Source organism: Streptomyces sp. NPDC006512, from assembly GCF_040611935.1.
In the GTDB taxonomy this organism is placed as follows: domain Bacteria; phylum Actinomycetota; class Actinomycetes; order Streptomycetales; family Streptomycetaceae; genus Streptomyces.
Map to the genome: position 1 here is coordinate 1 of NZ_JBEXPG010000018.1, position 55,407 is coordinate 55,407.

At 73.6% G+C, this 55,407-nt stretch carries 52 protein-coding genes (1 of these 52 only partly in view); 16 read left to right on the forward strand and 36 right to left on the reverse strand.

Annotation, left to right across the window (positions count from 1 at the left end):
* Positions 1–144 precede the first annotated feature (144 nt).
* The gene (locus ABZZ17_RS14635; protein ID WP_356875755.1) at positions 145–954 is read left to right on the forward strand and encodes an enoyl-CoA hydratase-related protein; all 810 of its coding nucleotides are present in this window, start codon (positions 145–147) and stop codon (positions 952–954) included.
* A 66-nt stretch (positions 955–1,020) separates the two neighbouring features.
* Here ABZZ17_RS14635 and ABZZ17_RS14640 read toward each other — a convergent pair whose 3' ends face one another.
* Positions 1,021–1,803 carry a VOC family protein gene (locus tag ABZZ17_RS14640; protein ID WP_356875756.1) on the reverse strand — a complete coding sequence of 261 codons (783 nt, stop codon included), beginning with the start codon at positions 1,801–1,803 and terminating at the stop codon, positions 1,021–1,023.
* Between the two features lie 201 nt (positions 1,804–2,004).
* Positions 2,005–2,973 (reverse strand): hypothetical protein, encoded by a 969-nt coding sequence (locus ABZZ17_RS14645; RefSeq protein WP_356875758.1) that lies wholly within the window; start codon positions 2,971–2,973, stop codon positions 2,005–2,007.
* A gap of 100 nt (positions 2,974–3,073) precedes the next feature.
* Between ABZZ17_RS14645 and ABZZ17_RS14650 the strand changes: the two genes are divergently transcribed.
* Positions 3,074–3,679: a flavin reductase family protein gene (locus ABZZ17_RS14650; protein ID WP_356875990.1), complete on the forward strand. Its 606-nt coding sequence runs from the start codon at positions 3,074–3,076 to the stop codon at positions 3,677–3,679.
* A 64-nt stretch (positions 3,680–3,743) separates the two neighbouring features.
* Here the strand turns inward: ABZZ17_RS14650 and ABZZ17_RS14655 are convergent, their stop codons facing one another.
* Genes ABZZ17_RS14655 through ABZZ17_RS14665 form a run of 3 tightly spaced genes read right to left on the reverse strand, consistent with a single transcriptional unit; the run spans position 3,744 to position 6,975 of the window.
* On the reverse strand, positions 3,744–4,811 hold the full coding sequence (locus ABZZ17_RS14655) for a Zn-dependent alcohol dehydrogenase (protein ID WP_356875760.1): 1,068 nt from the start codon (positions 4,809–4,811) through the stop codon (positions 3,744–3,746).
* Positions 4,808–6,007 (reverse strand): acyl-CoA dehydrogenase family protein, encoded by a 1,200-nt coding sequence (locus ABZZ17_RS14660; protein WP_356875762.1) that lies wholly within the window; start codon positions 6,005–6,007, stop codon positions 4,808–4,810. Before ABZZ17_RS14660 ends, ABZZ17_RS14655 begins: the two co-directional genes overlap by 4 nt.
* 56 nt (positions 6,008–6,063) lie before the next feature.
* A complete protein-coding gene (locus ABZZ17_RS14665) occupies positions 6,064–6,975 on the reverse strand; it encodes an SDR family NAD(P)-dependent oxidoreductase (RefSeq protein WP_356875764.1) in 912 nt (303 codons plus the stop codon).
* Positions 6,976–7,085: 110 nt separating this feature from the next.
* Between ABZZ17_RS14665 and ABZZ17_RS14670 the strand changes: the two genes are divergently transcribed.
* Together ABZZ17_RS14670 and ABZZ17_RS14675 are read left to right on the forward strand one after the other, a co-directional pair.
* Complete coding sequence (locus tag ABZZ17_RS14670; RefSeq protein ID WP_356875766.1) at positions 7,086–8,012, forward strand: cyclase family protein; 927 nt, start codon at positions 7,086–7,088, stop codon at positions 8,010–8,012.
* 330 nt (positions 8,013–8,342) lie between these two features.
* A complete protein-coding gene (locus ABZZ17_RS14675) occupies positions 8,343–8,924 on the forward strand; it encodes a hypothetical protein (protein WP_356875768.1) in 582 nt (193 codons plus the stop codon).
* Positions 8,925–8,969: 45 nt separating this feature from the next.
* Here ABZZ17_RS14675 and ABZZ17_RS14680 read toward each other — a convergent pair whose 3' ends face one another.
* The 8 genes from ABZZ17_RS14680 to ABZZ17_RS14715 all read right to left on the reverse strand — a co-directional run bounded on the left by ABZZ17_RS14680 (position 8,970) and on the right by ABZZ17_RS14715 (position 16,463).
* A complete protein-coding gene (locus ABZZ17_RS14680) occupies positions 8,970–10,199 on the reverse strand; it encodes a cytochrome P450 (RefSeq protein WP_356875770.1) in 1,230 nt (409 codons plus the stop codon).
* Positions 10,189–11,250 carry a cytochrome P450 gene (locus ABZZ17_RS14685; RefSeq protein ID WP_356875772.1) on the reverse strand — a complete coding sequence of 354 codons (1,062 nt, stop codon included), beginning with the start codon at positions 11,248–11,250 and terminating at the stop codon, positions 10,189–10,191. The genes ABZZ17_RS14680 and ABZZ17_RS14685 overlap by 11 nt, the downstream gene beginning before the upstream one ends.
* 104 nt (positions 11,251–11,354) lie before the next feature.
* Positions 11,355–11,435, reverse strand: coding sequence for a tryptorubin family RiPP precursor (locus ABZZ17_RS14690; RefSeq protein ID WP_356875992.1), 81 nt, complete (start codon positions 11,433–11,435; stop codon positions 11,355–11,357).
* A 243-nt stretch (positions 11,436–11,678) separates the two neighbouring features.
* Positions 11,679–12,104: a hypothetical protein gene (locus tag ABZZ17_RS14695; protein WP_356875774.1), complete on the reverse strand. Its 426-nt coding sequence runs from the start codon at positions 12,102–12,104 to the stop codon at positions 11,679–11,681.
* Between the two features lie 202 nt (positions 12,105–12,306).
* Entirely contained in the window at positions 12,307–12,756 is a 450-nt protein-coding gene (locus ABZZ17_RS14700; RefSeq protein ID WP_356875776.1) for an ATP-binding protein, read from the reverse strand.
* Positions 12,757–13,083: 327 nt separating this feature from the next.
* Positions 13,084–14,094: an acyl-CoA dehydrogenase family protein gene (locus ABZZ17_RS14705; RefSeq protein WP_356875778.1), complete on the reverse strand. Its 1,011-nt coding sequence runs from the start codon at positions 14,092–14,094 to the stop codon at positions 13,084–13,086.
* 6 nt (positions 14,095–14,100) lie between these two features.
* Positions 14,101–15,255: an acyl-CoA dehydrogenase gene (locus ABZZ17_RS14710; protein ID WP_356875780.1), complete on the reverse strand. Its 1,155-nt coding sequence runs from the start codon at positions 15,253–15,255 to the stop codon at positions 14,101–14,103.
* Positions 15,255–16,463 carry an amidohydrolase family protein gene (locus ABZZ17_RS14715; RefSeq protein ID WP_356875782.1) on the reverse strand — a complete coding sequence of 403 codons (1,209 nt, stop codon included), beginning with the start codon at positions 16,461–16,463 and terminating at the stop codon, positions 15,255–15,257. The genes ABZZ17_RS14710 and ABZZ17_RS14715 overlap by 1 nt, the downstream gene beginning before the upstream one ends.
* 139 nt (positions 16,464–16,602) lie before the next feature.
* Here ABZZ17_RS14715 and ABZZ17_RS14720 point away from each other — a divergent pair, with 139 nt between their 5' ends.
* Complete coding sequence (locus ABZZ17_RS14720) at positions 16,603–18,150, forward strand: AMP-binding protein (protein WP_356875784.1); 1,548 nt, start codon at positions 16,603–16,605, stop codon at positions 18,148–18,150.
* Between the two features lie 67 nt (positions 18,151–18,217).
* Here the strand turns inward: ABZZ17_RS14720 and ABZZ17_RS14725 are convergent, their stop codons facing one another.
* Complete coding sequence (locus ABZZ17_RS14725) at positions 18,218–18,733, reverse strand: EF-hand domain-containing protein (RefSeq protein WP_356875786.1); 516 nt, start codon at positions 18,731–18,733, stop codon at positions 18,218–18,220.
* Positions 18,734–19,038: 305 nt separating this feature from the next.
* On the opposite strand from ABZZ17_RS14725, the gene ABZZ17_RS14730 reads away from it, so the two are divergent.
* Entirely contained in the window at positions 19,039–19,614 is a 576-nt protein-coding gene (locus ABZZ17_RS14730) for a sigma-70 family RNA polymerase sigma factor (protein WP_356875788.1), read from the forward strand.
* Positions 19,611–20,870 carry a zf-HC2 domain-containing protein gene (locus ABZZ17_RS14735; protein ID WP_356875790.1) on the forward strand — a complete coding sequence of 420 codons (1,260 nt, stop codon included), beginning with the start codon at positions 19,611–19,613 and terminating at the stop codon, positions 20,868–20,870. Before ABZZ17_RS14730 ends, ABZZ17_RS14735 begins: the two co-directional genes overlap by 4 nt.
* A gap of 85 nt (positions 20,871–20,955) precedes the next feature.
* On the opposite strand, the gene purU is transcribed toward ABZZ17_RS14735, so the two are convergent.
* Positions 20,956–21,831: a formyltetrahydrofolate deformylase gene (gene purU, locus ABZZ17_RS14740; protein ID WP_356875792.1), complete on the reverse strand. Its 876-nt coding sequence runs from the start codon at positions 21,829–21,831 to the stop codon at positions 20,956–20,958.
* Between the two features lie 14 nt (positions 21,832–21,845).
* Positions 21,846–22,292, reverse strand: a complete 447-nt coding sequence (locus ABZZ17_RS14745; protein WP_356875994.1) for a hypothetical protein — start codon at positions 22,290–22,292, stop codon at positions 21,846–21,848.
* Positions 22,293–22,544: 252 nt separating this feature from the next.
* Between ABZZ17_RS14745 and ABZZ17_RS14750 the strand changes: the two genes are divergently transcribed.
* Positions 22,545–23,903, forward strand: a complete 1,359-nt coding sequence (locus tag ABZZ17_RS14750) for an ABC transporter substrate-binding protein (RefSeq protein WP_356875794.1) — start codon at positions 22,545–22,547, stop codon at positions 23,901–23,903.
* 39 nt (positions 23,904–23,942) lie between these two features.
* Here the strand turns inward: ABZZ17_RS14750 and ABZZ17_RS14755 are convergent, their stop codons facing one another.
* From ABZZ17_RS14755 to ABZZ17_RS14765, 3 genes are all read right to left on the reverse strand, one after another.
* Positions 23,943–24,374, reverse strand: a complete 432-nt coding sequence (locus ABZZ17_RS14755; protein WP_356875796.1) for a hypothetical protein — start codon at positions 24,372–24,374, stop codon at positions 23,943–23,945.
* Positions 24,371–25,942, reverse strand: coding sequence for a hypothetical protein (locus ABZZ17_RS14760; protein WP_356875798.1), 1,572 nt, complete (start codon positions 25,940–25,942; stop codon positions 24,371–24,373). The genes ABZZ17_RS14755 and ABZZ17_RS14760 overlap by 4 nt, the downstream gene beginning before the upstream one ends.
* An 82-nt stretch (positions 25,943–26,024) precedes the next feature.
* Positions 26,025–27,407: a transcriptional regulator gene (locus tag ABZZ17_RS14765; RefSeq protein ID WP_356875800.1), complete on the reverse strand. Its 1,383-nt coding sequence runs from the start codon at positions 27,405–27,407 to the stop codon at positions 26,025–26,027.
* A 214-nt stretch (positions 27,408–27,621) separates the two neighbouring features.
* Here ABZZ17_RS14765 and ABZZ17_RS14770 point away from each other — a divergent pair, with 214 nt between their 5' ends.
* From ABZZ17_RS14770 to ABZZ17_RS14780, 3 genes are all read left to right on the forward strand, one after another.
* Complete coding sequence (locus ABZZ17_RS14770) at positions 27,622–28,308, forward strand: bifunctional DNA primase/polymerase (protein ID WP_356875802.1); 687 nt, start codon at positions 27,622–27,624, stop codon at positions 28,306–28,308.
* A 133-nt stretch (positions 28,309–28,441) separates the two neighbouring features.
* Positions 28,442–29,269 (forward strand): ABC transporter ATP-binding protein, encoded by an 828-nt coding sequence (locus tag ABZZ17_RS14775; protein ID WP_356875804.1) that lies wholly within the window; start codon positions 28,442–28,444, stop codon positions 29,267–29,269.
* On the forward strand, positions 29,266–30,876 hold the full coding sequence (locus tag ABZZ17_RS14780) for a transporter (RefSeq protein WP_356875806.1): 1,611 nt from the start codon (positions 29,266–29,268) through the stop codon (positions 30,874–30,876). The genes ABZZ17_RS14775 and ABZZ17_RS14780 overlap by 4 nt, the downstream gene beginning before the upstream one ends.
* Positions 30,877–30,942: 66 nt before the next feature.
* Here ABZZ17_RS14780 and ABZZ17_RS14785 read toward each other — a convergent pair whose 3' ends face one another.
* The 5 genes from ABZZ17_RS14785 to ABZZ17_RS14805 form a co-directional block, all read right to left on the reverse strand.
* On the reverse strand, positions 30,943–32,220 hold the full coding sequence (locus ABZZ17_RS14785) for a transglycosylase family protein (RefSeq protein ID WP_356875808.1): 1,278 nt from the start codon (positions 32,218–32,220) through the stop codon (positions 30,943–30,945).
* Between the two features lie 111 nt (positions 32,221–32,331).
* Positions 32,332–33,975: a CHAP domain-containing protein gene (locus ABZZ17_RS14790; protein WP_356875810.1), complete on the reverse strand. Its 1,644-nt coding sequence runs from the start codon at positions 33,973–33,975 to the stop codon at positions 32,332–32,334.
* A gap of 276 nt (positions 33,976–34,251) precedes the next feature.
* Positions 34,252–34,461, reverse strand: coding sequence for a hypothetical protein (locus ABZZ17_RS14795; RefSeq protein ID WP_356875812.1), 210 nt, complete (start codon positions 34,459–34,461; stop codon positions 34,252–34,254).
* Between the two features lie 237 nt (positions 34,462–34,698).
* A complete protein-coding gene (locus tag ABZZ17_RS14800; protein ID WP_356875814.1) occupies positions 34,699–34,827 on the reverse strand; it encodes a hypothetical protein in 129 nt (42 codons plus the stop codon).
* A gap of 145 nt (positions 34,828–34,972) precedes the next feature.
* A complete protein-coding gene (locus tag ABZZ17_RS14805) occupies positions 34,973–35,332 on the reverse strand; it encodes a hypothetical protein (protein ID WP_356875816.1) in 360 nt (119 codons plus the stop codon).
* 155 nt (positions 35,333–35,487) lie between these two features.
* On the opposite strand from ABZZ17_RS14805, the gene ABZZ17_RS14810 reads away from it, so the two are divergent.
* Complete coding sequence (locus ABZZ17_RS14810; RefSeq protein WP_356875818.1) at positions 35,488–36,483, forward strand: LuxR C-terminal-related transcriptional regulator; 996 nt, start codon at positions 35,488–35,490, stop codon at positions 36,481–36,483.
* Between the two features lie 181 nt (positions 36,484–36,664).
* Here ABZZ17_RS14810 and ABZZ17_RS14815 read toward each other — a convergent pair whose 3' ends face one another.
* Both ABZZ17_RS14815 and ABZZ17_RS14820 read right to left on the reverse strand, forming a co-directional pair.
* Positions 36,665–37,537, reverse strand: coding sequence for an alpha/beta hydrolase (locus ABZZ17_RS14815; RefSeq protein WP_356875820.1), 873 nt, complete (start codon positions 37,535–37,537; stop codon positions 36,665–36,667).
* 274 nt (positions 37,538–37,811) lie between these two features.
* Entirely contained in the window at positions 37,812–38,504 is a 693-nt protein-coding gene (locus tag ABZZ17_RS14820) for a metal-dependent transcriptional regulator (RefSeq protein WP_356875822.1), read from the reverse strand.
* 232 nt (positions 38,505–38,736) lie between these two features.
* Between ABZZ17_RS14820 and ABZZ17_RS14825 the strand changes: the two genes are divergently transcribed.
* Together ABZZ17_RS14825 and ABZZ17_RS14830 are read left to right on the forward strand one after the other, a co-directional pair.
* Entirely contained in the window at positions 38,737–39,492 is a 756-nt protein-coding gene (locus tag ABZZ17_RS14825; RefSeq protein ID WP_356875824.1) for an SIS domain-containing protein, read from the forward strand.
* A 114-nt stretch (positions 39,493–39,606) separates the two neighbouring features.
* Entirely contained in the window at positions 39,607–40,857 is a 1,251-nt protein-coding gene (locus tag ABZZ17_RS14830) for a serine hydrolase domain-containing protein (protein WP_356875826.1), read from the forward strand.
* A gap of 18 nt (positions 40,858–40,875) precedes the next feature.
* Here ABZZ17_RS14830 and ABZZ17_RS14835 read toward each other — a convergent pair whose 3' ends face one another.
* The 3 genes from ABZZ17_RS14835 to pdxH all read right to left on the reverse strand — a co-directional run bounded on the left by ABZZ17_RS14835 (position 40,876) and on the right by pdxH (position 43,986).
* Positions 40,876–42,219, reverse strand: coding sequence for a PAS domain-containing protein (locus ABZZ17_RS14835; RefSeq protein WP_356875828.1), 1,344 nt, complete (start codon positions 42,217–42,219; stop codon positions 40,876–40,878).
* A 143-nt stretch (positions 42,220–42,362) separates the two neighbouring features.
* The gene (locus tag ABZZ17_RS14840; RefSeq protein ID WP_356875830.1) at positions 42,363–42,965 is read right to left on the reverse strand and encodes a PH domain-containing protein; all 603 of its coding nucleotides are present in this window, start codon (positions 42,963–42,965) and stop codon (positions 42,363–42,365) included.
* Between the two features lie 397 nt (positions 42,966–43,362).
* Entirely contained in the window at positions 43,363–43,986 is a 624-nt protein-coding gene (gene pdxH / locus ABZZ17_RS14845; protein WP_356875997.1) for a pyridoxamine 5'-phosphate oxidase, read from the reverse strand.
* 238 nt (positions 43,987–44,224) lie between these two features.
* Here pdxH and ABZZ17_RS14850 point away from each other — a divergent pair, with 238 nt between their 5' ends.
* Positions 44,225–45,331, forward strand: coding sequence for a citrate synthase 2 (locus ABZZ17_RS14850; RefSeq protein ID WP_356875833.1), 1,107 nt, complete (start codon positions 44,225–44,227; stop codon positions 45,329–45,331).
* Between the two features lie 135 nt (positions 45,332–45,466).
* Here ABZZ17_RS14850 and ABZZ17_RS14855 read toward each other — a convergent pair whose 3' ends face one another.
* The 7 genes from ABZZ17_RS14855 to ABZZ17_RS14885 form a co-directional block, all read right to left on the reverse strand.
* Positions 45,467–46,054 carry a TetR/AcrR family transcriptional regulator gene (locus tag ABZZ17_RS14855; RefSeq protein ID WP_356875835.1) on the reverse strand — a complete coding sequence of 196 codons (588 nt, stop codon included), beginning with the start codon at positions 46,052–46,054 and terminating at the stop codon, positions 45,467–45,469.
* A complete protein-coding gene (locus ABZZ17_RS14860) occupies positions 46,042–46,782 on the reverse strand; it encodes an enoyl-CoA hydratase family protein (protein WP_356875837.1) in 741 nt (246 codons plus the stop codon). Before ABZZ17_RS14860 ends, ABZZ17_RS14855 begins: the two co-directional genes overlap by 13 nt.
* Positions 46,783–46,997: 215 nt before the next feature.
* Positions 46,998–48,158, reverse strand: a complete 1,161-nt coding sequence (locus ABZZ17_RS14865; RefSeq protein ID WP_356875839.1) for an acyl-CoA dehydrogenase family protein — start codon at positions 48,156–48,158, stop codon at positions 46,998–47,000.
* Positions 48,155–50,074 (reverse strand): biotin carboxylase N-terminal domain-containing protein, encoded by a 1,920-nt coding sequence (locus ABZZ17_RS14870; RefSeq protein WP_356875841.1) that lies wholly within the window; start codon positions 50,072–50,074, stop codon positions 48,155–48,157. The genes ABZZ17_RS14865 and ABZZ17_RS14870 overlap by 4 nt, the downstream gene beginning before the upstream one ends.
* 8 nt (positions 50,075–50,082) lie before the next feature.
* On the reverse strand, positions 50,083–51,681 hold the full coding sequence (locus ABZZ17_RS14875) for a carboxyl transferase domain-containing protein (protein WP_356875843.1): 1,599 nt from the start codon (positions 51,679–51,681) through the stop codon (positions 50,083–50,085).
* The gene (locus tag ABZZ17_RS14880) at positions 51,678–53,414 is read right to left on the reverse strand and encodes an acyclic terpene utilization AtuA family protein (RefSeq protein ID WP_356875845.1); all 1,737 of its coding nucleotides are present in this window, start codon (positions 53,412–53,414) and stop codon (positions 51,678–51,680) included. Before ABZZ17_RS14880 ends, ABZZ17_RS14875 begins: the two co-directional genes overlap by 4 nt.
* Positions 53,411–54,238 (reverse strand): TIGR03084 family metal-binding protein, encoded by an 828-nt coding sequence (locus ABZZ17_RS14885; protein WP_356875847.1) that lies wholly within the window; start codon positions 54,236–54,238, stop codon positions 53,411–53,413. Before ABZZ17_RS14885 ends, ABZZ17_RS14880 begins: the two co-directional genes overlap by 4 nt.
* Positions 54,239–54,591: 353 nt before the next feature.
* Here ABZZ17_RS14885 and ABZZ17_RS14890 point away from each other — a divergent pair, with 353 nt between their 5' ends.
* A protein-coding gene (locus tag ABZZ17_RS14890) for an alpha/beta fold hydrolase (RefSeq protein WP_356875849.1) crosses the window boundary here: on the forward strand, positions 54,592–55,407 show its 5' portion. The gene runs 813 nt beyond the window's last position; only the first 816 of its 1,629 coding nucleotides appear in the window; it begins with the start codon at positions 54,592–54,594; the stop codon falls past the right edge of the window.

Below are 55,407 nucleotides of genomic sequence, written 5' to 3' on the forward strand. Positions count from 1 at the left end.
CGCCCGACAAGACGCTCCGGACAAGGCGCCATAAATCATGCCCGCCCCGGACGACCCCCCACCCCGCCCCCGCCCCCGGCCCACCCGCAGCCGCAGCCGCCCCGCCCCGAACCCCCAACGCCCCCGACAGGAGCCCCCGCGCCCATGACACCCGCCACCCCCTCGGACGAGGTACTGCACCGCATCGAGAGCAGCGTCTCCTGGATCACCCTCAACCGCCCCGACGCCATGAACGCCGTCACCTGGGGCCAGCGCGAACGCGTCATCGCGCTACTCACCGAGGCCTCCGCCGACCCCGCCGTCCGCGCCGTCGTCGTCACCGCCACCGGCAAGGGCTTCTGCGCCGGCGCCGACCTCCGCAGCACCGGCCCCACCGCCGGAGGCGACCGCATCGCCGGCGACGTCACCCGCATGATCCGCCTCGGCGCCCAACGCCTGATCACGGCGGTCCTGGACTGCGAGAAACCCGTCATCGCCGCCGTCAACGGCACCGCCGCCGGCATCGGCGCCCACCTCGCCCTCGCCTGCGACCTCGTCATCGCCTCCGAATCGGCCCGCTTCATCGAGGTGTTCGTCCGCCGCGGCCTCGTCCCCGACGGCGGCGGCGCGTACCTCCTCCCCCGCCTCCTCGGCCCACAGAAGGCCAAGGAGCTGCTGTTCTTCGGCGACGCCGTCCCGGCGGCGGACGCCGCCCGCCTCGGCCTGGTCAACAAGGTCGTCCCGGCCGAGGACCTGGAGGCGACGGCCCGCGCCTGGGCGGAGCGGCTCGCCCAGGGCCCGACCCGCGCCCTCGCCCTCACGAAGCAGCTGGTCAACGCCTCCCTGGACGGAGACCGGGCCTCCGCGCTGGCCGCCGAGGCCACCGCCCAGGAGCTGAACATGACCACCGCCGACGCGACCGAGGGCGTGGCGAGCTTCGTGGAACGCCGCACCCCCAAATACCTAGGCCGCTAACCGCACCCGCACCTACAAAGCGACCCCACCCCACCACCCACCCATCCCCCCACCCACAAGCCCCCCTCACATCCGCGGATCAGGCTTCAGCAGCGCGAACACCGCCCCCGCCGGATCGGCGACCCAGCCGATCCGCCCCACCTCCGGGACGTCCGCGGCCGGCATGAGCACCGCCCCGCCCGCCCCCCGCACCGACGCGACGGTGGCGTCGACGTCCGCCACGTGGAAGTACGGCACCCACCGCGCCTCCTCCCCGCCGCCCTCGCCCAGCGGCGCGACCCCGCCGAAGGAGCCGTCCTCCTGATCGCCGTCGGCGGTGCTCAGTACCCGGTACGTCATCCCCGGCGCCTGCATCTCGGCGCTCCGCCACCCGAACAGCCCGGCGTAGAAGCCGATGGCCGCGACCGGGTCGGGTACGTGCAGTTCCGCCCACACGAGGGTGTTCTCGGCGGAGGCGATGCCGAACCCGGCGGTCTTCCCCGGCTGCCAGCAGGCGAACTCCGCGCCCTGCGGGTCGGTGAACTGACCGAGCCAGCCCTCGCCCATGACGTCCATGGGCTCCATCCGCACGACACCGCCCCCGTCCCGCACGGCCTCCGCGGTGGCGCGGATGTCCGGGGTCATGAAGTGCAGCATCCACGCGGACGACGCCCCTTCCTCGGTGAGCGGCCCGAGCGCGGCGACGGTCTTCCCGTCCACCTGGAAGAAGCCGTACCCGCCGGCTTCGGGCCCGGCGGAGACGAACCGCCACCCGAAGACGGCTTCGTAGAAGACGGCGGCCGCCGCGGTGTCGGGGCTGCCGAGGTCGAGCCAGTTGGGCGAGCCGGTACGGAAGTCGGTGCCGAGCATGGGTTCCTCCCTGAGGTACGTCGCTACACGGTCCCGGGCCACGATGCCCCCGCCCGGCGGAGCGACCCGGCACGAGCCGCCCCGTACGCCCCCGGTTCACCCGGACGCCCGAGCCCGGCCCCTCGGCCCGGCCCCTCGGCCCGACCCTCACACCCGGCCCCTCACACCCGTCCCCTCACACCCCGCCCAGCCACCGGCCCCTCAGCCCCCGCCCTCCCTCCGGAGGACCTTCCGCACCCCGGCGTCCGGATCCCCGAGCAGCGCGAACAGTTCGGGCCGCCGGGTCGTGCCCGCGATCCGCCAGGCGGGTGCGGAGTCCGCGCAGGGGCTGACGTCGAGCCAGACCCCGTCCCGGTGCGCCGGCTCGGCGGGGGCCCCGGCCGGCGCTGCCGCCTCGGGGTCGAACGTCCACGTCCCGGCGCCCGTGCAGTACGCCACCCCGCCGTCCGGGCCCGTCACGGGCAGCCCCTCGGCACGCGCCGTGCCGTCCGGCCGGAGCACCAGGCGGGCCCCGTCGCCGGTCCACTCCCCGGCGTACTGGGACGGCGCGAGGCGGGGCGGCCGGTACTCCGGCAGGAGTCCGGCCCGGTCCGCCGCGAGCCCGCCGCCGAGGAGCAGCAGCCCGGCCCCGGTCACGGCCGCGGCCCGGACCACCGTGCCCCACGGCCGGACGTCACGGGTACGGGCGTACCGGGCTGCGAACACCGGGAGCAGTCCGGTGCCTGCCACCCACGCCCAGGTGGCCCCGTAGGGCAGGTCGTACCACCAGCGGCCGGCGGCGGCGTAGAGCGCGGCGAGTGCGACCGTCAGCAGGGCGGCCCAGACGCCGCCCGGTATCCGGCTCCGGCTGCCCAGGGCGTGCGCGGGGCCCGCCACGGGCAGGGCGAACAGGGCCGTGTGGAGGAGGCCGAGTACGGGGAGCAGGACCGGCGCGATGACGAGGAGCCAGGAGACGAGGGTGGTTCCGAAGGCCCCCTCGCCGTGTTCGGGGCCGTATTCGTCCGTGATGCCGGCCAGGACGAAGGCGCCCGCGCCCAGCAGGAGGAGCTGCCCGGCGGCCGTGGCCGCCGCGGCGGGGAGCTCTCTGGCCCACACCGTGGCCGTCGGGCCGTCCGTTCCGTCGTTGCCCATGGCTCCGCCCCCGCACACCGATTTTTTGAACAAGTTCAAGCAATCGGCACCCTACCCCCGTCCGCCGGGCCCGCGCGCACGGCCCTTCCCATCTGACGGGCCGTCAGGTTCAATCGGTGGGGTGATGGGACACGCAGGGATGGCGGCCACCGTCGTCCGATACCTCAGGTCAGCCGGCGCCCCCGCATCCGCGGCCCCGGAGTCCGTCGACGCTCTGCCCCGGCCCGACCTGCGGGCCGTCGGCAGGGACGAGCGCGCGCCCGTCAGCCCCGCCGAGTTCCGGGCCGTCCTCGGCCGGTTCGCCAGCGGGGTCACGGTCATCACCGCGCCGCCCGGCGAGGGCGGGGACGGCCCGGCGGGCTTCGCCTGCCAGTCCTTCGCCTCGCTCTCCCTCGACCCGCCCCTGGTCACCTTCATGGTGGCCCGTACGTCGACCACCTGGCCGCGGATCGCCCGCGCCGGGGTGTTCTGCGTCAACATCCTGGGCGCCGAGCAGGGCGGGCTGTGCCGGGCCTTCGCCGTCAGCGGCGCCGACAAGTTCGCCGGGGTCGCCCACCGCCCGGCGCCGGTCACCGGATCTCCGCAGATCGACGACGTGCCCGCCTGGATCGACTGCCGGATCCACGCCGTCCACACCGGCGGGGACCACCTCATCGTCGTCGGCCGCGTCGCGGCCATGGGCGCCGACGGCGAGGGCGACCCGCTGCTCTTCCACCAGGGCCGCTTCGGCCGCTTCACCCCCTGACCGCGGGCCCCGCGCGCCCGGCCCCGCCGCCTCCGCGAAGGGCGCGGCGGGACCGGAGCCCGTGTCAGAAGGTGAGCACTCCGCGCGCGACCCGCCCGTGGTGGGCGTCGTCCGCCGCCTTGGCGAAGTCCTCGACCGGGTAGACCTCCGTCACCAGCTCGTCGAGCAGCAGCCGGCCCTGCCGGTACAGCTCGGCGTACAGCGCGATGTCGCGCTGCGGGCGGGAGGACCCGTACCGGCAGCCCATGATCGTCTTGTCGAGGTACATGGACGAGACGAGGAACGACGCCTCCTCCTTGAAGCCCGGCACCCCGAGCAGGACGGCCTGCCCGTGCCGGTCCAGGAGGTCGACGGCCTGGCGGATCAGCTTCACGCTGCCCACGCACTCGAAGGCGTGGTCCGCGCCCGTCGGCAGGATCTCGCGCACGGCCGCCGAGGAGTCCGCCACCGCGGAGGCGTCGATGAAGTGGGTGGCCCCGAACCGCCGGGCCACCGCCTCCTTCGCCGGGTTCGCGTCCACCGCGACGATCGCCGTGGCCCCGGCGATCCGCGCGCCCTGGAGGACGTTCAGCCCGATCCCGCCGGTGCCGATGACGACGACCGTCTCGCCCCGGTCCACCTTCGCCCGGTTCAGGACGGCCCCGACGCCCGTCAGCACCCCGCAGCCGATGAGCGCGGCCGAGGTCAGCGGCACGTCCTCGGGGATCTTCACCGCCTGGACGGCCTTGACGATCGTCCGCTCCGCGAACGCCGAGTTCGAGGCGAACTGGAACAGCGGCTTCCCGCCCCGGGAGAAGGGCTGCCCGGGCATGCCGATCGCCTTGCGGCACATCGTCGGCCGGCCGCGGTCGCAGTCCGCGCACGCCCCGCAGTTGGCGAGCGTGGACAGCGAGACGTGGTCACCCGGAGCCACGTGCGCGACCCCCGCGCCGACCGCCTCGACCACCCCCGCGCCCTCGTGCCCGAGCACCACCGGCGGGGGGAAGGGGATCGTCCCGTCGATCACCGACAGGTCGCTGTGGCACAGCCCGGCCGCCTTGACGGCGACGAGCACCTCCCCCGGCCCGGGATCGCGGATCTCCAGGTCGTCGACCACCTGGGCCTGCTTGCCGTCGAACACGACGCCTCTCACCTGGGCTCCTTAGGCAGGCCGAGCACGCGCTCGGCGATGATGTTCCGCTGGATCTCGTCCGAGCCGCCGTAGATCGTGTCGGCCCGGGTGAACAGGAAGAGCCGCTGCCCCTCGTCGAGTCCCCGCTCGTAGGGGACCTCCCGCGACCACGGCCGCGGCCCCGCCGTCGCCTCCGCGCCCCGTACGGCGACCGCCAGCTCGCCGAGCCGCCGGTGCCAGCCGCCCCACAGCAGCTTGGCCACGCTCGGCGCGCCCGGATCCCCGGCGGAGCCGAGCGTGCGCAGGGCGTTCCACCGCATGGTGCGCAGCTCGGCCCACTGCCGTACGAGGCGTTCGCGCAGGACCGGGTCCGGTGGGCCGGAGGCGGCGTGGGCGGCGAGGACGCGTTCCAGTTCGGCGGCGAAGCCGATCTGCTGGACGAGGGTGGAGACGCCCCGCTCCAGGGCGAGCAGGCCCATGGCGACGGTCCAGCCGTTGCCCTCCCCGCCGACGGTCTCCGCCGCCACCGCCCCGTCGAAGAAGACCTCGTTGAACTCGGCGGTGCCCGACATCTGCCGGATCGGGCGGACCTCGATGCGGCCGGGCTGGTCCATGGGGACCAGCAGGAACGACAGTCCCCGGTGGCGGCGGGAGCCGGCCTCGGTGCGGGCGAGGACGAAGCACCAGTCGGCGTCCTGGGCGAGGGAGGTCCAGATCTTCTGCCCGGTGACGCGCAGCAGCCCGTCCGCCGGGTCGCGCACGGCGGCCGTGCGGACGCCGGCCAGGTCCGATCCGGCGTCCGGTTCGCTGTAGCCCTGGCACCACAGCTCCTCGCCGCGGGCGATGCCGGGCAGGTACCGGGCCTGCTGTTCGGGGGTGCCGTGGGCGATCAGGGTCGGGGCGAGGAGGTTCTCGCCGATGTGGCCGACGCGGCCGGGGGCGCGCAGCGCCGCGTACTCCTCCGCCCAGACGACCTGGCCGGTGAGGGAGAGCCGCTGCTGTCCGTACGTGCCGTCGGGGACGTCCCAGCCCTGGCCGATCCAGCCGCCGCGGCCCAGTTCTGCTTCCCAGGCCCGGCGTTGCGCGGTGCCCTCGTGTTCGCTGCCGGGTCCGCCGAGGCCGCGGAGGTCCGCGTACGGGCCGGTGAGGTGGTCGGTGAGCCAGGCGCGGGCGCGGCCGCGCAGTTCCTCGTCGCCGGCTCCGAAGCCGAAGTCCATGCGGTCTCCCCTGTCGGGCGTCTGTCGGGCGTCGGGGCGTTCAGGGGCGGGTGGGGTCAGGCATTGGGGCGGTCCTTGGCGGCGGCGGCCTTCGCCATGGCCTCCAGTTGCGCGAGCATCGGCATCGGGTCGGTGCCGACGGTGCCGGGCAGGAAGTCGGCGATCTTCTCGGGGGTCCAGGCGCCTTCGGCGTACCCGGCGCGCAGTTCGCGCGGCTGGGCCCAGACGGCGATCTTCGGGCCGGCGATCGTGTAGACCTGGCCGGTGATGTTCTCGGCCCGGGCCCGTTCGCTGAGCAGGTAGGTGACGAGGGCGGCGACGTCCTTGGGCTCGCCGATCTCCTTGAGTTCCATCGGGACGTTCGCGGACATCCGGGTGCGGGCGACGGGGGCGACGGCGTTGGCGGTGACCCCGTACTTGTTGAGGCCGAGGGCCGCGCTGCGGACGAGGGAGATGATCCCGCCCTTGGCGGCGCTGTAGTTGGCCTGGGCGACGGAGCCCTGGTGGTTGCCGCTGGTGAAGCCGATGAGCGTGCCCGTGCCCTGTTTGCGCATGACGGCGGAGGCGGCGCGGAAGACGGTGAAGGTGCCCTTGAGGTGGGTGGCGACGACCGGGTCCCATTCCTCCTCGGACATGTTGAAGAGCATGCGCTCGCGCAGGATCCCGGCGACGCAGACGACGCCGTCGATGCGCCCGTACCGGGCGAGGGCGGTGTCGACGATGCGCTGGCCGCCCGCCATGGTGGAGATGTCGTCGGCGACGGCGACGGCTTCCCCGCCGGCGGCGGTGATCTCCTTCACCACCGAGGCGGCGACCTCGCTGGTGGGTTCGCCTCCCTCGATGCCGACGCCGTAGTCGTTGACGACGACCCGGGCGCCCTCGGCGGCCGCCGCGAGTGCCACGGCCCGTCCGATGCCCCGGCCGGCGCCGGTGACGGCGACGACCTTTCCTGCCAAGAAGTTCCCCATGCCGGCCCCTTCCCGCGTTTTCTGACGGACCGTTAGATTCTAGGGGCAGCCCGACGCACCAGCACAAGACCCGGTTGCCCCTCGCCTTTCACAAGGAGCTGATGAGGCCCATGTCCCTGCCCCCGGAGTTCCACGACATCGCCAAGAGCGTCAACAACTGGGGCCGTTGGGGCGCCGACGACGAGATCGGCACGCTGAACCTGATCACCGACGGGGTCGTCCGGGCCGCGGCCGCCGAGATCCGCACGGGCCGCCGGATCCCGCTCGCGCTCCCGCTCAAGGAGGACGGCGTCCAGGCGGGCATGATCCCGGGCCGGATCAACCCGCTGCACACCATGGTCCAGATCAACCAGGAGATCTTCGGCCCGGGCACGGTGGCCTGTAGCGACGACGCCGTGACGATGGGACTCCAGTCCGCCACCCACTGGGACGCGCTGACCCACGTCTCGCACTCGGGGAAGATCTACAACGGCCGCCCCGCCTCCTCCATCACCGCGCACGCGCGCTCCGAGTTCAGCGGCATCGACAAGGCCCGGCACATCGTCTCGCGGGGCGTCCTGCTGGACGTGGCGCGGGCGAAGGGCGTGGACCGGCTGGAGGGGGGTCACGCGGTGACCCCCGAGGACCTGGCGGAGGCGGAGGAGTTCGGCGGGGTCACCGTCCGCGCCGGCGACGTCGTCCTCGTCCGCACCGGCCAGATCCAGGTCTACCTGGCCGGCGACAAGCACGGCTACGGCTTCCCCTCGCCCGGCCTGTCCGTCCGCACCCCGCAGTGGTTCCACGCCCGCGACGTGGCGGCCGTCGCCAACGACACCCTGACCTTCGAGATCTTCCCCCCGGAGATCGAGAACCTGTGGCTGCCGGTGCACGCCCTCGACCTGGTCGAGATGGGCATGCACCAGGGCCAGAACTGGAACCTGGAGGAGTTGTCCACAGCCTGTGCGGAAGAGTCCCGCTACTCCTTCCTGCTCTCCGCGATGCCCGAACCCTTCGTCGGCGGCACCGGCACCCCGGTCGCCCCGGTGGCCGTCCTCTGACCGGCCCTCGCGACGACCGCCCACGATGCCCGGTTTGCGCCACAGGACCGGCGGCGAGCCCGCGAGGGGGCCGGCGGGCGGGGGAACCCGGGCCCGGCAAGGGGAGCGGGGCCGGGCCGGCGGGCGTACGACGCTCCGGGCGGCGGGCGGGCGGGTCACGGGCGGGGTTCCTGGGGCGGGGGACCCCCTGAGGTATGCACACAAGAGCCCCCTGGAGGCTGATTCCGCCCTTCAAGACCAGTGGTGACCTTCGAAAGGATGGGTTGCGCGTCTCCAGGCCACCGCTACGAGCGGGTGGCTTCCGGACCGCCGAATCAGAGGGGTTCCACCATGTCACCGCGCAAGATCCTGGCGATGATGACCGCGACCGCGGCCCTGATCGCAGGCCCCGTCCTGACCGCCCACGCCTCCGCTTCCACCTCGGCCCCCGACTCCGTGACCGCCACCGACACCGCCTCCGCCTCCGCCCGGTCCGTCTACGCCGCGCAGGCGCGCGGGGCGGGGCTGACCGCCCCGCAAGCGGCCCGGCTCCAGCAGCAGGTGGATGCCGTCCTCGCCAAGGACCCGGCGGCCCGCCAGGTCTCCGCGAACCGGCTCACCACCGCCGGCGGCACCCTGACCCTCGCCGCCCCGGGCCGGCCGGAGGCCCGCGACCTGGCCGCCCCCGACACGGCGCTGGCCTGCGGGAACGGCCACCTGTGCATCACGGACGGCCGGGGCGACACCTACGACTTCTACAGGTGCGGGTACTACGACTTCTGGGGCATCGGCGACGGCACCTTCAACAACAACCAGACCCCGGGCACGCGGGCCCGGTTCTACAACGAGAACGGCAGCGAACGCTGGTCGAACGTCGCCAAGGACACCGGCACCGCCTCCTGGACCCCCGTCTACCACATCCGCCCCTGCTGACCCCCTGAGCAACGGCCCAGCCGCACAACGGCCGGGTCAGCGCAGTCAGCGCAGCAGCACCGGCAGGCTGCGCGGCCCGCGGTGGCGGGGGTTGCTCCGCCACCGCGGGCCCACCGCGGGGTCCGCCGGCCGCAGGTCCGGGTAGCGGCGCAGCAGCGCGTCGAAGGCGATGCGGGCCTGGAGGCGGGCCAGGGGCGCGCCGAGGCAGTGGTGGATGCCGTGTCCGAAGGCGAGGTGGCCGCCCGCGTCGGGGCGGGCCGGGTCGAACCGGTCCGGCGCCGCGAAGACGGCCGGGTCCCGGTTGGCCGCGAGCAGGCCGATCTGTACGAAGTCGCCGGCCGGGACGGTGACTCCGCCGATCGTCACGGCCTCGGCGGCGTAGCGCGTCGTGGCGACGGCGAACGGGCTCTCGTGGCGCAGCACTTCCTCGACGAGCGGGCCGGTTCCGGCGGGGTCGGCGCGTACGGCCGCGAGCCGGCCGGGGTGGGTGAGCAGGGCGTGGACGCCGTTCGCGATCAGGTTGGCGGTGGTCTGGTGCCCGGCGACCACCAGGAGGAACGCCATGGAGGTGATCTCCTGCTCGCCGAGCCGGTCGTCCGCCCCGTCGTGGACGTGGACCAGCGCGGACAGCAGGTCGTCGCCGGGGTGGGCGCGTTTGTGCGCGACCAGGTCGCGGATGTGGCCGGCCATCGCCACGGCCGTCTGCGGTGACACCTCCCCGTCGCCCTCCTCCCCGGACAGCTGGGCGGCCCAGGCGCCGAGGACCTCCTCCGTTCCGCCGGTGGCCCCGAGCAGGTCGAAGACCACGGCGAGCGGGAGCGGGATCGCGAACCCGCCGACGAGGTCCACCGCCTCCCCGGCTGCGCCGCGCCGCTCCAGCCCGTCCAGCAGCCGTTCGACGTGGCCCTCGATCACCGGCCGCAGCCCGGCCACCCGCCGCGCGGTGAAGGCCCGTTGGACCAGTCCGCGCAGCCGGGTGTGCCGGGGCGGGTCGGAGTTGAGCATGTGCGAGGTCAGGGCCCGCCCGGGCCCGTCGCCCCCGCCCCGGCGGGCGGCGTACGCCTCGGTGGCGGCGTTCTTGTGGAGGCGGGGGTCGGTGAGGGCGGCCCGGCAGTCGGCGTACCCGGTCACCATCCAGCCCTCCAGGGGGACCTCGCCGGGGATCAGCACCCGGTGTACGCCGCCGCCGCGCTCGCGCCAGTTCCGGTACGCGGGGTGCGGGTCCTGGAAGAACCCCTCGGGCACGGCCTCGGGGGGCGGTGCCTCAGCCGGCACGGCGGCGCCCTCCGGGCACGAGCCGTACGTCCGCCACCCCCAGGAGCCCGACCTGCGGCACCTTCGCCCTGCGCTGGGCCGGGTCCACCTCCAGTCCGGCGCCGCGCACCAGGTCCAGCAGCAGCTCCGCCAGCGGCATCACCATATGCCGGCCCCAGCAGCGCTCGGAGGAGTGCCCGAAGGGGAGGTAGCCGGGCGCGGTCTCGGGGTCGAGGTGGTCCCACCGTTCGGGCAAGAACACGTCCGGGTCGTCCCACAGCGCGGGGTCCCGGTGGGAGAGCAGCGGCAGGACGAGCACGTCGTCCCCGGGGCCGATCCGCGCGTCGAGGGCCGGGTACTCGGGCGAGGCGAGGCGCAGGATGTTCCAGGACGGCGGCAGCAGCCGGGCGGACTCGTGGATGAGGTTGCGGTTCGGGACGCCGTCGTCGAAGGGCGCGCCGAGCCACAGGGCGTTGGCGACGAGGGTGGACACGGTGAAGCAGACGGGGGCCGCCGTCCTGCGGTACATCCCCATGGCGTGCCGGCGGTCCTGGTAGCCGTCGGCTTCTTCCAGCAGTGCGGAAATTCCGCTGGGCTTCCCGCCGGTCCGCCCGCGTCGGGGAATTGCCGCGGCGGCCGCGATGACGGACCAGGTGAGCAGCGGTGTGAGTTCGAGATTCCGGCTCATGAGAATGCGGAGCCGTTGCGGGTCGCTTCCGAGAATGAGGTCGCGCAGGAAGTAATGGCCGGTGTGCGGCCAGGATCCGGCGAGTTCCACGTCCTTCGGGAGGGGCTTCTCCAGTGCCTCCCGTACGTCGCGGCCTATGAGGCGCATGAGCGCGGCGGCCTCGCCGCGCTCGATGGAGCGGCCGTGCAGCGGCTTGAAGGTGGGCCGTTCGGTCTCGGTGGCCCGGCGGGCGGCGAGGATCCGGTCGGACAGCCCGGGGCCGGCGACGCCGATGGTGTCGGGCTCCAGCCGGAAGGCGTCCTTGCCGGTGTGCTCGCGCAGCAGGGCGGCCAGCCGGGGCGCGAACTCGGTGGTGCGCACGGCCGGCAGGGAGGTGAGGGACATGCGGGAACTCCGATGGGGGCGACCGGTGGAGGGGGCCCGGCCGGCGCGGTTCCGGGCCGTCGGCGCCGCCCCGGCCGCGCGCGGGCCGGGGCGGCCGTGCCGGTCTAGTACCAGATGTACCAGGCGCTCTTCTTGAGGCTCTGCCGACCGGAAACAGCGTGACGGATGGCGAAAAGCATCTTCATCGCGGTACCCCTTCCCTCTGTATGGCTCGTGGCCGTATTACGGGTCGCGGAGCGGCGTCGAATTCCGCCCTTCCGGTGGGAAGAGTCGTCCGGCGGCGCCCCGTTGAGAATGCGCGGCCACCATAGACATGCAACTCGCCTCGGATCAATGGGTGTTGAATCTTTATGTCTCGATCTCCAAAGCCCTTTCCGGCCACGGCCTATGCGTTCCGGCCGGGCCGGCCGCGTACGGCCCGTCCCGGGTCAGGGGAGCCGGATGGCCCCGGCGGCGTCGAGGACGATCGGCTCCGGGTCGGGGTCCTCGTAGAAGCGCAGGCTGCCGACCGGGCCGGCGGGGCCCGGGACGTGCGGGGCCAGGGCGGCGAGGAAATACTCCACGTCCGGCCGGATCTCCGCGTGGATCTCCTGCCGGGCGGTGAGCCGCCAGCCGTCCGGGGTGCGGGTCAGGTCGGCGTGGCAGGTCCCGCCGACCCGGTACGCCGGGCCGCGCCCCTGGAGCACGTTGACGGCGTACGCCCCTTCCGGCCCCTCGTCCCAGTCATCGGACGCGTCGGCGTACGCGTCGCCGTCGGGCTCCGGCGTCAGGTGGCGGGCGACGAGGTCGAGCACCCACTGCGGGGTGGCGGCGTCGAGGTCGAGGGCGAGTTCCAGGGCGTAAAGGTCGGCCATGGGCCCGATCGTACGGCGCGGCCCGCGCGGCGCAGGGGCCGGGAACCTGCGGGTGGCGGCGTGCCTCCGTGCACGCCCCGAGCGCGGCACGGCAGCCGCCACCCCGCGACCCGCACTCGTCAAGGCTGGACCCTTGGCGTCCCCTCGCGACGAATCGCTCACCACAAGGGTGATCAACCCGTGACGAACCGTCAACACCTCGTTAGAGGTACACGCGCGGTTCCCGGTGGCGGGCAAAGTTTTCGCCGGGTCCGGCCTCGCGCGGCTCCGCCCGGTCGATCTCGCACCAGATCCGCTTGCCCGCGCCCTCGCGCTGCCAGCCCCACCGGTCCGCCAGCCCGTCCACGAGCTCCAGCCCGCGCCCGCCCGTGTCGTCCCCGGCGGCCTGCCGCCGGGCCGGCGCCCGGTCGCTCGCGTCGGCCACCTCGACCCGCACCCCGGGGCCCCCGAACAGCATCCGCAGCACGGCCGGACAGCCCGTGTGCACGACCGCGTTCGTGACCAGCTCGGAGATCAGCAGGATCAGCGTCTCGGCGAGCGGCTCGTCGTCCCCTATCCCGGACCCCGCCAGCCTGGACCGCGCCCACCGGCGCGCCCGGCCCACCTCGGCGGGGTCCGGTCCTACCTCCAGCTGTACCTGAAGCACCTGCACCGCTCACACCATCCGAACCGGCGGACACTTCGCCTCGCGACGGGATGGGATCACCGACCGTGATCCCCGTGCTGTGCAGCATGGTTGACATACAGTCACCACAACAAGCGCTTCGGGCATATTCCAGCGCGAAGAAGTAGGCGTGGTGCATACTGTGCGACGCTCGCGCCGCTCAACCGCTCGCATTCGTGGGAGCGTACCGGAGCCCACCCCTGCCTCCGGCCCGGATCGGGGTGGGCGTAGGACACAAACCGATATCAACTCTCCGTAATCGGACATGCGTCCCGCCCTGTCCCTCCCGTGCCTTCTCGTCACAGCGAGCGACCGCTACGGCACAGGGACGAGCGGCCCCGCACCGGACGGCCCCGCCTCCGGCAGCCCCCCGCCGGACGGCCCCGCATCCGACGGCGCCCCCTCCAGGAGGTCCACGGCGAGGAGTTCCTCCGCCTGCGCCGCCGTCCGCCACTGCCGCGCCCTCACCCAGGCCCGCTTCAGGTGGAGGTGGACGTCCGCCTCCCACGTGAAGCCCATGCCGCCGTGCACCTGGAGGCAGTCGCGGGCGTTCGCCACGGCCGCCTCGTCCGCGAGCAGCTTGGCCGCGGCGATCTCCGCCGGCGCGCCGCCGGCGGATTCCGCCGTCACCGCGGCCGCGTACACCGCCGTACGGGCCAGCTCGGCCCGGACCAGCATCTGCGCGCACAGGTGCTTGACGGCCTGGAAGGCGCCGATCGGCTGTCCGAACTGCTCCCGTCCGCCCGCGTACCGCACGGCCAGCTCCAGCGTCTCCAGCGCGCTGCCCGCCTGGAGCGCCGCCGTGAGGAGCGCTCCCGCGTCGCGGTACCCGTCGGTCCCCGCCGCCGGGACGGCCCGCGCGGGAACCCGGTGCAGCGGGGTCAGCGGGTCCGCCGAGCGCACCGCCTCGCCGGCCGAGAGGGTGGCCGGGGCGCCGGGCGCGCCCAGGACCGCGTCCGACTCCGCCAGGTACGTCACGAGGCCCCCGCCGAGGTCGTGTGCGGTGACCACGGCGGTTCCGTCGGCCGCTCCCGGGACCGTCCCGGCGGCCAGGTGCGTGGCCACGAGCGGGCCCGGCAGCAGGACCCGCCCGGCCTCCTCGAAGACGAGGACCGCCTCGGGGAGGCCGAGGCCGACCCCGCCCCGCGCCTCGGGGAGCCGCAGCGCGAAGAGGCCGGCCTCGCCGAGCTCCCGCCACAGCGCCCGGTCGAGGACCGGTCCGCCGTCCGCGGCGGCCCGCAGCCGCTCCCTCCCGTACCGTCCGGCGAGGAGCTCGCGCACCCCCGCCCGCAGGTCCCGCTGGTCCTCGGTCGGCTGGAAGTCCACGGCCGTTCACCGCCCCTTCGGCAGGCCGAGGATCCGCTCGGCGACGATGTTCCGCTGGATCTGGGAGGTGCCCGCCGCGATCGTGTACGAGAGGGAGGAGAGCCGCTCCAGGACCCACTCCTCCTCCAGGACGAGGGAGTCCGCGCCCAGCACCTCGGCGGCGAGGTCGTAGAGCTCCTGGCGGGCGTGGGAGTACGCCAGCTTGAAGACGCTTCCGCCGGTGCCGGGGACGCCGCCCGAGCGCTGCGCCTCGCTGACGTTCCACTGCGTGAGCCGCCACAGCGCCCCGAACTCCCCGTACAGCCTCCCGAGCCGGCGCCGGAGCACGGGGTCGTCCCAGCGGCCGTTCGCGCGCGCGGCGCGGGCGAGCTCGCCCAGGGTGCGGCGGCAGGCGACGACCTCGCCGACGAAGGCGGTGCCCCGCTCGAAGGACAGGGTGACCATGGTGACGCGCCAGCCGTCGTTCTCGGCGCCGACCCGGTTGCCGACGGGGACGCGGACCTCGTCGAGGAACATCTCCGCGAACTCGGCGGATCCGGCGAGGGTGCGCAGCGGCCGTACGGTGACGCCGGGGGCGTCCATCGGCATGGCCAGCCAGGAGATGCCGCGGTGTTTGGGGGCGGCCGGGTCGGTCCGTACGAGCAGCTCGCACCAGTCGGCGATCTCGGCGTGCGAGGTCCAGATCTTCGAGCCGGTGACGACGTACGCGTCGCCGTCGCGGACGGCCCGGGTGCGCAGGGCGGCGAGGTCGGATCCGGCGTCGGGTTCGCTGAAGCCCTGGCACCAGACCTCGTCGCCGCGCAGGACGGGCGGCAGCCAGCGGGCCCGCTGTTCGGCGGTGCCCTCGGCGGCGATGGTGGGGCCGGCGTGGAGGAGCCCGACGAAGTTCGCGCCGACGTAGGGGGCGCCGGCGCGTTCGGTCTCCTCCAGGAAGATCAGGTGCTGGGTGGGGGTGGCTCCGCGTCCGCCGGCGTCGACGGGCCAGTGCAGGCCCGCGTAGCCGGCGTCGTGGAGGCGCCGCTGCCAGCCGAGGTCGTGGGCGCGGCGGGCGGGCCAGTCGTCCGGGGAGGGTTTGGGGGGCAGGTCGGGCAGCGTCTTGGCGAGCCATTCGCGCAGGCGGGCCCGGAAGTCCCGTTCCTCTTCGGTGTAGGTCAGGTCCATCAGCGGGCTGCCCGGCGGTCCTGGTCGAGGGGGAGGCCGAGCATGCGGATGGCGTTGCCGCGCATGAGCTTGTACACGGTCTCCTCGTCGAGGCCGCGGACGTGGTCGAGGGCGACTTCCTTGGTGTGCGGGAACGTCGAGTCGACGTGGGGGTAGTCGGTCTCGAAGGTGGCGTTGTCGCGGCCGACGACGTCGAGCGAGGCGATGCCGTGCTTGTCGCGGAAGAAGCAGCAGTACATCTGCCGGTAGTAGTACGTGGACGGCGGTTCGGGGATCAGGTCCTTGACGCCGCCCCAGGCGCGGTGCTCGCGCCAGACGTCGTCGGCGCGTTCGAGGGCGTAGGGGATCCAGCCCATCTGGCCTTCGCTGTAGGCCAGTTTGAGCGTCGGGAACTTCACCAGGACGCCGCTGAACAGGAAGTCCATCATCGAGGCCATGGCGTTGTTGAAGCTGAGGGAGGCCTGGACGGCGGGCGGGGCGTCAGGGGAGGCGGCGGGCATCTGGGAGCTGGACCCGATGTGCATGTTGACGACGGTGCCGGTCTCCTGGCAGGCGGCGAAGAAGGGGTCCCAGTAGCCGGAGTGGATGGAGGGGAGCCCGAGGTAGGTGGGGATCTCGGAGAAGGTGACCGCGCGGACGCCGCGGGCGGCGTTGCGGTGGATCTCGGCGACGGCGAGGCCGATGTCCCAGAGGGGGATGATGCACAGCGGGATGAGCCGGCCGCCGCTGTCGCCGCACCACTCCTCGACCATCCAGTCGTTGTAGGCGCGCACGCAGGCGAGGGCGACCTCCTTGTCGTGGGCCTCGGCGAAGGTCTGGCCGCAGAAGCGGGGGAAGGTGGGGAAGCACAGGGAGGCCTCGACGTGGTTGAGGTCCATGTCGGCGAGGCGCGCCTTGGGGTCCCAGCAGCCGCGGCGCATCTCGTCGCGGGTGATGCCCTCCAGGGTCATGTCGTCGCGGTCGAAGCCGACGGCGGCGATGTTGCGCTTGTACGGGAACTTCAGGTCCTCGTAGATCCACCAGTCGGTCGGGGGGCCGTCGGGGTCCATGGTGATGACGTACTTGCCGCCGGTGTACTCCAGCTCGCCGATGCCGGCGGTGAGGGGCCGGGGTCCGCGGTCGCGGTACTTGGCGGGCAGCCAGACGTCGAAGAGGTGGGCGGGCTCGATCACGTGGTCGTCGACGCTGATGATCCGAGGCAGTTCCATTCGGTCTCCCCAATCGCCCAATCTGATGGATCGTCAGAAACAAGCTAGCCCCGCCACCTCTGGACCGGCAAGCGTCGGCGCCCTACGCTCTCCGCCAGATCTGACCATCCGTCAGGAATGAACCCCAGGGAGGTCCCGGATGACGGACACCGCGACGGAACTGAGCCGGTCCCGGACCCTGTGGGAGCTGGTCGACCGCCGGGCCGCGCTCACCCCCGGCGCTGCCGTGCTCATCGAGGCCGCCGACCGCCCCGCCGACGACCGCACCCTCACCTTCGGCGCCCTGCGCGACCGCGCCGAACGCGTCGCCGCGGGCCTGTACTCCATGGGGGTGCGCCCCGGCACGGTCGTCGCCTGGCAGCTGCCCACCCGCATCGAAACGGTGCTGCTGTCCCTCGCCCTGGCCCGGATCGGCGCCGTCCAGTCGCCCGTCATCCCCTTCTACCGAGACCGCGAGGTCGGCTTCGCGCTGCGCGAGTCCAAGGCGGAGTTCTTCGCCGTGCCCGGCGTCTGGCGCGGCTTCGACCACACCGCGCTGGCCGCCCGCCTCGGCGCCCGCGGGGTCTTCGAGGCCTACGACCGCCTCCCGGACGGCGACCCGGCCGTCCTGCCCCCGCCGCCCGCCGACGGCACCTCCGTACGCTGGATCTACTGGACCTCGGGCACCACCTCCGACCCCAAGGGCGTCCTGCACACCGACCGCTCCCTGATCGCCGGCGGCTCCTGCCTCGCGGACGCCCTGCGCCTGACCCCGGCCGACGTCGGCTCGATGGCCTTCCCCTTCGCGCACATAGCCGGGCCGGACTACACGGTGATGCTGCTGCTGTACGGGTTCCCCGCGGTGCTGTTCGAGAAGTTCGCGATGCCGGACGCCCTCGACGGCTACCGCCGCCACCGCGTCACCGTCGCCGGCGGCTCCACCGCCTTCTACTCGATGTTCCTCGCCGAACAGCGCAAGGACCCCGGCACGAAGCTCATCCCCAGCCTGCGGCTCCTCGCGGGCGGCGGCGCCCCCAAACCCCCCGAGATCTACCACGCGGTGGTCCGCGAACTGGGCTGCCAGCTCACCCACGGCTACGGCATGACCGAGGTCCCCATGATCACCATGGGGGCGCCGGACGACACCCCGGAGAACCTCGCCACCACCGAGGGCCGCCCGCCGGCGGGCATGTCCATCCGCATCACCGGACCCGACGGCGCCCTCCTGCCCGCCGGCACGGACGGCGAGGTCCGGCTGCGCGGCGAAGCCGTCTGCCAGGGCTACCTGGGGCGCGAGGACACCGCCGGGGTCTTCGACGCCGACGGCTACCTGATCACCGGCGACCTCGGCCACCTCACCGCCGACGGCCACCTGGTCCTCACCGGCCGCAGCAAGGACGTCATCATCCGCAAGGGCGAGAACATCTCGGCGAAGGAGATCGAGGACCTCCTCCACGCCCTCCCCGCGGTCGGCGACGTCGCCGTCATCGGACTGCCGGACCCCGAACGCGGCGAGCGCGTCTGCGCCGTGGTCGAACAGCCGCCGGGCGCGGCTCCGCTGACCCTCCCCCAGCTGACCGCCCACCTGCGTTCCCAGGGGCTCGCCCCCCACAAACTGCCCGAGCAGCTGGAACTGGTCGACGCGCTCCCCCGCAACGACGCCCTGCGCAAGGTCCTCAAGTACCAACTGCGCGAGCGCTACGCGTGACCCCCGAGGAGGTCACGCGAGCGCCGGTCCGTCGGCTCGCCCGGCGACGGCCGCCGGGCGACACGGTCTAGGCGTCCGGGTCCACCCCGCAGTAGCCCGCGAAGGCCCGCAGGATCTCGTCCTCGGAGATGCGGCCGTCGCCGTCCGCGTCGAGGGCCGACGCGACCTGGCCGGCCAGCTCGGCCGGGGTCCCGAGGACGCGCAGGACGCGGGCCGCGGCCTCCGGGGTGGGACCCGCGCCGTCCTCGTCCGCGACCGCGATCACAGCGGCGAGGAACGGCCGGGCGATCTCCGCGAACCGGTCCGGGCTGTCCCGCAGCCGCTTCGCGGCGCCGGTGACGAACTCCTCGCGGGACACCCGCTGGTCCCCGTCGACGTCGGCGATCCCGGCCATGCCCTGCCAGAACGCCTCGGCGCCGTTGAAGACGGCCTGGCCCTTGTCCGACCGTGCGGTGGTGCCGAATTCGGCCAGCACTGCCTTCGCGGCCGTACTGAAGTCCTCCCGGTCGATGTAGCCGGACCCGTCCTGGTCGAAGGTGGCGAATCGGGCGGCAATCTTGCGCTCGTATTCTGCGCTGTCCATATGCGGCGTTCCGCCTTCACGTGTGCGATGGGGTGCAGTTCAAGACAAGGCAGGAGCGTAAGCCCTCGGTGGCCTGAGCGTTAAGCGAAGCGGTCAAGCAGGTGGCCGCATCGAACCCGCGCACGGGGAGCGCGGCGGGGCGCGTATGCGTGTGCCAGCGCGGGGTAGGTGTCACGCCGGCACGGACGGCGGGCCGGTCGACGGCGTAGCACGGTCCACCCTTCCGGGGCGGGCTTCCGCCAAAACAGGCGCGCTCCGGCAGGTGCGCACTACATTCGACGGGTCGACACACGGCAGGGGGCCTCATGGCGAAGGACGTTCCACCGCGCTGGGACCGACGCATGCAGCAACGCCTCGCCCGCGGAGAGGCGGCGGCGCTCGGAGAGCTGTACGACCGGTTCGCCTCCCTCGTGCACAGCCTCGCGCACCGGGTGCTGGGCGACGAGGTCGCGGCCGACCGCATCACCCGCGAGGTCTTCGGCTACATCTGGGAGAACCCGGACGCCTACGACCCGAAACAGGGCTCCATGCGGTCCTGGGTCGCCCGGATCACCCAGGGCCAGGCCGTGGCCCGGCTGCGGCAGGCCGAACTCGGCCGCGGCTCCCGGGAGGAGCTGGAGCAGAAGGTCCGCAGCGCCAACGCGGCCGCCCGCGCCGACTACATCGTCACCTCCATGCCCGCCCCGCTGCGGGCCGCCCTGGAACTGGCCTACTTCAAACGCCGCGACTACCGGCAGGCCGCCGCCGACCTGCAGATCAGCGAGGACGAGGCGCGGCGCCGGCTGCGGCTCGGCCTCCAGCTGCTGTCGACCGCCAACGTCCTCCCCCGGGAGGACACCGCCCCGCCCTGCGGCTCACGCGAATACGGAACGCCCCGATGACCGGCCCCTCCGAAGAGCTCCCCGACGACGCCTACGAGCGCCCGGCGGGCGGTCCGGCCCGGATACCCGGCCCGCGCGCGGCGGGCGACGACCTGCGCCCGCCCCACCCGCTGCCGCAGCCGGCCGACGGTCCGCCGCCCGCGCCGCCCGCCCCCGCGCCCTCGCACGCCGTACTGAAGTCCCTGCTCGGGGCGTGGGCGCTCGCCGCCTGCTCCGCCGAGGAGACCCAGGCCGTCGAGGACCACCTCACCGAGTGCGCGCCCTGCGCCGAGGAGGCGCTGCGGCTGCGCGACGCGGTCGGGCTGCTGCACCCGGAGGAGAGCCTGGACCTCAAGCCGCTGCTGCGCTCGCGGGTGCTGGAGGACTGCCTGGGCAAGCGCCCGGCGCGGATCCCGGTGCCGGTGTGGGCGAACCCGTACGACACCGAGACGGCGCGGCTCGACGCGCTGCTGCGGGACTTCGGGGACTCCGAGTGGCACACGCCCGTGCGGCTGAAGTGGTTCGAGGAGGAGCAGCGGCGCTCCCGCCGGACGACGGTGGCGGGGGTGATCGGCCACCTGATGTCGGTGGACGGGCTCGTGGCGACCGCGCTCGGCCTCGACGACCCGCTGGGCCGGGACGCCCCGCCGGGCGATCCGGTGGGCCGCACCGAGCACTTCTGGAACTCCTCCCCGTACCCGGCCACCCGCCAGGTCCGCGAGCCGTGGCGGGAGCAGGGGCACACCCTGGTCCGTACGGTCTCCTTCGCGGGCCGGGGCGTCGCCGAACTGGCCGTGGACTACGGCGGGTTCGCGCTGCCCCTCGGGGACGCGTTCCTGGAGCGGGCCTTCGAGTGCTGGGTGCACGCCTGGGACATCGCGGAGGCGGTGGACTACCCGTACGAGCCGCCGTCGGGCCCGCACCTGTACGGGATGATCGACCTCGCGGCGCGGCTGCTGCCGGGCGCCCTGGCGGACCGGCGCCGCTCGGGGCTGGCGGCTCCGGCGCGCGGGCTGGTCGCGGCGGGCGCACCGGGGCGGACCCTGCACCTGGAGATCGAGGGCGCGGGCGGCGGAGGCTGGGACATCGCCCTGGACTCCCCCGCCGCGAAGCCCTCGCGGGAGCACACGGTGGCGGAGGTGGCGCTGGACGGCATCGAGTTCTGCCAGCTGGCCGCCGGGCACATCTCCCCGGAGGAGGCCGCCGTGGGCCAGACCGGCGACCGCGAGGCGATCCGCGACGTCCTGTTCGCCGCGGCCTCCCTCAGCCGGCTCTAGTGCCGTCGGTCCCGGCCCCGGGTCCCGGGCCGGGACCGGGACCGGCCCGGGACCCGGGGCCGGCCGGGGGCCGCCCGGCCGGGGCTCAGGCGAAGACGACCGTGCGGGATCCGTTCAGCAGGACGCGGTGCTCGCTGTGCCACTTCACCGCGCGAGCCAGCGCCTGGCACTCCACGTCGCGGCCGATGGCGACCAGCTGGTCCGGGGTCACCTCGTGGCCGACCCGCTCGACCTCCTGCTCGATGATCGGGCCCTCGTCGAGGTCGGCCGTCACGTAGTGGGCGGTCGCGCCGATCAGCTTCACGCCGCGCGCGTGCGCCTGGTGGTAGGGCTTGGCACCCTTGAAGCTCGGCAGGAAGGAGTGGTGGATGTTGATGATCCGCCCGCTGAGCTCCTTGCACAGGGTGTCCGACAGCACCTGCATGTAGCGGGCGAGGACGACCAGCTCGACGTTCTGCGCGCGCACCAGCTCCAGCAGCTCCGCCTCGGCGGCCGCCTTCGTGTCCTTCGTCACCGGGATGTGCACGAACGGCACGTCGTACGAGCCGACCAGCTCCGCGAAGTCGGTGTGGTTCGAGACGACCGCCGCGATCTCCACCGGCAGCGCGCCGATCCGCGAACGGAACAGCAGGTCGTTCAGGCAGTGGCCGAACTTCGACACCATCAGCACGATCCGCATGCGCTCGTCGGAGCGGTGGATCTGCCATTCCATCCGGAAGGAGTCGCCGATCGCGGCGAAGCTGGCGCGCAGCTTCTCGACGGTCAGCGCCGGCTCGGCCTCGAAGTGCACCCGCATGAAGAACAGGCCGGTCTCCCGGTCTCCGAACTGCTGGCTGTCCACGATGTTGCAGCCGGTCATGAAGAGGTAACTCGACACGGCGTGCACGATGCCCTGCTTGTCGGGGCAGGACACGGTCAGGACGTACTGCTGGGGCTGTGCCTCGGGCTGCGGGTCGCTCATGACCGCATAGCCTTTCACACCAGGCGGGTGAGCATCCTCAGCACTTCCACGGAGCTGGGCCGCTCGTCCGGATCGTCCCCGTCCGAGGTGGCCATCCGTACGTGCGCCTCGCGGGCCGCCTGTACCGCCTCGGGCCACGCGGGGTGCTCCAGGTAGACGGAGACGGGCGCGTCCGGGCCGACCTGGTGCAGGATCCGCAGCACCCGCAGCACGGCGAGGTCGACGGCGGCCGCCTCCTGCGCGTCGCGGAAGATCGTGCCGACGTACTTGTCGGCGGACCAGCTGTCGAGCCAGGTGTCCTCGACGAGCCGGTACACGGCGTCGGTGACGTCCCCGTACCCTTCGGCACCGGCCAGCCAGACCTCTTCCTGGAACCGCGGGTCGGAAAGCATGTGCAGCGCCGAGCGCACGTTTCCGCGCCAGCGCCACCACGGCATGTCGTTGAGGGGCATGCCGCCCATGGTGGAGGAGCGGCCGCCGCGGCGGGAAGAGTTCTTCGAACCTTGGGCGAATGTCACGCTTTCGATCGTACGTTCCCTCTTGGCGCGATCTTGAAGCACCCGGGGCGGCCCGCGCCCGGCCCGGGTCCGGGTCGCGCCCGGCCCGCGTCCGGCCCGCGTCCGGCCGTGTCTCCCGGTAATTCACCTCCGCGTCACCGGATGTTATGTACACCTCACCACCGAGTTCCCCGTGGGGCGGAATGGTCGGTGGACATGACCAGACGGCGAAACCCAACCCCCTTCTCCCGGACCCTTCTTGCCGTGGCGACGGGCGCGTGTCTCACCGTCTCGTGCGGGGTGGTCCCCGGAGGGCCGGGGGGTTCCGGGGACACCCTCACCGTCATGACGTTCGCCCCCATCGACACCAAAGCGACCAACATGCCCGGAATGCCGGGCATGGCCAAGGCGTACGAGCGCTGGGTGAACGACAAGGGCGGCATCAACGGCCGCAAGCTGCGGGTGCTGACCTGCAACGAGAAGAACACCCCGACGGGCGCCGCCGACTGCGCCCGCAAGGCCATCTCCGAGAAGGCCGTGGCCGTCGTCGGCTCCTACAGTCAGCACGGGCGCGCCTTCATGGCCCCGCTGGAGGCCGAGGGCATCCCCTTCATCGGCGGCTACGGGGTCTCCGCCGAGGAGTTCCAGAGCACCCTGTCCTACCCGGTCAACGGCGGCCAGCCCGTCCTGCTGGCCGGCGCCGGCCACCAGCTGGGCCGGGCCTGCGCCCAGGTGTCCCTGGTGCGTCCCGACACCCTCGCCGGGGACAGCATGCCGGTGCTGCTCAACGCCGGGCTGAAGGCCAACAAGATGCCGGAGGCCTCCGACATCCGGGCCGCCGAGGACTCCGCCGACCTCACGCCGCAGGCCCGCGAGGCCCTGTCCGGCTCCCCCGCACCCGCCCCGTCGGGCACCCCCTCCGGCGGCGCCACCGCGAAGGACCCCAAGGAGAAGGCGGACAAGGGCGAGAAGGCGGAGGGCAAGGACAACCGGAACTGCGTGACCGCGGTCCTGGGCGAACGCACCGAGACCTTCTTCGACGCCTTCCGCCGCATCGACGGCCAGCACCGCAACCCGCAGATCTCCTCCGTCCTGGGCAGTGTCAGCCAGGCCCTGGTCGACCGCACCGGCGGCAAGGAGAGCCCCTTCGAAGGCGCGTACCTCACCAGCTGGTACCCGGTGTCCAGCGACCCGCTCTGGGCGCCGATGCGCAAGGTGATCTCCGAGCAGGCCTTCGGTGACGACAGCGTGGACCCCGACGACAGCGGGGCGCAGACCACCTGGATCGCGTACACGGTGCTGAACGAGGTCCTGAAGCGCTTCGAGGACGACGAGGCGGTCACGGCGCGCAAGGTCGCCCGGGCGCTGAACCAGTCCGAGAGCGTCGGGACCGGCGGCCTGACCCCCGACCTGAGCTGGCGCTACCAGGACATGCGCGCCGTCGCGGGCTTCCCGCGCCTGGTCAACGGGCGGGTCACCTTCCAGATCGTCCAGGCGGGCCGCCTCGTCGCCCAGCCCGGCGAACAGTCCCTGGACATGACCCCGACCCTCGAAGGGGCTCCCCGCTCCACCTGACGCGCACGCCGGGTCAGCTCCCCTGGTGCCGGACCGGAACTAGTACTCCTCGCGGGGGCGCTGGTGGCCGCCCGGCACCTCGGTGCCGTCGCGGAAGGTGACGGTGGCGAAGCAGGAGGAGGCCCAGATCTGGATGCGGTCCGGCTCGTGGGCGATCTCGAAGGGCCGGTCGTCCCAGGAGCCGTACGAGGTCACGAGGAAGGCCTCGCCGGGCCGGAGCCAGTAGTCCTGTCCGAAGGGCTCCAGCCACAGCTCCAGGAGCTCCGTCCCGCTGTTCTCGACCAGCATCGGGACGGGGTTGCCCAGGGTCCGGATGGCCTCCGCGCCGAAGTCCCCGTCGAGCCGGTCCATGTTCCGGCCCAGCGTCGCCGTGATCTTCGTCAGGTCCAGCGGCTCCGCCGCGTCCGGCCCCGGCCGGGGTTCCGCCGGCCGGGCGCCGAACAGCGCCTCCCATACGGCCCTTCGGCTCACAGCTGGGACTTGTCGCGCTGGGTGAGGGCGTACTTGGCCGCGATCCTGTTCCACAGGGTCGCGGCGGACTCCTTGGCCTTGGTCGCCTCGCCGCTGGAACGGTTGCCGTCGGCGGCGTTGTCGGTGGACCTCGCCTTGCCGTCCTTGCAGCCCTTGTCGTCCTTGTCGCCGCGGCCGCCGGTGTCCTCGTCCACGTCGTCGGCCCAGTCCGCGTAGCTGTTGTCGGCGTCCGCCGAGGCCTTCCAGGCCTTGTTGAGGGAGGCCGTGAGCTTCGCGTGGTCCGGGAGCTTGTCCACCTTGAGCTCCTGGAGCCGGGTGACCAGGCCCTCGCGCTGGCGGGCCGCGTCGCGCAGGTCCTGGGCCGCCTGGTCGAGGTTCTTGCAGGTCTTGATGTCCTCCACGGCCTTGATCACGGCGGCCCGGCTGTCGTTGCTGTCCGCGAGGAGCTTGTCGAGCTGGACGGCCTGCGGGCGGGCCGGGTCCACCGGCGCCGCACCGGCCGCGGAGGCCGCGGAACCGGCCGGCGCGGGGGCCGCCACCGCGCCCGGGTCGTTGTTCTGGGCCTTCCCGTCGGCGAACAGCGAGCCGACGCCGAGTCCGGCCACGGCCAGCCCGATGACCCCGGCGGCGATGACCGCCGGCGGTATCCGGCGCGCGGCCGGCGCGGGCGGCGGAGGGGGCGGGGGCGCGTACTGCTGCTGCGGCTGCCCCGGCTGGGGCCGGCGCGGGGCGAACTGCTGCGCGGCGGCCGCGGGCGGGGGCGCCGCCCGGCGCGGCGCCGGACGCGCCACGGGCTCCTGGACGGGAGGCAGGTGCTGGGTGTGCCCGGCGGTGTCCGCGTCGCCGCGGAACAGCCCGTCGAAGCCCTCGGCGGCATTGGGCGCGGGGCCCGGCGGGACGGGCGGGATGTACTGGGTGGCGTCCTCGGCGGCGTGCGCGGGATGCGCCGGGGCGGCCGGGACCGGCGGAATGTACTGCGTCGCGTCCTCGCCCGGGTGCGCCGGGACGGGCGGGATGTACTGGGTGGCGGCCTCGCCGCCCTGCGCGGGGACCGGCGGTATGTACTGCGTCGCCGCCTCGCCGCCCGGCGCCGGGACCGGCGGGACGTATTGCGTCGCGTCCTCCGCCGGGTGGGCCGGGACGGGCGCGATGTACTGGGTGACCGCGTCGGGCAGCGGCGGGTAGCCGTAGCCGTGGGGCTGCCCCGGTCCCTCGAAGCCGGGGCCGACGACGTGGCCCTGGGGCGGGTGCGGTTCGTACGCCGGCTGCCCGTACGGCGGGGACGGGTACTCCTGCGGCTCGTGCCGCGCCCCCTGCCCGTGCGCGTCGCCCTGCCCGTACTGCTCCGGCTGCGGGTACGCGTAGGCGGGCGGCCCCCACGGCTCCCCGGCCCCCGGCGCCTGCTGCCCCTGCGGGCCTTGCGGGACCTGCGGGCCGTGCGGGACCTGCCCAGCGTACGGGTCGGCGTACTGGTCGGCGTACGGCTCCGGGTACGGCTGTTCCGGGTACCCCGAAGCCGGATCCGGCGTCCCGGGCTGGGGGACGCCCCCTTGTCCGTTCTGCGTCACCGGGACTCCTTCTGCCTTCTCCGACGTCTCCCGAAACTACGGCAGCCGTCGGGTCACGCTACCCGGTCCCTCCGCGCAGGTGTCAGGCCACCTGAACCTCCAGCCGCGCCGCGAACTCCCTGACGGCCGCTTCCTCCCGGTACGGCTCCAGTCGCACCCGGAAGTCCTCCAGGTACTCGGCGCCGCGGCGCGAACGCAGCGTTTCCAGCAGCTCGGCCGCCTTCGTCGCGGTCTGGCAGGCCTGCTCCACCTCCCGCTGCTGGACCTGCGCGGCCGCCAGCAGCAGCAGTCCGATCGCCCGGCGGCGGGCCTTCGTCTCGGGCAGGGCCCGCAGCGCCTCCTCCGCGCGCCGCGCCGCCGCGTCGGCCTGCCCCAGGTCCCGGTGGCAGTGCGCGAGCTCGTCCGCCAGGTACGCGTGCTCGAAGTGCCGGATCCAGACCGGGTCGTCCCCCGACTCCGGCTCCGCCCGCTCCAGCGCCGTGACCGCCCGCCCGGACAGCACCGCCGTCGACCGGGCGTCGCCCAGCAGCGCGTGCCCGCGCGCCTCGGCGGCGTAGAACATCGCCTCCACCCTCGGGGTGACCTGCCCGCGCGTGCCCTCCTGCGCGGCCCGGGCCAGCTGGGCGATCTCCCGCGGGTTGCCCAGCTCGGCGGCGAGGTGGCTCATCGACGCGGCGAGGACGTAGCCCCCGTACGCCCGGTCGCCCGCCGCCTGGGCCAGGCGCAGGGCCTGGATGTAGTAGCGCTGCGCCAGACCCGGCTGCCCGGTGTCCACGGCCATGTACCCGGCGAGTTCGGTGAGCCGGGCCACCGCCGCGAACAGCGCCCGCCCGACCGGCTCCCGGTAGGAGCCGCCGATCAGCCCGGACACCACGGAGTTGAGGTAGTGCACGACCACGGGCCGCACGTGCCCGCTGCCGAAGCGGTGGTCGAGTTCGGTGAGGGCCTGGGTGGTCGCCCGTACCGCCTCCACGTCCGACATGCCGACGCGGGCCCCGCCGCTGCGGGCCACCTGCGGGTCGGCGCCGGTGATCAGCCAGTCGCGGCTGGGCTCGACCAGAGCCGAAGCCGCCACGCTGGACCCGGACAGGAAGTCGCGGCGGCCGACGTCGCTGCGCCACAGCTCGCAGACCTGCTCGATGGCGCCGATGACGGTCGGGGAGAACTGCAGGCCGACGCCGGAGGCGAGGTTCTTGCCGTTGGCCATGCCGATCTCGTCGATGGTGACGGTCCGGCCGAGTTTGCGGCCCAGCGCCTCGGCGATGATGCCGGGAGCCCGGCCGCGGGGCTGCTGGCCGCGCAGCCAGCGGGCCACGGAGGTCTTGTCGTAGCGCAGGTCGAGGCCGTGTTCGGCCCCGCACATGTTGACCCGCCGGGCGAGCCCGGCATTGGAGCACCCGGCTTCCTGGATGAGCGCCTGCAGCCGTTCGTTCGGCTGGCGGGCGACGAGAGGCCTGGCTGCCATGAAAACCCCCTGAAGCCGCGGGTGATCGTTGGAATGATCACTTCCCGCCTGATGTGCGGAGAATCTTCCCCTCTGCCGCTTGTCGCTACCCAACGACAGCGCCCCGTCCTCCTACGCGCCCCCGCCCGTGCACCGGTGCGCCCCGTATGCAGGATCGATGCACCGTCCACCGGCTGGTTTACGCCCGTAACCCCCCGTGACCCCGGGAGTTGTGATGGGCGTGGAAGAGACCATCGGAGTCACGGAGACCGCGCCCATCCCCCAGCAGCGTGGAGATCAGCTGCTCGACCATGCCGTGCGGTACGTGGAAGAACGGCACTGGGACGTCTTCGCCGGTACGTGGCTGGAACACGGCGACGGCCGGGAACTGTGCTCCTGCGGCGCGGCTGACTGCCCCGCACCCGGCGCCCATCCGGCGGTGAAGGACTGGGCGGCCCTGGCCTCGGGCAGCGCGGTGGGGGTCCGCCGGATCTGGGCGAAGCACCCCGCGGCGTCGATCCTGCTGCCGACCGGGCGGACGTTCGACGTGCTGGACGTCCCGGACTCCGCCGGCTTCCTGGCCCTGGCCCGGCTGGAGCGGATGCAGCGCACCCTCGGGCCGGTCACCCTGACCCCCGACCACCGCATGCTGTTCTTCGTACTGCCGGGCGCCGGGGCGAAGATGGCGGACCTGGTGCGCAAACTGGGCTGGCTGCCGCACGCCATCGACCTGGCGGCGCGCGGCGAGGGCGAGTACGTGGCCGCGCCGCCGACCCGCTACGGCGGCAAGGGGCCCGTGCAGTGGGCCCGCAAGCCCACGCCCGCGAACCGGTGGCTGCCCGACACCGAGGAGCTGATCGACGCCCTCGCGTACGCGTGCGGCAGCGAGGCCGCCGCCGCCCGCGGCCGCCGGGGGGCCTGAGGCCGGCCCGCTCCCCCGCCGCCCGCCCGCCGCCCGTCCTCAAGTTCATGACATAAGTAACTGCTCAGGCCTGTGCCCCTGCTCCTATGGTGAGAAAAGTACGACCACGGGGAACAGAACGAGAGGCAGGCGCATGCCGGACCAGGTTCATGCGGCAGGCGGCACGGGCGGAACGGACGGCGCGCGATCCGCGCCGCCCGCCGCCGTACGCGTAGAGGGACTGTGGAAGCGGTTCGGCGAGCAGATCGCCGTCGCGGGGATCGACCTGGAGCTGCCCGCGGGGCAGTTCATCGGTCTCGTCGGGCCGAACGGCGCCGGCAAGACGACCACGCTGTCGATGGTGACCGGACTGCTGCGCCCGGACGCGGGCCGGGTGGTCGTCGCCGGACACGACGTGTGGGCCGACCCCGTCGAGGTGAAGTCCCGCATCGGCGTCCTGCCCGAGGGACTGCGGCTCTTCGAGCGGCTCTCCGGGCGCGAACTCCTCGGCTACATGGGCAGGCTGCGCGGACTGCCCGGCGAGGAGACCGACAAGCGGGCGACGCAGCTGCTGGAGGTCCTGGACCTCGCGGGCTCGCAGCACAAGCTGGTCGTTGACTACTCGACGGGCATGCGCAAGAAGATCGGTCTCGCCGCCGCACTGCTCCACAACCCCGAAGTCCTCTTCCTGGACGAGCCGTTCGAGGGCGTCGACCCGGTGTCCGCGCAGACCATCCGCGGGGTGCTGGAGCGCTACACCACCTCCGGGGCCACCGTCGTGTTCTCCTCCCACGTGATGGAGCTCGTCGAATCGCTCTGCGACTGGGTGGCCGTCATGGCGGGCGGGCAGATCCGCGCCGCCGGCCCGCTGGCCGACGTACGGGGCGGCGCGCCCTCGCTTCAGAACGCCTTCCTCGAACTCGTCGGCGCCCACGACCGGGCCTCGGGCGACTCCCTCGACTGGCTCGGCGGCGCCCGATGAGCACCGCCCCCGCCGTCGCGGACGTGGCGCTGACCCCGCTGTTCGTCCGCCTCAAGCTGTCCCTGATGCGCAACGGGCTGAAGGGCTCCTCGAAGCGCAAGGCCGTCTGGATCGTCAGCCTCGTCTTCGCGCTCGTCGTCGCCGGCTTCGTCACGCTGGGCCTGGCCCTGCTGCGCGGCCACGCCCACGCGGGCACCGTCGTCGTACTGCTGGCCGCGATCCTCGCGCTCGGCTGGACGTTCATGCCGCTGTTCTTCCCGGCCGGCGACGAGACCCTGGACCCGAGCCGGCTCGTGATGCTGCCGCTGCGTCCCCGCCCCCTCGTACGGGCGCTCCTCGCGTCCTCGCTGGTCGGCATCGGGCCGCTGTTCACGCTGTGCCTGGCCGTCGGCTCGGTGGTGGCGGTGGCCCGCGGCGCGGCGGGCGCGGCGGCCGCCGTACTGGCCGTACCGCTGCTGCTCCTCGGCTGCGTGGCGCTCGCCCGCGCGGTGGCCACGGCGAACGTGCGGCTGCTGTCCAGCCGCAAGGGCCGTGACCTCGCGCTGCTCAGCGGTCTGCTGATCGCGGTCGGCGCGCAGGTCGCCAACTTCGCCAGCCAGCGCCTGTTCCAGTCGGGCGGCCTGACCCAGCTGGAGCCCGTCGAGGCGGTGGTGCGGTGGCTGCCGCCCGCCACGGCCGTCGGCATGGTCGACTCGGCGGGCAAGGGCGCCTACGGGGACGCCGCCGCGCAGCTCCTGATCACCCTCGCCGCGCTGGCCGCACTGCTGTGGTTCTGGGAGCGGACCCTGACCCGGCTGATGGTCACCCCGGACGGCTCGACCATCGCCGCGTCGAAGCCCCGCAAGGATCCGGGCGCGGGCGGCTCCTGGCCGCTGCTGCCGCAGGGCCGTACGGGCGCCGCGATGCAGCGGACCCTGCGCTACGTGGTGCGGGACCCGAAGACGAAGTCGGCCTGGGTGACGGCCCTGGCGATCGGGCTGATCGTGCCGGTCTTCAACGCCCTCCAGGGCGCCGGCTCCGTGTACCTCGCCTGCTTCGGCGCGGGGATGCTCGGCGTCCAGATGTACAACCAGTTCGGCCAGGACACCTCCGCCTTCTGGATGGTCGCCCAGACCATCGCGACCCCGCGCGACGCCTACCTGGAGCTGCGCGCCCGGGCCGGGGCGCTGGCCCTGGTGACCGTCCCGTACACCGCCGTCGTCACGGCGGTCACGGCCGGGCTGATCGGCGACTGGGGTGCGCTCCCGGCCGGTCTGGGGATGTCGCTGGCGCTCGTCGGGTCGATGCTGTGCACGGGCGCGCTGGCCTCGGCGCACTTCCCGTACTCCATTCCGACGGACGGCGCCTTCAAGAACGTCGCCCCGGGCCAGGGCGGGCTCGCCTGGATGGGCATCGGCCTCGGCATGCTCGCCTCGGCGCTGATCTGCGCGCCGGTGATCGCCCTGACGGTCTACCTGCACGTGGCCGACCACCACGACCTGACGTGGATCCTGCTCCCGCTGGGCGTCGGCTGGGGCGCCCTGGCCACCTGGGCGGGGCTGCGGCTGGCCGCTCCGGTGGTGGCGCGGAAGCTCCCGGAGATCCTGTACGCGGTCAGCAAGGGCTGAGCGTCCGAGCACGACGGGAAGGGCCGGTCCCCGGTGGGGGCCGGCCCTTCGCGCGTGCGGCGCGGGTCAGGCGGCGGTCGGCAGGGTGACGGTCGGGAGGGCCGCGGTGAGGGCGACCGGGACGCTGACCACGTCGTCGAAGCTGCGCTTGCCCTCTCCGAACTCGGTGGCGCTCATCGCCCGCTTCTTGCCGCCCAGGACCTCCCAGACGGTGTTGCCGTCCTGCGAGAGCAGCATCGTGCCGTCCGCCGGAGCCGCCTTGCCCTTGGCCGTGTTCAGCCAGGCACCCGGGACCTGCTCCAGCGGGCGCTTGTCGTAACCCAGACCGGTGAAGTCCGCATAGGTCAGGGTCACGGCCTTGCCTCCGGCCATCACGTACACCGTGGCGTCCGCGCCGGAGGCGTCCTTGACGACCGTGCCGTTGGGAACCTGCCGGGCCACGGTGGAGGACAGCCACTCGCCGGGGACGCCCATCAGGGACCGCTCGTTGTAGCCGTTGGCCGTCCACTCGGCGGCGGAGATGTGGACCGCGGAGCCGTTGACCATCAGGTAGCGCGACGGGTCCTGACCGTTCTGGTTCATCACCACGCGGCCGTTGCCCACGGTGCGCTGCGCCGCGCCGTGCAGCCAGGAGGTCGGAACGCCCAGGTCGGCCCGGATGTTGTAGCCGCCGGACGTCCAGTCGGCGGCGCCGATCTTGAGGGCGGCGCCGTCGACGACGACGTAGCGGTTGTTGCCGCCGGCCTGGTCGTGGACCACGGTGCCGGCCGGCGGGGAGCCCGGCAGGGCGTGGAACGCCGAGTCCTCGATCAGCACGATCTTTCCGAGGTCGTAGTGGTCGGGGCCGACGTCGGAGGCCGCGACGGGGATGCCCGCTCCGTCGATCATCACCTTGACGGAGGCGCCGTTCGGCGACTTGACGAGGGTGCCGGAGCCGAGCGAGGCGGGGGTCGGGTAGGTCGGGCCCGCCGGGTACGGGTCGGCGTGGTCGGCGCCGAGGTTGTACTTCGGCCCGCAGTGCGGCCAGGCCCGCTCGCCCTGCACGGCCAGGACCTTCTCGGCTATCCGGATCTGCTGTTCCTTGGTGGCGCGGTCGGCGCGGGAGGCGTACGACTGGCCGCCGAAGGCGTTCCAGGTCTGCTGCGAGAACTGGAGGCCGCCGAAGTAGGTGCCGGTCGGGTCGACGGCCTTCCAGTTGTTGGTCGACTCGCAGGAGGCGACCTTGTCCCAGGTGGCGACGGACGCGGCCGAGGCGGGGCCGCTCGTCAGGAGCGGAACGGCGAGGGCGAGCAGGGCGGTCGCGGTGACGGCGATCGCGGACTTCCTGCGGACGGTGGAGCTCATGGCTGTGGGTTCCTCGGGGTGTCCGGGCGGGTGGCAGCGGGGGCGAGCCGCCCGGCTGGGGGTGCCGGGCGGCTCGGGGGGGGTGGTGGTACTCGGGTGGCGCGCCGGGGCCTACGGGGCGGTCGGCGGGGTGACGGTCGGCAGGGCCGCGGTGAGGGCGACCGGGACGCTGACCACGTCGTCGAAGCTGCGCTTGCCCTCACCGAACTCGGTGGCGCTCATCGCCCGCTTCTTGCCGCCCAGGACCTCCCAGACGGTGTTGCCGTCCTGCGAGAGCAGCATCGTGCCGTCCGCCGGAGCCGCCTTGCCCTTGGCCGTGTTCAGCCAGGCACCCGGGACCTGCTCCAGCGGACGCTTGTCGTAACCCAGACCGGTGAAGTCCGCATAGGTCAGGGTCACGGCCTTGCCACCGGCCATCACGTACACCGTGGCGTCCGCCCCCGAACCGTCCTTGACGACCGTGCCGTTGGGAACCTGCTTGGCGACGGACGAGGCGAGCCAGGTCCCCGGAACGCCCATCAGCGTGCGCTGGTCGTACCCGTTGGCCGTCCACTCGGCGCCCCCGATCGGGACCGCGGAGCCGTTGACCATCAGGTAGCGCGACGGGTCCTGCTCGTTCTGGTTCATCACCACGATGCCGTTGCCCGGGGTCTTGGCCGTGGCCGCCTTCAGCCACTCGCCGGGAACGCCCATCAGGGAGCGCTCGTTGTACCCCTCGGACGTCCACTCGGCGGCCGAGATGTGCAGTGCCGCCCCGTCGACGACCACGTAGCGGGACGGGTCCTTGCCCGTCTGGTCCATCACGACCAGGCCGGAGGCCATGTTGCGCTGCTTGGCGGCGTTCAGCCAGGCGGACGGGACGCCCATGTCGGGACGGACGTTGTAGCCGGCGGCGGTCCAGTCCGCGGCGCCGATCTTGAGGGCGGCGCCGTCGATGATGACGTAGCGGTCGGCTCCACCGGCCTGGTCGTGGACGACGGTCCCGGAGTTCGGGGCACTGGCCAGGGAACGGAAGGCGCTGTCGTCCACCACCACGATCTTGCTCAGGTCGTACTTGCCCGGGGCGACGTCGGACGCGGCCACCGGAACGCCGGCACCGTCGATCATCACCTTGACGTCAGGCCCGTTCGGGGACTTCACGAGGGTGCCGGCCGGCAGCGACGCGGGGCTCGGGTAGGTGGGGGTGTTGCTGCCGGCGGGCGAGATGTAGCCGCTGATCTTCTGGCCCCACGGGGACTTGCCGACCTGCCAGTTGGTGGTGGTGTTCGTGCTGACGTGGCCGGGGAACCCGCCCTGGTTGCCGCCGGTGATCGTGACGTTGTTGCCGTTGATGGCGGTGACGATGGCCACGTGGTCGTCGGAGTAGCCGCCGCCGTAGTTGTAGACCACGGCGTCGCCGACGTGCGGGGTGCTGGAGAGGGTGCCGTTCTTCTCGCCGTACGTGTAGAAGCTGAGGGCCATGTCGTTCAGCGTGGACAGGCCCTTGACGCCGTTGCGGGCCCAGACCCAGCCGGCGAAGTCGGCGCACCAGGCGTGGGTCCGCTGTCCGCCGCTACAGCTGCTGTTCTGGTTCGAACCGCCGACGTAACCACCGTGGGCGCAGGCTCCGTTGCCGTTCTCGGCGCGGGCCGTCGCGGCGATGTTCTCGCCGAGCGAGGCGGCGCTGGCCGGGCTGGCGACGACCATCGTGAACGCGGTCGCCGCGAGGGCGGAGGTGGAGGCCACACGGATGGCGATGGTCTTGAAGCGGGACATGGCGAAGCTCCTGAGGGCGTGACGGGACGTCTGTGAAGTGCTGCGGGGTGCCGCAGACGGGCCTGGGTGCAGGCCGGAAGTGATCGAGCGCGCCGAGGCGAAGGGACGGCTGCCCTGCAGGAGCAGCTGTCAGGCCGGCGGACGGGGCGCGGGGCGTGCGGGGGCACGGGGCACGGGGTCGCGCGAAGGCGCTGGTGGTGCGGAAGTTCGTGGTGGTGCGGGGGTTCCCGGTGGTGCCGGGGTGTCTGTGGCGGGGTGTCGGGGCCCCGGGTGCGGCTACTCCCAGGCGGTGGTGTTCTTGCCGGTCGGAGCCGTCTCCCACGCCGTGGTGTTCTTGCCGGCCGGAGCCGTCTCCCAGGCCGTGGTGGCGGTGGTGACGCGGGTGTCGTCGGCGCCGGACTGGGCGGCCACGCCCAGCGTGAGGGTGGCGGCGGCCAGGGCGGAGACGGCGGCGATGCGGACGGCGACGGACTGGAATCGGGACATAGCGAAGCTCCTGGGGCGTGTCGGGAAGTCTGGGGCGCCGCGGGATGCCGCGGGCGGGCCCTGGTGCGGGCCGGAGGAGATCGGGCGCGTCGCGGCCGGGACGGCTGTCCTGCAGGAGCAGCGGTCGGGGGCGGCGTACGGGAGGCCCGGAGGCGGGGCGGTGGCGCGGGGTGGAGCGGTGGTGCGGTGACGCGTTGTGGTGCGGGCTGCTGCGAGGCGGTGGGGCCCCGGGGGCGGTTACTCCCAGGCGGTGGTGGCGGTGACGTGCGTCTCGCCGGCGTTGGCCTGGCCGACGAGGGCCGGGGTGAGGGCGGCGAGGGCGAGCGAGGTGACCGCGGCGGCCTTGACGATCGTGGTGCGAAGCATGGGGTGGTCCTTTTCCCGAGCTGGAACGAGTGGGTGTTCCGGTCTGGCGTCCCGCGGTGACGCTTCCTCCGGTGTTGCCCGCCGGGTGGTGTTCCCTGCTGGCACTCACTACTTTCGTCGCAGGTCAGGATGGGTGGAAGGGCTTTCAGGTGGACGGAAACGGTCCTGTCCCAATCCGGCCAGGGAGGCCGGAAGAGGCCTGGAGGAGCTGCTCGTAGTACGGCGTCACGAGGGGCACGCCGACGCGGGTCACCGTCCAGCCGCGCAGGGCCCGCACCTCCTCCAGCGCACGCCGGCAGAGGCTCTCCGTGCGGCGCTCCGCCTCGTCGAGGCCGTCCGCGAGGACGTACACCCCGACCACCGGATCCGGCAGGGCGCCGGGATGGGCCGACACGTGCTCCACCAGGTCCGCCGCACCCGGCAGGCCACGAATGAACTCGGCCGTGCTCGAAGGAAGCCGGATGTCGGGAGACGGCGCGCGGAGGGCGGCGTGGATCAGGTACATGAAGTCGACTCTTCCGGAAGCGGAAGCCCGAACAAAGCGATCAGAGTGGACACTTCGGGCCCTGGCCGGAAGCGTCCATGGGCTGGTTTCGGCCGATCACTGCGTGCGATGATCTGCGCACCTTGATCAATAAGGCACACACGGGGGGAACCGCTGTGCTAGCCACGCTTGGCCTCGATTCGACTGCCGAGGCCGTGTACCGCACCATGCTCGCTTGTCCGCGCGACGGGGTGAAGGCCCTCGCCGAACGTCTCGGCGTACCCGAGGACGACGTCCGGCGCAGCCTCGACACGCTCAGCGAACTGGCCTTGATCCGGCCTTCCTACGAGCGGGCCGGCGAACTGCGCGCGGTCCCGCCCGAGGTCGGCATGGAAATCCTGATGGCCCGCCAGCAGGCCGAACTCGCCGCGCAGCAGCTGCGCATCGAGGCCTCGCGGGCGGCCGCCGCGCAGCTCATCGCCGAGTACGCGGACCTCAGCCCGTCCGCCGAGAGCCCGGGCGTCGAGCAGCTGGTGGGGCTGGACGAGATCCGTTCCCGGATCGGCGGTCTGGCGCACGGGCTCCAGACGGAGCTGATGAGCTTCGCGCCGGGCGGCGGCCACCAGCCGCAGACGCTGGAGGCGTCGAAGCCTAACGACATGGCGTTGCTGGGGCGGGGGGTGCGGATGCGTTCGCTGTTCCAGGACAGCGTGCGCAACAGCCTGCCGACGGTGGCGTACGCGACGTGGCTGAGCGAGCTCGGGGGCGAGGTACGGACCGCGCCCGATCTGCCCACCCGGTTGATGATCTTCGACCGGACGACGGCGGTCATCCCGGTCAGCAGCGAGGACAGCGCGGCGGGTGCGGTGATCCTCACCGGGCAGGGCACGCTGACGGCGCTGTGCGCGCTCTTCGAGAACGTCTGGTCGGGCGCGCAGCCCCTGGGCACCCCGCAGGGACGCGACGAGGGCACGCTCAGTGCCCAGGAGAGCACCGTGATCCGGCTGCTGGCGCAGGGCCTGACCGACGAGGCCATCGCCAAGCGACTGGCGGTCTCCCCGCGGACGGCGCGCCGCCTCGCGAACGGCCTGATGGAGCGTCTGGGTGCCGCCAGCCGCTTCGAGTTCGGCGTCCGGGCGGTCCAGCGCGGCTGGCTCCCGAACACCCCGTAGCGGACCGCGGGCGGGCATGGCGGCGCTCCTGCTTCCTGGCGGTACGGGACGTCGGCGGGGGCGCTCCGGCCGCCACCGTGCGCTCTGTCAGGGCGGGCGGGCACCGGCCGGAGTACCCGCAGTCAACACGAGCGCGCTCGCGTACCGCTGGAGCGCGCTCGCGCCTGCGTACGCCCGGGTGTCAGGGGGCGTCGGCGGTGACTCCCTCCAGGAACGGTTCCACGGCCGCGCGCCAGGCGTCCGGCTGGTCGTAGTGGAGGTAGTGGCCGGCGTCCGGGATCTCGGCGTACTGGCCCGCCGGGAGGACCCGGACCATCTCCTGGGCCTCCGCCCGGCCCAGTTCGCCGTCCAGGCCGCGCACGACCAGGGTGGGGCAGCGGACCTGGGCGAGCTCCTCCCAGTGGGCGTCGTGCACCCAGGTCTCCCGGGCCGTCAGCATCTGGCGGCGGGAGAAGAGCGGGCGCCAGCCGTCCGGCGCCTGGTGCATGACCTCGGCGAAGAAGGCGCCGCGGCCGGGGTCGGGGCGTTCCACGCGGGGGTCGTCCTCGCCGAACCAGCGGCGGGCGGCGTCCTGGGTGGGGAAGGGCAGCGGCCAGTGGCGGAACCATTCCTCCCACTCCTGCTGGGAGGCCTCGCCGAGGGCCGAGGCCCGCATGTCGCAGATGACGAGGGCCCGGACGAGTTCGGGGCGGCGCGCGGCGAGCTGCCAGGCGGTGAGGGCGCCCATGGAATGGCCGACGAGGATCACGGGGGCGAGGCCGAGCTGGTCGACGGCGGCTTCCGCGTCGGCGACGAAGGCCTCGCGGCCCAGGGGGGTCGAGAAGCCCGGCCCGGGCGAGGGGCGGGCGCTCTGGCCGTGGCCTCGCTGGTCCAGGGCCACGACGCGGTGGCGCTCGCCGAGCCAGCGGGCGGTTCCGGCCCAGTGCAGGGCGCGGCCCATCAGGCCGTGGAGTAACAGGACGGCCGGACGCAGAGGCTCCGCGGGCGGTTCGCGGAATTCCCAGGCGGCCAGGCGGACCCCGTCGGCCCCCGTCACATCGATGCGCTGTACCACCGCAGATGCACCCCCTTCGCTCCCGGCCAGACTATCGAACCCGCATTCGAAAACGGGCGTCTCGCCGACAACACCGCTCTTTCGAGTGACCTTGCTCAAGGATTGGCCGCCGCTGCCGATGGAGATCCTTTCAGCAGGGAGGCGGGCCGCTCGGGGAAGACGGTCCGAAGGGGATGACCTTGAGAGCTCGGGGCTCCAGGTCAGCAAGGGGAGGACCGGTCCCGGCGCCGCGAGGCGCCGGGACCACCCACTTCCGCTTGCTCCGCGGAATCCGTCAGCGCTTCGCCACGAACACGTGCGAGGCGGTCTCCTCGTCCAGCTCGGCGGCCTCGCCGCCACTGCCGACGAGCACCCCGCCCGGGGATTCCGTCACGCTCACCACGGAGCCGGGCTGTACGCCCGCCCGCCGCAGCGTGTACATCAGCTGGGCGTCGGTCTGGATCGGCTCGCCGATCCGGCGGACGACCACCGTCTTGCCCTCGCTGCCCGGGTCCAGCTCGGACAGGCTGACCATGCCGTCCTCCAGGAACGGATCGGCCTCCGCCTTCTCGCCCAGTTCCTCCAGGCCCGGGATCGGGTTCCCGTAGGGGGACTCGGTCGGGTGGCGCAGCAGCTCCAGTACGCGCCGCTCCACCGCCTCGCTCATGACGTGCTCCCAGCGGCAGGCCTCTGCGTGCACCTGCTCCCACTCCAGGCCGATGACGTCGACGAGGAGACACTCCGCGAGCCGGTGCTTGCGCATCACGCGGGTGGCGAGCTTGCGGCCCTCGTCGGTCAGCTCCAGGTGACGGTCGCTGGCCACCGCCACCAGACCGTCGCGCTCCATGCGCGCCACGGTCTGGCTGACCGTCGGACCGCTCTGGTCGAGCCTCTCGGCGATCCGGGCGCGCATGGGGACCACGCCTTCCTCTTCCAGCTCGAGGATGGTGCGGAGATACATCTCCGTGGTATCGATCAGTCCGGACATTCGTGCCCCTCGGATTGCGTGCGCTGGCCCTGCCCCCAATTCTGACGCATCGCGCCGACAACCGTCCCGCGCCGAGCGTCAAGGCATGTACGGGACATCTCAGGAGTCCTCTGGCGGGGCTTTGGTCCCGGGGATTGACGCTCGTATTGACACGCGCTTGGTCCAGACCGCACGGTGAGCGGCGGACACCGACGTACCCATCGCACCCCCACTTCGGAAGGGCCTTCGGCGTATGAGCGAGAGCAAGCTGGCCGGGCAGTTCTTCGACGCCGCCATCGGTCTGCTGGAGCGGGTGCGGGACGAGGAGGCCACGCGCATCAACGAGGCCGGGACCGTCATCGCCGAGGCCGTCGCCTCGGGGAACCGGCTCTTCGCCTTCGGCGCCGGACACTCCTCGCTGCCCGCCCAGGACGTGGTCTACCGGGCCGGCGGACTCGCCCTGATGAACTTCCTCGCCGTGCCCGGCACCGCCGGGGTCGACGTCATGCCCGCCACCCTGGGCAGCGCCCTGGAGCGGGTCGACGGCCTCGCCGGAGCGGTCCTCGACAGCAGCCCGGCCTCAGCCGGAGACGTCCTGGTGATCATCTCGCTGTCCGGGCGCAACGCGCTGCCGGTCGAGATGGCCATGAACGCCCGGGCGATCGGCCTCAAGGTCATCGGCGTGACCTCGATGGCGTACGCGACCGGCACCCGGTCGCGGCACGTGTCGGGCACCTACCTCAAGGACCACTGCGACATCGTGCTCGACAGCAAGATCGCGGTGGGCGACGCCGAGCTGAGCCTCGACGGCATCGACGCCCCCTTCGCCCCGGCCTCCACGGTCGTGACCAGCGCGATCATGCAGGCCGTGATGGCGGCGGCGGCCGGCGAACTCGTCGCGCGCGGCGTGGAGCCCCCGCTGCTGCGCTCGGGCAACGTGGACGGCGGCCACGAGTGGAACGGCCGCGTGATGCAGGAGTACGGCGACCGGATCTTCTTCCGCCACTGACGCCGCCGCTCGCCACCGGGCCCGCCCGTTCCGCTCGCCGGGGCGGATGCGCCTTCCTAGCATGGGGAAGTGGGCTCGGGGTCTCGGGGTTACGGCGAGCAGAGGTGACCGGGCATGACCTCCACGCATCCGGCGTTCCGGCGGCGGGCCCTGCCCGCCTGCGCCGCCGCGCTCCTGCTCGTCCTGGCCGGTGCCGGAACGGCCCCTGCCGCCGCGCCCGCCGTGCCCGGCGCCGCCGTGCCCGGTACCGTCGTGGCGGCGGCCGCGCCCGGCCGCGCGGACCTGGACCCCGGGACCGTGGCCCGGCTCGACGCGGCGATCACCGCCGTGATGGAGAAGGCCGGCATCCCGGGCGTGAACGTCGGCGTGTGGATCCCGGGGCGCGGCGACTACGTCAGGTCCTTCGGCGTCGCGGACCGGCGCGACCGGACCCCGCTGAAGACGGACATGTACTCCCGGATCGGCAGCGTGACGAAGACCTTCACCGTCACCGGCGTCCTCCAGCTCGTGGACCGGGGCCTCGTCGGCCTGGACGACCCGATCGCGAAGTACGTCGACGGCGTCCCCGGCGGCGGGGGCATCACCGTGCGCCAGCTCGCGGCCATGCGCAGCGGGCTGTACGACTACACCTCCGACCCGAAGTTCCTCGACTCGCTGCGCGCCGACCCGCGGCGCTCCTACACCCCGCGCCAGTTGCTCGCGTACGCCTTCGCGCACCCGCCGGTGTTCGCGCCGGGCGCCGAATGGCAGTACAGCAACACCAACACGGTGCTGCTGGGGCTGCTGGTGGAGAAGGTGTCGGGGCAGCCGCTGGCCGGGTACCTGCGGGAGCACGTGTTCGCGCCACTGGGGCTGGACTCCACCTCGCTGCCCGCCGGCAGCGCCTTCCCCGAGCCGCACGCGAGCGGCTACACCTCGTTCAGCCCGTCCGGCGCCGTCGTCGAGGCCACCGACTGGAACCCGTCCTGGGCGTGGGCCGCCGGAGCGGTCGTCTCGGACCTGGAGGACCTGCGCGCCTGGGTCCCGGCGCTGGTCGGCGGTCGGCTGCTGGAGCCGGCCACGCAGGCCGAGCGGCTGGAGCTGGGGCCCGTGGGGTACCCCGGCGTCTCGTACGGACTGGGGATCGCCGGGGTCAACGGCTGGCTCGGCCACAACGGCGAACTGCCCGGCTACGAGACCGTCGCCGCCGGGCTGCCCGGGAAGGACGGGAAGGACGGGGCCGTGCTGGTGGTGCTGATCAACTCCGACGTGGACCGCGGCGGCTCGCTCAGCACCCAGATCGGCCGGGCGGTGACCCAGATCGTCACCCCGGACCACGTGTGGACGCTGCCCTCCCCCACCCAGGTCGGCGAGAACCGGCACTGAGCCCGGCGTCCCGGCGGCTCATCCCGCGCCCGCCAGGTCCAGGTCGGCGGCGACGCGGGCCGCGACCTCCTCCGCGTACACGGCGTCCGCGCGCTCGAACGCCGGACGGGAGGGGCCGCGCAGGAACGTCAGCGCGCCCAGGGTCCGGCCCCGGCTGCGCAGTACCGTGCACAGCGCGTGCGCGGCTCCCGGCGGCCACTGGCGGGCCCGGGCCCAGTCCTCGTCCGGCCCGCCGCCCTGCCCGCCGCCCTGTCCGCCGCCCGGGGCGCTGGCCCGTACCGGGCCGATCCGGTCGAGGGCCTGGAGCGCCGGGTGGGCGCTCTCGTAGCGGACCGGGATGGCGCCCGGCCCCGGCAGCAGCAGGGCGAGGCCGGAGGGGGACACGGCCGAGCGGACGAGCCGCCTGCCCCGGTCCGGCCCGTCCGGGCCCTCCAGTACGTCCACCAGCGCGTGGTCCGCGAAGCCGGCCAGCGCGAAGTCCAGCCGGACCGCCGCGGCCTCGGCCGGGTCGGCGCATTCGGCGGCGGCCCGCCCCGCCCGGTGCAGCTGGTTGGCCCGGAACCGCAGCTGCCCGGTGTCCAGCTCGGCCTGCCGGGCCTCGGTGACGTCCTGGAACAGCCAGCCGACGCCGAGCGGTACGGGCTCCTCCGCGAGCGGCGAGGCCAGCCGCAGGAACCCGCTGCGCCAGCACCGTCGCCGCACGCCCTCGGGGGTGCGCACCGACACCCACAGTTCCAGCGGCGACGGCGGCGCCCCCTCGGCCAGGACGTGCTGGAGCGCGCCCTCCAGTTCCTCGACGCCCTGGACCAGCAGGTCCCCGAGGGGCCGGCCGAGCAGCGCGCTCCGGCCCGCCCCGAAGGCGCGGGCGGCGTGCGTGTTGACCACCGCGGGGCGCAGGTCGACGTCGACGAGGACGACGCCCCAGGAGGCGTCGTCCATCAGGGCCTCGCTGAGCGCGATGGAGCGTTCGAGGTCGATCTGGGCGTGGACCTCGCTGAAGGCGCAGTAGACGCCGGCGGGTTTCCCGTCGGCGCCCGGCACCCCGGCGGACTGGGTCCGTACGAGGATCCGTCCGCCGTCCTTGGTCAGCAGGGCGAACTCGTGGACGTGCCGGCCGGGCTGGTCCTGGGCGGACATGAGTCTGTCCTGGACGTCGTCCGCGTCGGCGGCACGCACGGCCCAGCCCGCGAAGCCCTTGCGGCCCACGGCCTCGACGGCCGACCAGCCCAGGATCCGCTCGGCCTCGCGGTTCCAGTGGGTGATCACGCCGTCGGAGTCGAACGCGCACAAGGCGGCGTCCATCCCGTCCAGCAACGCTGCGAGCAGATCGTCGGCGGTCTCACCACGACCGGAAGCACTCACCTGGCACCCCCTGCAGGTGTTCGCGTGTGCGGCACGTCAGATCATTGAACTGGAACGTGACGCAGGCCACACCCACTTCCCGGAATCGTCCCGGAATGTCCTCGCCGCGGGCCGCCGGGCCGTCCCGGGTCTCGCCGGGCGGTTCAGTCCCCGAGGGCGAGGAGCGCCATCCCGGCGACGAACAGCAGGCAGAGGGCGCCCCGGCCCCAGGCCTGGGCCGCCCCGCGGCGCTCGCGGGCGGTCTGCCGCCCGATCGCGCGCCGCGCTTCGGGATCGGGTGCCCAGTCCGGGCCGCGGAGCTCCCTCCAGACGGTCCGGATCAGGGCGACCTCGCGCGCGACGTCGACGTGGCCGTCGTCCACGCACACGAGCCGGAGCCGGCGCCCGGCGCGGTCGTGGGCGTACGCGAGGGCCGGGGGCCGGCCCTTCGCCGCGGCCGCACCCGGCCGGGGTGCGGCCCGGATCTCCTGGACGTCCGCCCAGGCCAGCCGGCGGCTTCCGGTGAGGCGGCGGACCCGGATGCCGTCGCGGTCGAGGAGGGTCGAGCAGCGCCGGGAAGCCCACACCAGCCAGCCGAACAGGGCGAGGACCGGGGCCGCGATCAGCGGTTTCACGCCGGGGGCCACGTGTTCCATGGTCAGTACGGACAGCAGCACGCCGGGAGCGCCGATGCCGACGGCGGTGTACGCGCCGGTCATCCGCTCGGCCCGGACCCGGTAGTCGCGCGGCAGCAGCCCTGCGCCCATGACGCCCCTCCCCTGACGCGCCCCTCCCCCGATCCGGGAATGTCAGTGTAGGAAGCAACTCCCCTACGCGATAGGCACGTTGCAGGCAGCGAAAGACGGTCCGGTAAATAAGTTGAGGCCCCCGGAAAGCAGGCCTAGGCTCTGCATTACACGAGAAGGGAGGTGGTTCCCGAAATGTACGGAAACCGGACGCGTGAGGTGGCTGCGGGCTAACGGCCCGTCGTCGCACGCACCCAGTGCGGTGCCCGGCGGACCGCCAGGCGCCAATCCCAAGCAGTCACCCGACCCGCGGGCTCGCCGGTACGTCCGGCCGGCTCCTCTCACTGCAGGAGAGGAACCAGAGCCCGCGGGTCGCCTGCGTTCCCGCCCCCGCCCGAGGACCCGGGGCCCGGCGGGCTCAGGGGCAGAGCCGCTCGACCCGCCACCGGTCGCCGTCCAGGACGTAGCGCAGCCGGTCGTGCAGGCGGTTCTCGTGCCCCTGCCAGAACTCCACCGCGTCGGGCACCACGCGCAGCCCGCCCCATTCCGGCGGCACCGGAACCTGCTCGCCCTCCGGGTAGCGCTCCGCGAGCTCCGCGTAACGGCGGTCCAGCTCCTCGCGGGAGCCGATCACCCGGGACTGCTCGCTGGCCCAGGCCCCCAGCTGGGAGCCGTGCGGCCGGGAGCGGAAGTAGGCGGCGGTCTCGTCGCGGCCGATGCGGGCGCAGGTGCCGGTGACGACGACCTGGCGGGCGATGGGGTGCCAGGGGAACAGCAGCGACACGTACGGGTTCGCGGCGAGCTCGACGCCCTTGCGGGAGCCGTAGTTCGTGAAGAAGACGAAGCCCCGCTCGTCGAACCGCTTCAGCAGCACCGTGCGGGTGCTGGGCCGCCCGTCGGCGGTCGCGGTGGCCACGACCATCGCGTTGGGTTCGAAGACGTGCGCGTCGGCGGCCTGCTGGAACCAGCGGGCGAACTGCTCCATCGGCCCGTCCGCGAGGCTCTCCTCCCGGACGATCTCGGAACGGTACTGCTTGCGCATGACGGCGGGGTCAAGGTCCTGATCGCTCACGCGGCCATCCTGCCGCAGGACGCCGGCCGGCGGTGTGCCGTATGTCACGCTTCCGCAGGCCATCCGGAACGGACAAAATCTTGGGGCCGGTCCGACGGTCCCCGTACGGGTGACCATCGGCCGTGCCGGGCATCAACGGGGATGACCGCGCCGGACCGCGAATCACGCCGGGAGCCGCGCGTGTTCGCACTATCTGAGGAGCCGCCTGATGTCCGATTTCGTACCCGGACTCGAAGGGGTCGTCGCGTTCGAGACCGAGATCGCCGAACCCGACAAGGAGGGCGGGTCGCTCCGCTACCGGGGGGTGGACATCGAAGACCTGGTCGGACACGTCTCCTTCGGGAACGTCTGGGGCCTGCTGGTCGACGGAGCGTTCAACCCGGGCCTGCCGGCCGCCGAGCCCTTCCCGATCCCCGTCCACTCGGGCGACATCCGCGTCGACGTGCAGTCCGCGCTCGCCATGCTCGCCCCCGTCTGGGGCCTGAAACCCCTCCTGGACATCGACGAGCGGACCGCGCGCGACGACCTGGCGCGGGCCGCGGTCATGGCGCTGTCCTACGTCGCCCAGTCCGCCCGCGGCCAGGGCCTGCCGATGGTGCCGCAGCGCGAGATCGACAAGGCGGAATCCGTCGTCGAGCGCTTCATGATCCGCTGGCGCGGCGAGCCCGACCCCAAGCACGTCAAGGCCGTCGACGCCTACTGGACGTCCGCCGCCGAGCACGGCATGAACGCCTCCACCTTCACGGCCCGCGTGATCGCCTCCACCGGCGCCGACGTCGCGGCGGCGCTGTCGGGCGCGGTCGGTGCGATGTCCGGGCCGCTGCACGGCGGGGCCCCGTCCCGCGTCCTCGGCATGATCGAGGAGATCGAGCGGACCGGCGACGCCGTGGCGTACGTGAAGAAGGCCCTGGACAAGGGCGAGCGGCTGATGGGCTTCGGGCACCGCGTGTACCGGGCCGAGGACCCCCGTGCGCGCGTGCTGCGCCGCACCGCCAAGGAACTGGACGCCCCGCGCTACGAGGTGGCCGCCGCGCTGGAGAAGGCCGCGCTGGAGGAGCTGCACGCGCGCCGCCCCGACCGGGTCCTCGCCACGAACGTCGAGTTCTGGGCCGCGATCATGCTGGACTTCGCGGAGGTCCCGGCGCACATGTTCACCTCGATGTTCAGCTGCGCCCGTACCGCCGGCTGGTCGGCGCACATCCTGGAGCAGAAGCGGACGGGCCGTCTGGTGCGGCCGTCGGCCCGCTACACCGGCCCGGGCCGCCGCGACCCGCGCGACATCGCGGGCTACGCCGACATCGCCGAGACGGCCTGACCGGGGGCACCGCAGGGTGGTGGGGGCGCCGCGTCCCGGGTGGGGCGCGGCGCCCTTTCGCGTGTGCGGGGGGCCCTTTCGCGGGGCCTTTTCGCGGGGGCCTTTCGCGCGTGCGCGCCTTCGTGGTGCGGCGGATCAGGTCAGCGTGGCTTCGACGATCCGGGACCACTGGGCGACGACCCGCGCGCGGCGGGCCGTGTCGTCGGTGAGGACGTTGGCCAGGCCCAGGCCCCGGGCCATGTCCAGGAGGCCCTGCACGGTCTCCCGTACGCCCGGGACGGACTCGTCGGCGCCGAGCAGTTCGACGGCGATGCGGTGCGTCTCGCGGCCGACGCGGGCTTCGAGGTCGGTCACCTGCGGGCGCAGCTGCTCCTCGTTGGAGGCGGCGACCCACAGCTGGAGGGCGGCCCGGAAGAGCGTGCCCGTGTACAGGTCGACGATGGCCTCGACCACCGCCGGGCGGGGGGCGGGGGCGGTGTGGAACAGCTCGCGCAGGGCGGTGGAGCGTTCCTCGGCGACGTGGGCGACGGCCGCCGTGAAGAGGGCTTCGCGGGTCGGGAAGTGGTGCTGGGCGGCGCCGCGCGAGACCCCGGCGCGTTCGGCGACGACCGCGACGGTGGAGCCGGCCCAGCCGTGTTCGGCGAGGCAGGAGACGGCCGCCTCCAGGAGGTGGCGGCGGGTGACCCGGCTGCGGGCCTGCTTGGGGCCGGTCACCGTGCCCATGACGGGTCCCGGCGTTCGAAGCGGGCGGTGATGCCCTCGCGGGCCTCGGCGGAGGCGAAGACGGCCGCGGACAGCTCCGTCAGGCGGGCGCCGTCCCGGTCGAGGGCCTCCCGCACCCCGGCGGTGACGAGGGCCTTGGTGGTGGCGAGGGCCTGGGGGGCGGCCTTGCGCAGGCCTTCGAGTACGGGGGCCAAGGCGGTGTCCACGTCATCCTCGGCGTGCAGGGTGAGGAGGCCGATGCGGGTGGCCTCGGCGGGGCCGAAGGACTCCGCGGTCAGGAAGTACCGGGCGGCCGCGCGCGGGTCGAGGCGGGGCAGCAGGCTCGCGGAGATCACGGCGGGGGCGAGACCGAGGTGGGTCTCGGTGAAGGCGTACGAGGACTGCGGCCCGGCGGCGGCGATGTCGCAGGCGCCGAGCAGGCCGAGGCCGCCGGCGCGGACGTGCCCGGTGACGCGGGCGACGACCGGCTTCGGGAGTCCGGCGGTCTCGCGCAGCAGGGCGAGGAAGTCGGCGGGGTCGCAGGGCGACTTCAGGTCGGCGCCCGCGCAGAAGGTGTTGCCGGTGTGGGTGAGCACCACGGCCCGCGTACCGGGGTCGGCGGCGGCGTCGGCGAGGGCGGTGCGGAGCTCCGTGACGAGCTGGGCGGAGAGCGCGTTGCGGTTGGCCGGGGAGTCCAGGGTGAGGGTGGTGAGGCCGTCGGCCCGGGCGGCTCGTACGGGTGGGGGCATTTCTCCTCCGGAGGGGGCGGGTACGGATGCCCTGGCCGGGCGGGGTCGGGGACGTACGGGCGGGGACGGGTGGGGTGCCGTCCGGGACGGGCGTGAGGCACGGCGGTGATCCGCCTCTGAGTGTGCAAGCGGCAACGGGCGCCGACCCATCCCGTTTTACATCCTGGACGGCACCCACCCCGTCCCCGCCCCCGGTCCGCGGGCGCGCGATGTGATCAGTACGACTTGGGCAGGCCCAGGGTCTGGTGGGAGACGAAGTTGAGGATCATCTCGCGGCTGACCGGGGCGATGCGGGAGACGCGGGCCGCGGTGATCAGGGAGGCCAGGCCGTATTCGCGGGTCAGGCCGTTGCCGCCCAGGGTGTGGACGGCCTGGTCCACGGCCTTGACGCAGGCTTCGGCCGCGGCGTACTTGGCCATGTTGGCGGCCTCGCCCGCGGCCATGTCGTCGCCGGTGTCGTAGAGGTGGGCGGCCTTCTGCATCATGAGGCGGGCCAGTTCCAGGTCGATGTGGGCGGCCGCGAGGGGGTGGGCGATGGCCTGGTGGCCACCGATGGGTTCCTTCCACACCTGGCGGGTCTTCGCGTAGTCGACGGCCTTGGCGAGGGCGTGGCGGCCCATGCCGATGGCGAAGGCGGCCGTCATGATCCGTTCGGGGTTGAGGCCCGCGAAGAGCTGGAGCAGGCCCGCGTCCTCGTCCCCGACGAGGGAGGAGGAGGGGAGGCGTACCTCGTCCAGGGTCAGCTCGAACTGTTTCTCCGCTGCCTGGAGTTCCATGTCGATGACGGTACGGCCGAAGCCGGGGGTGTCGCGGGGGACGATGAACAGGCACGGCTTGAGGCGCCCGCTGCGGGCGTCTTCGGTACGGCCGACGATGAGGGTGGCGTCCGCGATGTCCACGCCGGAGATGAAGACCTTGCGGCCGGTGAGGATCCAGTCGTCGCCGTCGCGGCGGGCGGTGGTGGTGATGCGGTGGGAGTTGGATCCGGCGTCGGGCTCGGTGATGCCGAAGGCCATGGTCCGGGTGCCGTCCGCGAGGCCGGGGAGCCAGGAGCGCTTCTGGTCCTCGGTGCCGTAGCGGGCGATGACCGTGCCGCAGATGGCCGGTGAGACCACCATCATCAGGAGCGGGCAGCCCGCGGCCCCGAGTTCTTCGAGGACGATGGAGAGTTCGGCTATGCCGCCGCCTCCGCCGCCGTACTCCTCGGGGAGGTTGACCCCGAGGTAGCCGAGCTCCGCGGCGTCGGCCCACAGTTCGTCGGGGTGGCCGCCCTCGCGGGCGACGCGGGCGAGGTAGTCGCGGCCGTACTTGTGGCCGAGGGCGGCGACCGAGGCGCGCAGGGCCTTGTGCTCGTCGGATTCGATGGTGGGGCTCATGACTGCGGTTCCTCCTGGACTACGGCGAGCAGGGCGCCGAACTCGACCTGTCGGCCGGTCTCGGCGTGGAGCGCGGTGAGCGTGCCGGAGGCGGGGGCGAGGATGCGGTGCTCCATCTTCATGGCCTCCAGCCAGAGCAGGGGCTGCCCGGCGGTGACGGCGGAGCCGGGGGCGAGGCCCTCGGCGACGCGGACGACGGTGCCGGGCATGGGGGCGAGCAGGGAGCCCGGTTCGGTGCGGTCCTCGGGGGCGGGGAACCGGGGGACGGGCGCGAGGGTGTGCGCGCCGAGCGGGGAGTCGACGTGGACCTCTCCGGTGTTCGAATTTTGTTTCACGTGGAACTCGCGGCGGACCCCGCCGATTTCGAGCGTGACGCGGGAGGGTGTGGCGGCGAGGAGCCGGACGGCGGGATGGTCCACGAGGACGCCGCCGTGGTCGTAGCGGGCCGTGTACTCGGTGCCGGCCACCGTGTAGCGGCGGGTCTGGGGCTGGGAGCGGACGTTGCGCCAGCCGCCGATGCGGCGGGCGAGGCGGGCGCCGGGGGCGGGGGCGGCCTCGGCGAGGGCCGCGGCGAGGACCGCCGGGGTGGGGTCCGGGGCGTCGGCGGTGAGGGCGGTGAGGTGCCGGGCGTAGAAGCCGGTGTCGGGCCGTCCGGCGGTGAACTCCGGGTGCCGCAGGGAGCGTACGAGGAGGTCCCGGTTGGTGGTCAGGCCGTGGACGCGGGCGCCGGCCAGGGCGTGGGCGAGGATGCGGACGGCCTCGGCGCGGGTCGGGGCGTGGGCGATGACCTTGGCCAGCATCGGGTCGTAGTGCACGCCGACCGTGTCCCCGTCGGCGAAGCCGGTGTCGACGCGGAGTCCGCCGGGGACGTCGAGGGTGTGCAGGACGCCGGTCTGGGGCCGCCATTCCTGGGCCGGGTCCTCGGCGTAGAGCCGGGCCTCTACGGCGTGGCCGGTGGCCGGGGGCGGGGCCGGGGGCAGGGCGGCGCCCTCGGCGACGCGCAGCTGGAGGGCGACGAGGTCGAGGCCGAAGACGGCTTCGGTGACGGGGTGTTCCACCTGGAGGCGGGTGTTCATCTCCAGGAAGTACGGGCGGCCGTCGGCGGTGACGAGGAATTCGACGGTGCCCGCACCCCGGTAGGAGACGGCGCGGGCCGCGGCGACGGCGGCCTCGTGGAGGGTGGTCCGCAGGGATGCGGGCAGGCCGGGGGCGGGGGCTTCCTCGATGACCTTCTGGTGGCGGCGCTGGAGGGAGCAGTCGCGGGTGCCGAGCGCCCAGACGGTGCCGTGGGCGTCGGCGAGGACCTGTACCTCGACGTGGCGGCCGCGTTCCACATAGGGCTCGGCGAAGACCTCGCCGTCGCCGAAGGCGGAGAGGGCCTCGGCGGAGGCGGCGTCGAGGGACTCCTTGAGGGTGTCGAGGTCGCGCACGACGCGCATGCCGCGGCCTCCGCCGCCCGCCGCGGCCTTCAGGAGCAGGGGCAGGTCGGCGGGGGTGGCGGTGGCCGGGTCGACGGGTTCGAGGAGGGGGACCCCGGCGGCGCGCATGAGGTCCTTGGCCCGGGTCTTGGAGGCCATGGCCTCGATCGCCTCGGGGGGCGGCCCGATCCAGGTGAGGCCGGCCGCGCCGACCCGGCGGGCGAAGTCGGCGTTCTCGGAGAGGAAGCCGTAGCCGGGGTGGACGGCATCGGCGCCGGCCGCGCGGGCGGCTTCGATCAGCAGGTCGGCGCGGAGGTAGGTGTCGGCGGGGGCCGCGCCGGGCAGCCGGACCGCCGCGTCGGCGGAGCGGACGTGCAGGGCGTCTGCGTCGGGGTCGGAGTGGACGGCGACGGTGGAAAGGCCGAGGGCGCGGGCCGTGCGGAAGATCCGGACGGCGATCTCGCCCCGGTTGGCGACGAGGAGGGAGGTGATGGTCATCTGCGGGCTCACATCCGGAAGACGCCGAAGCCGCCACGGGCGCCCTCGACGGGGGCGTTGTGGACGGCCGACAGGCACAGGCCGAGGACGGTGCGGGTGTCGCGGGGGTCGATGACCCCGTCGTCGTACAGCCGCCCGGACAGGAACGTCGGCAGGGACTCGGACTCGATCTGCGCCTCCACGAAGGCGCGCATCCCGGCGTCCTGTTCCTCGTCGTACGGGAGGCCCTTCGCGGCGGCGGACTGCCGGGACACGATGGACAGGACGCCCGCGAGCTGCTGGGGGCCCATGACGGCGGACTTGGCGCTGGGCCAGGCGAAGAGGAAGCGGGGCTCGTAGGCCCGTCCGCACATGCCGTAGTGGCCGGCGCCGTAGCTCGCGCCGATGAGGACGGACAGGTGCGGGACGCGGGAGTTGGAGACGGCGTTGATCATCATCGAGCCGTGTTTGACGATGCCGCCCTGCTCGTACTCCTTGCCGACCATGTAGCCGGTGGTGTTGTGGAGGAAGAGGAGCGGGATGTCGCGCTGGTTGGCGAGCTGGATGAACTGGGCCGCCTTCTGCGACTCCGCGCTGAACAGCACTCCTTGGGCGTTGGCGAGGATGCCGACCGGGTAGCCGTGGAGGGTGGCCCAGCCGGTGACCAGGCTGGGGCCGTAGAGGGGCTTGAACTCGTCGAAGTCGGAGGCGTCGACGATGCGGGCGATGACCTCGCGCGGGTCGAAGGGGGTCTTCAGGTCCGGCGGGACGATCCCGAGGAGTTCCTCCGGGTCGTGGAGGGGCTCGGCGGCGGCCGGCGGGTCCTGGTACGGCTTGCGGTGGTTGAGGCGGGCCACGATGCGGCGGGCCTGGCGGATCGCGTCGTACTCGTCGAGGGCGTAGTGGTCGGCGAGGCCGGAGGTGCGGGCGTGCATGTCGGCGCCGCCGAGGGACTCGTCGTCGCTCTCCTCGCCGGTGGCCATCTTGACCAGGGGCGGACCGCCGAGGAACACCTTCGAACGGTCCTTGATCATGATGGTGTGGTCGGACATTCCGGGGATGTACGCGCCGCCCGCGGTGGAGTTGCCGAAGACGACGGCGACGGTCGGGATGCCGTCGGCGGAGAGCCGGGTGAGATCGCGGAAGACGGCGCCGCCCGGGATGAAGATCTCCTTCTGGGAGGGCAGGTCCGCGCCGCCGGACTCGACGAGGCTGACGCAGGGCAGCCGGTTCTGGCGGGCGATCTCGTTGGCGCGCAGGGCCTTCTTCAGGGTCCAGGGGTTGCTGGCGCCGCCGCGGACGGTGGGGTCGTTGGCGGTGATCAGGCATTCGACGCCCTCGACGGTGCCGATGCCGGTGACCATGGAGGCTCCGACCGGGTAGTCGCTGCCCCAGGCGGCAAGCGGGGACAGCTCCAGGAAGGGGGTGTCCGGGTCGAGGAGCAGCTCGACGCGTTCGCGGGCCAGGAGTTTGCCCCGGTCGCGGTGGCGGGCCGTGTACTTGTCCCCGCCGCCGGCGAGGGCCTTGGCGTGTTCGGCGGTCAGGGCGTCGAGGCGTTCCAGCGCGGCGGTACGGGCTGCCGCGTGCTCGGGGGTGCGGGGGTCGACGGTGGTGCCGAGGCGGGTCATGGGCGGGTCCCCTCCGGGGTGGGCAGGAGGTGGGTCGGGATGTCGAGGCGGCGGGCCCGCAGCCATTCGCCGAGGGCCTTGGCCTGGGGGTCGAAGCGGTGGCCGGAGGCGACGCCGGCTCCGAGGATGCCGGGGACGGTGAAGTTCAGGGCCCGCAGGTGGGGTAGCTCGTGGCGGGTGACCGGGTGGGGTGCGGTCTCCGGGAGGAGGGCCTGGAGGGTGGCGGTGGTGAGGGTGGCGCGCAGCCACTGCCAGGCCTCGTCGGTCTCGACCCAGACGCCGATGTTGGCGTCGCCGCCCTTGTCGCCGCTGCGGGCCCCGGCCAGGAGGCCGAGGGGGGCGCGGGTGGTGGCGCCGCCGTCCGGTGCCCCGGGGGCCGGGGGCGCGGGTTCCGGGCTCCCGGGTTCGGGTTCGGGTTCCGGGGGCCGCGGGTCCGGGGTGTCCCGTACGGCGACGGGCGGGATGGGGAGGCGGGTGGCGTCCGGGAGGACGGCGGTGTGCGGGACCCAGGCGGCCGGGGTCGTCGAGGAGGCGAACACCCCGTACGGCTGGGCCGGTGCGGGCGGGGCCGTGACGTGGAAGCCGGGGTAGCTGCCGAGGGCGAGTTCCACGGCGGCCGAGGTGAGCGCGCGGCCGACCCGGTCGGGGGAGGAGTCGCGGACCACCAGGCGCAGCAGGGCGCTCGCGGTCTCCTCGGTGTCGGCGTCGTCGTGGTCGGTACGGGCGAGGGTCCAGGTGGCGGTGTCGACGTCGGCGAGGAGTTCCGCGAGCTGTGCGCGGACCAGGGCGGCCTTGGCCTCGATGTCCAGGCCGGTGAGGACGAAGACGATCTCGTTGCGCCAGCCGCCGATGCGGGTGACGCCCACCTTGAGGGTCGGCGGCGGGGCCTCGCCGCGGACCCCGCTGAGGCGTACCCGGTCGGGGCCGTCGGCGCCGAGGCGGACGGTGTCCAGGCGGGCCGTCACGTCGGGGCCGAGGTAGCGGACGCCCTGGGTCTCGTACAGGAGCTGGGCCGTGACGGTGCCCGGGGTGACCGCTCCGCCGGTGCCGGGGTGCTTGGTGACGACGGCCGAGCCGTCCTCGGAGATCTCGGCGAGGGGGAAGCCGGGGCGGCGGACGTCGTGGGCGGTGAAGAAGGAGTAGTTGCCGCCGGTGGCCTGGGTTCCGCATTCCAGGACGTGTCCCGCGACGACCGCTCCGGCCAGCCGGTCCCAGTCGTCGGGCGCCCAGTCGAACCACCAGGCGGCCGGGCCGCTGACCAGTGCCGCGTCCGTGACCCGGCCGGTGACGACGATGTCGGCGCCGGCCCGCAGGCAGGCGGTGATGCCGGCTCCGCCGAGGTAGGCGTTGGCGGTGAGCGCGTCCTCCTCGTAGGGCATCAGGTCGTCGCCCTCGACGTGGGCGACCGAGACGGGGATCCCCGCCCGGGCCGCGAGGTCGCGGACGGCGTCGGCGAGGCCCGCCGGGTTGAGTCCGCCCGCGTTCGCGACGATCCGCACGCCCCGTTCACGGGCCAGGGCGAGGGAGTCCTCCAGCTGGCGCAGGAACGTCTTGGCGTAGCCGAGTTCGGGGTGTTTCAGGCGGTCGCGGCCGAGGATCAGCATGGTGAGTTCGGCGAGGTAGTCGCCGGTCAGGACGTCGAGCGGGCCGCCGGTCAGCATGTCGCGCATCGCGGTGGCGCGGTCGCCGTAGAAGCCGGAGGCGTTGGCGATGCGCAGCGGGCGGCGGCTCACCGGGGGCCGTCCTGGGGGGCGTCCTGGGGGCCGTTCTGGGGGGCGCGGCCGGGGCCGGCGGGTCCGGCGAAGGCCTGGGCGATGTCCAGCCACCGGTCGGCGTCGGGGCCGGTGGCGGTCAGGGCGAGGTCGTCGCGGTGGGCGCGCTGGGTCACGAGCAGGCAGAAGTCGAGGGCCGGTCCCGTGACGCGCTGTCCGGCGTCGGGCGGGCCGTACGTCCAGGGGCCGCCGCCGTCGGGTGCGAGGAGTTCCACCCGGAACTCGGCCGCGGGCGCCGGCAGGCCGCGTACCGCGTACGCGTAGTCGCGGGCCCGTACGCCGATCCGGGCGACGTGGCGCAGCCGGGCGGTCGGGGTGCGGAGTACGCCGAGGGCGTCGGCGACGTCCTGGCCGTGGGCCCAGGTCTCCATCAGGCGGGCGCCGGCCATGGAGTTGGCCTTCATCGGCGGCCCGTACCAGGGGAAGCGGGCGTCGGCCGGGGCGGCGGCGAGGGCTGCGTCGAGGGCGGCCCGCCCGTCCCGCCAGCGGGCGAGGAGCTCGGCGGGCGGGAGGGCGGCGCCCTCTGCCGCGCCCTCGTCGACGAAGCTGTCGGGGGCCTTGAGGGCCTCCTGCACGAGCTGTCCGAAGCCGTCGGGGTCGGTGAGGGAGAGCAGCGAGGCCCGGTCGGTCCAGTGCAGGTGGGCGATCTGGTGGGCGAGGGTCCAGCCGCTCGCGGGGGTGGGCCTCGCCCAGTCGACGGCGGGCAACTCCCCTACCAGGGAGTCCAGTTCACGCCCCTCCTCCCGGAGGTCGGCGAAGACGGCGACGGCGGACGGATCGGGCACGTTAGCGCTCCCCTGCTCGGCGTGAGGGGAAGCCTGGCACCCGCCAAAGAAACAATCAAGCACGCTTGCATGATTTTCTGACCCTGGCCGACGGGGACCGCCCCCTTCCCGCCAACGGGCCCAACGGAACGTTTCCGCAGGGGACTTGGAGAGCGGGCTGGTCGGACGCCGCCCCGGCCCCGGGGCACTCCCCCGGGGCGCGGGAACCCGTGGAGCCACTTCCGGCCGGATGCCGGGAACCCCACGGAACGGCGCCGGTGACGCGTCGATACTGGACGTTCCGCTCCGGGACCCGAGCGTGCGCAGCCACATCCGAACACGTCCATGTCACTCGACGAAGAGGATGCACCGACGTGAACCGAGCCGCCCCGCCCACCTCGCCCGCGTACTCCCTCTACCCCGAACTCGACGCGGCCGCCCTCGGGTCCTTCGCCGCCGCCCTGGAGAGCGGTGACCCCTCCGGGCTGCCGCCCGCGCGGGCCGCCGAGGTGGAGGCCGTCCGGGCCGCCGCCGTCTTCAGCCGGGGCAAGGTGACCGGCGCGGGCGGGGTGCTGCTCGACGCCGCGCTGTGGCGGCACACCGGGTCCCGGCCGCGTCCGGTGGTGGTGATGCCCGCGCCGTGGACGAACCTGGGCTGGGTCGCGTACGCCGTGCGGGCCAGTGCCTTCGCGGCCCGCGGCTACGACGTCCTCGCCTACACGCCCCGCGGTTTCGGGGCCTCCGCCGGGCAGGCCGACATGGCGGGGCCGCTCGACGTCGCCGACGGCAGCCGGGCCCTGGACCACCTCCTGGAACGCACCGCCGGGCCCGTCACCAAGGCCGGGTTCCTCGGCGCCTCCTACGGTTCCGGGATCGGCCTGCTCGTCGCCGCGCACGACACCCGCGTGGACGCGGTGGTGGCGTTCAGCACCTGGGGCGACCTCGGCGAGGCCCTCGTCGAGAACTCCACCCGGCACGTCGCCGCCGTCCAGGCCCTGCTCACGGCCGCGGCCCGGGCCCGGCTGAGCCCGACGACCGAGCGTGCCCTGGAGGACGTGCTGGCCCACCGCGACACCGAGGGCGTCCTGCGCTGGGCGGCGGAGCGTTCCCCCTTCTCGCACGTCAAGGAACTCAACCGGCGCCGGGTCCCGGTCTTCTTCTCCCACGCCTGGCACGAGACGCTCTTCCCG

Coding starts and splice junctions, on each gene's coding strand:
- ABZZ17_RS14775 (WP_356875804.1), top strand. CDS start 28,442: ATGCCGGACCAGGTTCATGCGGCAGGCGGCACGGGCGGAACGGACGGC.
- ABZZ17_RS14725 (WP_356875786.1), bottom strand. CDS start 18,733: ATGGACAGCGCAGAATACGAGCGCAAGATTGCCGCCCGATTCGCCACC.
- ABZZ17_RS14720 (WP_356875784.1), top strand. CDS start 16,603: ATGACGGACACCGCGACGGAACTGAGCCGGTCCCGGACCCTGTGGGAG.
- ABZZ17_RS14820 (WP_356875822.1), bottom strand. CDS start 38,504: ATGTCCGGACTGATCGATACCACGGAGATGTATCTCCGCACCATCCTC.
- ABZZ17_RS14640 (WP_356875756.1), bottom strand. CDS start 1,803: ATGCTCGGCACCGACTTCCGTACCGGCTCGCCCAACTGGCTCGACCTC.
- ABZZ17_RS14800 (WP_356875814.1), bottom strand. CDS start 34,827: ATGCTTCGCACCACGATCGTCAAGGCCGCCGCGGTCACCTCGCTCGCC.
- ABZZ17_RS14685 (WP_356875772.1), bottom strand. CDS start 11,250: ATGTCCCTCACCTCCCTGCCGGCCGTGCGCACCACCGAGTTCGCGCCC.
- ABZZ17_RS14635 (WP_356875755.1), top strand. CDS start 145: ATGACACCCGCCACCCCCTCGGACGAGGTACTGCACCGCATCGAGAGC.
- ABZZ17_RS14795 (WP_356875812.1), bottom strand. CDS start 34,461: ATGTCCCGATTCCAGTCCGTCGCCGTCCGCATCGCCGCCGTCTCCGCC.
- ABZZ17_RS14875 (WP_356875843.1), bottom strand. CDS start 51,681: ATGACCCGCCTCGGCACCACCGTCGACCCCCGCACCCCCGAGCACGCG.
- ABZZ17_RS14690 (WP_356875992.1), bottom strand. CDS start 11,435: ATGAAGATGCTTTTCGCCATCCGTCACGCTGTTTCCGGTCGGCAGAGC.
- ABZZ17_RS14710 (WP_356875780.1), bottom strand. CDS start 15,255: ATGGACCTGACCTACACCGAAGAGGAACGGGACTTCCGGGCCCGCCTG.
- ABZZ17_RS14675 (WP_356875768.1), top strand. CDS start 8,343: ATGTCACCGCGCAAGATCCTGGCGATGATGACCGCGACCGCGGCCCTG.
- ABZZ17_RS14735 (WP_356875790.1), top strand. CDS start 19,611: ATGACCGGCCCCTCCGAAGAGCTCCCCGACGACGCCTACGAGCGCCCG.
- ABZZ17_RS14765 (WP_356875800.1), bottom strand. CDS start 27,407: ATGGCAGCCAGGCCTCTCGTCGCCCGCCAGCCGAACGAACGGCTGCAG.
- ABZZ17_RS14865 (WP_356875839.1), bottom strand. CDS start 48,158: ATGAGCCCCACCATCGAATCCGACGAGCACAAGGCCCTGCGCGCCTCG.
- ABZZ17_RS14670 (WP_356875766.1), top strand. CDS start 7,086: ATGTCCCTGCCCCCGGAGTTCCACGACATCGCCAAGAGCGTCAACAAC.
- pdxH (WP_356875997.1), bottom strand. CDS start 43,986: ATGCGCAAGCAGTACCGTTCCGAGATCGTCCGGGAGGAGAGCCTCGCG.
- ABZZ17_RS14730 (WP_356875788.1), top strand. CDS start 19,039: ATGGCGAAGGACGTTCCACCGCGCTGGGACCGACGCATGCAGCAACGC.
- ABZZ17_RS14850 (WP_356875833.1), top strand. CDS start 44,225: ATGTCCGATTTCGTACCCGGACTCGAAGGGGTCGTCGCGTTCGAGACC.
- ABZZ17_RS14805 (WP_356875816.1), bottom strand. CDS start 35,332: ATGTACCTGATCCACGCCGCCCTCCGCGCGCCGTCTCCCGACATCCGG.
- ABZZ17_RS14855 (WP_356875835.1), bottom strand. CDS start 46,054: ATGGGCACGGTGACCGGCCCCAAGCAGGCCCGCAGCCGGGTCACCCGC.
- ABZZ17_RS14870 (WP_356875841.1), bottom strand. CDS start 50,074: ATGACCATCACCTCCCTCCTCGTCGCCAACCGGGGCGAGATCGCCGTC.
- ABZZ17_RS14745 (WP_356875994.1), bottom strand. CDS start 22,292: ATGGGCGGCATGCCCCTCAACGACATGCCGTGGTGGCGCTGGCGCGGA.
- ABZZ17_RS14715 (WP_356875782.1), bottom strand. CDS start 16,463: ATGGAACTGCCTCGGATCATCAGCGTCGACGACCACGTGATCGAGCCC.
- ABZZ17_RS14770 (WP_356875802.1), top strand. CDS start 27,622: ATGGGCGTGGAAGAGACCATCGGAGTCACGGAGACCGCGCCCATCCCC.
- ABZZ17_RS14860 (WP_356875837.1), bottom strand. CDS start 46,782: ATGCCCCCACCCGTACGAGCCGCCCGGGCCGACGGCCTCACCACCCTC.
- ABZZ17_RS14825 (WP_356875824.1), top strand. CDS start 38,737: ATGAGCGAGAGCAAGCTGGCCGGGCAGTTCTTCGACGCCGCCATCGGT.
- ABZZ17_RS14665 (WP_356875764.1), bottom strand. CDS start 6,975: ATGGGGAACTTCTTGGCAGGAAAGGTCGTCGCCGTCACCGGCGCCGGC.
- ABZZ17_RS14840 (WP_356875830.1), bottom strand. CDS start 42,965: ATGGGCGCAGGGCTGCTGCCGCGCGACTACCGGGTCCGGGCCGAGCGG.
- ABZZ17_RS14650 (WP_356875990.1), top strand. CDS start 3,074: ATGGCGGCCACCGTCGTCCGATACCTCAGGTCAGCCGGCGCCCCCGCA.
- ABZZ17_RS14780 (WP_356875806.1), top strand. CDS start 29,266: ATGAGCACCGCCCCCGCCGTCGCGGACGTGGCGCTGACCCCGCTGTTC.
- ABZZ17_RS14790 (WP_356875810.1), bottom strand. CDS start 33,975: ATGTCCCGCTTCAAGACCATCGCCATCCGTGTGGCCTCCACCTCCGCC.
- ABZZ17_RS14750 (WP_356875794.1), top strand. CDS start 22,545: ATGACCAGACGGCGAAACCCAACCCCCTTCTCCCGGACCCTTCTTGCC.
- ABZZ17_RS14695 (WP_356875774.1), bottom strand. CDS start 12,104: ATGGCCGACCTTTACGCCCTGGAACTCGCCCTCGACCTCGACGCCGCC.
- ABZZ17_RS14785 (WP_356875808.1), bottom strand. CDS start 32,220: ATGAGCTCCACCGTCCGCAGGAAGTCCGCGATCGCCGTCACCGCGACC.
- ABZZ17_RS14660 (WP_356875762.1), bottom strand. CDS start 6,007: ATGGACTTCGGCTTCGGAGCCGGCGACGAGGAACTGCGCGGCCGCGCC.
- ABZZ17_RS14830 (WP_356875826.1), top strand. CDS start 39,607: ATGACCTCCACGCATCCGGCGTTCCGGCGGCGGGCCCTGCCCGCCTGC.
- purU (WP_356875792.1), bottom strand. CDS start 21,831: ATGAGCGACCCGCAGCCCGAGGCACAGCCCCAGCAGTACGTCCTGACC.